Origin of the sequence: Sphingomonas taxi (assembly GCF_000764535.1) — a bacterium.
GTDB lineage: Bacteria > Pseudomonadota > Alphaproteobacteria > Sphingomonadales > Sphingomonadaceae > Sphingomonas > Sphingomonas taxi.
Map to the genome: position 1 here is coordinate 1,374,148 of NZ_CP009571.1, position 56,900 is coordinate 1,431,047.

A 56,900-nucleotide genomic window follows, 5' to 3' on the forward strand; every position below is an offset into this window, starting at 1 on the left:
ACGGCACCTACAACAGCCCGTTCGTCAACCGCGCCAGCGACGGCACGCTCAGCCTCAAGAGCCCCGGCGCGACGATCACCGGCGGCACCATCGCCGATCTCTACAAGGCGGCCTCGCCCTTCGGCATCAACTACGCCTATTTCCAGCAGCAGCGGCAGCGCAAGAGCGTGTCGGGCACGATGCAGTTCCGCCCGACCAGCGAACTGACCTTCACGCTCAACGGCACGCATATCGACGGCAATTACAACAATTACAGCCAGTCGATGTACACGATCCCCGGCGCCTGGACCGGCGACGTGCTGCAGTCGGCGACGATCAGCAACGGCGTCGTCACCGCCGCGAGCTTCGGCGCGGCCCGGCAGCAGGCGTCGCAGCTCGACACGCTCGTCCGCCGCACCAGCCTGAAGACCGACAATCTCAACCTGTTCGCCGACTGGGAAGGCGACGGCGGCGCCAAGATCAACTTCGCGGGCGGTTGGTCCAAGGCGACCGGCGGCCGCAATCCCGAATATCTGTTCAACGTGCAGACCAGGCTGCCTTACAGCTATGCCTTCACCAGCGATAGCGCGACGGTGAATTACGTCGGCGATCCCACCAACCCGGCCAATTACTTCACCAACCCGAACAACAATCCGGCGCAGATCGAAGGCCGTCCGGTCACCACCGCCAGCGGCGCGCAGCTCGTCGCCGCGCAGATCGGCGGGCTCGATTATAGCGTCACCACCGATCGCGACATCTTCGGTGGCTATGACGCGACCATCCCGGTCGACTTCGGCCCGTTCACCGAAATCCTGCTCGGCAGCCGCGTCACCGATCACGTCAACCGGATCAACGCGCGTGGCGTGAACACCTATCTGCAACAGTCGTTCAACGTCACCCAGCTCGGCGTCACCGCACTGTCCACTCCGGACGGCACGTTCGACGGCAGCGGCGGCATGGGCAATGCCACCAAATATCTGAACCTGCCGCAGCAGGCGGTGATCGACATCCTCGCCAACGCAATCAACAGCCCGCTGGTCACCAAGGTCGCCGCCTCGACCAAGGTCCGCGAGACGGTGATGGCCTCCTATGCGCAGGCCAATTTCGATCAGGGCGGCGTGCGCGGCAATATCGGCGGTCGCCTCGTCTATACCCGCGACGTCTCCAATTACGCGACGACGTTGAGCAACACGGTCAACCCGACACCGGTGCCGACCCGTACCGCCACCGATTATCTGAAGTTCCTGCCCAGCCTCAACATCGCTTATTCGATCACGCCCAAGGTGATCGTCCGCGGTGCGGTCGCGCGCGTGATCGCCCGGCCGCGCTACGAGGATCTGGCGGCGGCGACCTCGCTCAACAACGTCACGCTCGACGGCGGTGGCGGCAATCCCAACCTCAAGCCGTACGAATCGACCAATTACGAGCTGACCGCCGAATATTATCCGCGCGCCGGCACGCTGCTCGCCGTCGAGCTGTTCCGTCGCGAGATCTCGAACTACATCTTCAACACGCGCACCAATGCGGTGTTCTTCAACTCGCTGACCAACGCGCTGGCGACCTATAACGTCAACCAGCCGATCAACGGCGGCAAGGCCAAGGTCAACGGCGCCCTCGCGTCTGCGCAGACCGACATCTGGGGCGGCTTCGGTTTGCAGGCGAACTATTCCTATCAGGAAAGCACCACCTCCAACACCGACGTCACCGGCACGACGCTCAACCTGCCCTATCTGTCGAAGCACACCGTCAACGTGATCCCCTATTTCGAGAAGGGGCCGTTCCAGGCGCGCGTCAGCTACAATTACCGGTCGAGCTATTTCCGCACGATCGGCCGCCTCGGCTCGCGCGAGATGGTCGCGCCGTACAGCCAGCTCGACGCCTCGGCGTCGCTCAACCTCACCAAGGGCATCGTGCTGAGCGTCAACGCGCAGAACCTGCTCGACGAGACCTATCGCCAGTATAATGCGACGCCCGATCGCCCGACCGCTTTCTACAAGAACGGTCGCACCTTCGCCGCGGCGCTGTCCTTCAGAATGTAACCTTCGGCTGATACCACCGGTCCGGACCTGGTCCGGCTCCCCGGCTCTTTTCCCCGCAGAGCGCCCCTCCCCTGGGGGTGTTCCGGCCCTCGGCCCCGGCATCGCGTTGCGATCGCCGGGGTCTTTTTTTGCGCGTCAGGCATGGACGCCGCGGCATCGGTCCTGCAAGATACCATCAAATACCAAAACAGGACCAAGGGGTTGTCATGAGGGAGCATGTCGGTTTCGCGACCATCGTCGGCGGCGTTCTGGCGCTGCTTTCGCCGGCCGCGGCGACCGCCCGGACCGCTCCTGCTCCCGCTCCCTTGCCGCTCGTGCCGATGCCGCAGACCGTGACCCGTGGCAGCGGCAGCTTCACCGTCGCCGATGGCGCCCGGCTCGCCGTTCCCGCCGGCGACGCGGGGGCTGAGGCCGCCGCCCGGCTGCTCGCGGCGCACGTCCGCGTCGAACGCGGCCTCACCCTCGCTCCGATCGCCGGCAACGCACCGATCCGCTTCGTCCGCGACGCGACGATCGCGGGCGACGAGGCCTATCGGCTCGACGTCGACGGCCGCGGCATCCGCATCGCCGCGTCCGGCGACCGCGGCCTCGTCCACGGCGCGATGACGCTGGCGCAATTGCTCAGCCCCGATCGCGCCTATGGCCGGTCGGTCGCGGTGCCCGCGCTCGCCATCACCGACGCGCCGCGCTTCGCGTGGCGCGGGCTGATGATCGACCCCGCGCGTCACTTCCAGCCGATCGGCTTCCTCCGCGGCATCGTCGACCAGATGGCGTCGGTGAAGCTCAACACGCTCCATCTCCATCTCACCGACGATCAGGGCTGGCGGTTCGAGGTCAAGCGTTACCCCCGGCTCACCGAAATCGGCGCATGGCGCACCCCGCCCTCGGCCGGCGGCGCGCCCGGCCCGCGCGTCGGCGGCTTCTACACGCAGGACGAATTGCGCGGCCTCGTCGCCTACGCCGCCGAGCGCGGCATCGTCATCGTCCCCGAGATCGACCTGCCCGGCCACGCCCAGGCGCTGGTCGCCGCCTATCCCGAACACGGCGTGCTCGGCGATCGTCCTGCGGTCGGCCACGATTGGGGCGTGAACCCCTATCTACTCAACCCGCGGCCCGAGACGGTGCGCTTCGTCGAGGACATCCTCGACGAATTGCTCGCCGTCTTCCCCGGCCCGTACATCCACCTCGGCGGCGACGAGGCGGTCAAGGACCAATGGGAACGCTCGCCGCAGGTGCAGGCGCAGATGGCGTCGCTCGGCCTCAAGACCGAGATGCAGATGCAGAGCTGGCTGATCGATCAGCTCGGCGCCTATCTCGCCAGGCACGACCGCCGCCTGATCGGCTGGGACGAGATCCTCGAGGGCGAATTGTCGCCGTCGGCCTCGGTGATGTCGTGGCGGGGCGACAAGGGCGCGGTCGAGGCGGCGTCGCGCGGCCACGACGTCGTGCTGTCGCCCGGCCCGACGCTCTATCTCGACAATTCGCAAAGCCGCCGCGACGACGAACCGCCCGGCCGGCTCGCCGTCCAGACGCTCGCCGATCTCTATCGCTACGATCCGATGCCGGCGGGCATCGCCCCCGACAAGGCGGGCCACGTCCTCGGCGCGCAGGGCAATGCGTTCAGCGAATATCTCATCACCGCGTCGCAGGTGCAGCACGCGATCTTCCCGCGCGCCGCCGCGCTCGCCGAGATCACCTGGTCCGCCAAGGCCGCGCGCGACTTCCCCGGCTTCGTATCGCGCGTCCAGCCGCAGCTCGCACGCTGGCGCCGCTCGGGACTGGAGGTCGCCGACAGCGCCTTCGCGGTCGGTTACACGATCCAGGGCCGCCGCGGCGATGCGCTGCGTGCCGGCCGGGTGACGGTGGCGCTGGCGACGCAAGCGCCGCTCGGCACGATCCGCTATACGCTCGACGGCAAGGACCCGACGCCGCGCTCGCGCGCCTATGCCGCGCCGCTGACGCTGGCCCCCGGCGCGACGATCCGCGCCGCCGCCTTCGATGCCAGCGGCACCGTACTCGCCACCCCGCGCGCCTTCGCGACCGGCCGCGCCGCGCTGCTCGCCCGCGGCAACAGCGACCTGCCCGCCTGCCCGACCGGGTCGCTCGCGCTGCGCGTGCCGCTGACCGCGGACGCCACCGCCGACGCGCCGGCGTACGACATCGACCTGTTCGACACCTGCTCGGTCTACCCCGCCGCGCCGCTCGACGTGGCGAGCGGGATCACGCTCGACATCGCCCGCCTGCCGCGCCCGTTCGGCCTCGCGCACGATTTCACCCAGCTGCGCGCGCATTATAACGTCACGCCACATGGCGAGCTGGTCGTCACCGCCGGCTGCCCGGTCAAGGACGGCCCGCGCCCGCCGGTCGTCGCGACCTTCCCGCTGCCCGACCCGGCAACCGCGCCCAACCGCTTCCGCGTCACCGCACCCGTCGCCCGGCGCAGCGGCGATCCCGACCTCTGCCTGCAATTCACCTCGCCGCTCTCCGACCCGCTCTATGCGGTCGAGCGCGTGCAACTGACGGAGCCCAATTCGTGAAGCCCCTCCGCCCCGCCCTGTTCACGCTGGCGCTGCTCGCGCTGACCCCCGCTCATGCCGCCCCGCGCGAGGCGGTGCCGCTGGATCGCGACTGGCAGGTCCGCCTCGACCCCGCCGACACCGCCGCCGCCAAGGCGCACCCCAAGGAGACGCGCTGGCTGCCCGCCCGCGTCCCCGGCAGCGTCCAGCAGGACCTGATCGCCGCCAAGCGCGTCCCCGATCCGTTCAAGGGGACCAACGAGGCGGCGATCCAATGGGTCGGCCTGTCCGACTGGCTGTTCCGCACCCGCCTGACGGTCACCCCGGCGATGCTGGCGCGCGACCATCTCGACCTCGTCTTCGACGGCCTCGACACCTTCGCTACCGTCCGCGTCAACGGCACGGTGCTGCTCTCCGCCGACAACGCCCACCGCCGCTGGCGCGCCGACGCCAAGCCGCTGCTCAAGGCCGGCGCCAACGAAATCCTCGTCACCATCGCCTCGCCGATCAAGCAACTCGCGCCGCTCGTCCTCGCCGAACAGCATCCGCTGCCCGGCGAATATGTCTCGGCGTTCAAGGACGATCCCGGCGACCGCCAGACCTCGCCCTATATCCGCAAGCCCAAATACCAATATGGCTGGGACTGGGGTCCGCGGATCGTCACTATCGGCCTGTGGCGCCCCGCCCGGCTCGAGGCATGGGACGAGGCGCGGCTCGACACGCTGCGCGTCGAGCAGGACGCGCTCAACGACGCCGAGGCGCGGCTCACCGCCCGCGCGACGATCGTCGCCGACCGCGCCAGGACCGTGACGCTGCGCACCCTCCTCACCGCCCCCGACGGCACCACGCAGACGATCGACCGTCCGGTCGCGGTCGCGCCCGGCAGCAACGCCGTCGCCATCCCCCTCACCGTCGCCACGCCGCAGCGCTGGCAGCCGGTCGGCTATGGCGCGCAGCCGCTCTACACCGTCGCCACCAGCCTCGTCGTCGACGGCGTCGACTCCGATCGCAGCCAGCGCCGCATCGGCTTGCGCACCGTCGCGCTGGACCGCCGCAACGGCGCGTTCGGCTTCATCGTCAACGGCACGTCGATCTTCGCCAAGGGCGCCAACCTAATCCCGTTCGACAGCTTCCCCGCCCGCGTCGATCGCGCCGAGATGCAGTCGCTGCTCACCGGCGCGCGCGACGCACACATGAACATGATCCGCATCTGGGGCGGCGGTTATTATCTCGACGACGCCTTCTACGAGATGGCCGACCGCATGGGCCTGATGATCTGGCAGGATTTCATGTTCGGCGGCTCGGTCACGCCCCCCGACGCGGCGTTCCGCGAGAACGTCCGCATCGAGGCCGACGAACAGGTCGCGCGCCTCGGCGACCATCCCTCGATCGTCATCTGGACCGGCAACAACGAAGTCCTGTCCGGCTGGGAGAATTGGGGCGACCGCAAGGCGTTCAAGACCGCGATCGGCCCCGACGAGCAGGAGCGGATCGGCACCGGCATGGCGGTGCTGTTCGACCGCGTGCTGCGCGACGCGGTGACCCGCAACAGCCCCGGCACCCCCTATATGCCCGGTTCGCCGTCGAGCGATTACGAAGGCCCCAACGACACCGACGCCAACGGCGACCGCCATTTCTGGGACGTCTGGTCGGGCTCCAAGCCGGTCGAGCAATATCTCGACCATTGCCCGCGCTTCATGTCCGAATATGGCTTCCAGTCGATGCCGACGATGGCGACGATCCGCGACTTCGCCGGGCCGGGGCCGCTCGCCGCCGACAGCGCGGTGATGAAGGCGCACCAGAAGTTCCTGTCCGGCGAAGGCAATGCGCGCCTCCAGCTCTATCTCGACCAGCGGCTGCGCCCGGCGAAGGACTTCGCCGACTTCGTCTATCTGACGCAGGTCGATCAGGCGCAGGCGATCAGCCTCGCCGCCCTCCACCATCGCGCCTGCCGGCCGGTGACGATGGGCTCGCTGTTCTGGCAGCTCAACGACGTCTGGCCGTCGGTCAGCTGGGCGAGCATCGACCATCTCGGCCAGTGGAAGCTGCTGCAATATGAGGCGAAGCGCTTCTTCGCGCCGCAGGCGATCGTCGCCGAGCACAAGGATGGCGCGACCCGCGTCGTGCTGCTCTCCGACGCGACCACGCCGCTGCCGGCCCGCTGGCGGCTCACCGTCCGCGACATGACCGGCGCGACGCTGTCGACCCGCGAAGAGGCGGCGACGCTCGCCCCGCTGTCCGCGGCGACGGTCGCGACACTGCCCGACGCCGATCTGTTCGGCACCGCCGCGCCGGCGCAGAGCTACGCGGTCGCCGAACTGCTGGTCGACGGCCGCACCGTCAGCCGCACCCTCGTCGAGCGTCTCGTGCCCAGGGACATGGCCTATCCGGACCCCGGGCTGACGCTGCGCCGCTCGGGCGACACCGCGACGATCACCGCCACCAACCTCGCGCGCGCGGTGATGATCGACATGGGCGACACCCCCGGACAGGCGTCCGACAACGGCTTCGACCTGCTCCCCGGCGAAAGCGTCACGGTGACGCTCACCGGCAAGCAGACCCCGACGCTCAGGACGCTGGCCCGCTGATGGCGGCGCGCGTCCGTCTCATCGCGTCCGTTGGATCGCGGTCACGCGAAACCGCGAAGCCGCGAAGAGATGCGCGCGCAGCAGCGCAAAGCCCCCGCGGCGCAGCCGCCCGCAAAATCCCCCCGGCAACAAGCGCCCCCGGCATAGAATCGCGGCCGGGCACCACCAAGCCCACCCCCTCCGCGCCTCCGCGCCTCCGCGCGAACGTCCCCTTATCTTCCTCTTCCTGCTCTTCCACTTCGCGTCTTCGCGTCTTCGCGCGACCCCCCTCAAGTGTTCCCGCGAAGGCGGGAACCCAGAGCCAAGCAGAGCAACGTCCGATGGCGTCCGGGACCCTGGGCTCCCGCCTTCGCGGGAGCACTGGCTTGGTTCCGCAAGGGTCTCGCGTCCGCAAGAGCGCGCGTAAGCCGGAGCGGCGGCACACTATCGCCGGCGTCCCCCAACTGGACCCCGGCCTCCGCCGGGGTACGGCGAGGGTCGCCGGACGCCCTCGCACCAACAGCAGTACCCCGGCGAAGGCCGGGGCCCAGTTGGGAAGGCCTCGCCAATCGAGCGCGACCGATGCCAGCCCCCGCCGCGACACGTCCGCACGCACAATCACGCCGCACCACCCCTCTGCGTCCTCCGCGCCTTCGCGCGCAACCCCCTCCCCAGGAGCGTCCGTATGATCCCCGCCCTCCTCCTGCTCGCGCAGGCCGCCGACCCGATCGCCGCGACGGTCGCCACCATGTCCCCCGAGCGCAAGGCGGCGCAGCTCCAGAGCACCGCCCCCGCCGATCCCGCCGCCGGCCTGCCCGCCTACGACTGGTGGAGCGAGGGGCTGCACGGCCTCGCCCGCGACGGCTATGCCACCGTCTTCCCGCAGGCGATCGGCCTTGCCGCGACCTGGGACGTCGACGTGATGAACCGCGTCGGCACGATCGTCAGCACCGAGGCGCGCGCCAAGTTCAATGCCAGACCCGTCGCCGCCGATCGCCGCATCTACGAAGGGCTGACGATCTGGTCGCCCAACATCAACATCTTCCGCGATCCGCGCTGGGGCCGCGGGCAGGAGACCTATGGCGAGGACCCGTATCTCACCGGCTCGCTCGGCGTCGCCTTCATCCACGGCCTGCAGGGCCCCGATCCCAGCCACCCCCGCGTCGTCGCCACGCCCAAGCATTTCGCCGTCCACAGCGGCCCCGAAGCCGGCCGCGACAGCTTCGACGTCGATCCCAGCCCGCAGGATCTCGAGGCGACCTATCTCCCCGCCTTCCGCCGCGCGATCATCGAGGGCAAGGCGACCTCGCTGATGTGCGCCTACAACAGCATCCACGGCGTGCCGGCCTGCGCCGCCTCGTGGCTGATGAACGACCGGCTGCGCCACGATTGGGGCTTCACCGGCTTCACCGTCTCCGACTGCGACGCGGTCGGCAACATCAGCGTCTATCACCATTACCGCAAGGACAGCGCCGGCGCGGCGGCGGCGGCGATCCGCGGCGGCACCGACGTCAATTGCGGCAGCGCCTATGGCGCGCTGCCGCAGGCGCTCGCCGCGGGGCTGGTCAGCCAGGCGGAGGTCGATACCGCGCTGACCCGCGCGCTGCGCGCCCGCCGCGCGCTCGGCATCGCCTTCGGCGGCACCAGCCCGTACAGCACGATCCCCGCCGGCGAGGTCGCCACCCCCGCGCACCGCGCCGCCGCGCTCGACGCCGCGCGCAAGTCGATCGTGCTGCTCCAGAACAACGCCGACCGCCTGCCGCTCAAGGCCGGCGCGAAGATCGCGGTGATCGGCGCCAATGCCGACGACCTCGGCGTGTTGCAGGGCAATTACCACGGCACCGCGGTCGCCCCGGTCACCCCGCTCGACGGCCTGCGCACCCGCTTCGGCGCCGCCAACGTCACTTATGCGCAGGGCTCGCTGCTCGCCGAGACCGCGGCGATCGTCGTCCCCGAAACCGCCCTGCGCGCCGACGGCAAGCCCGGCCTGCGTGCCACCTATACGGGCGGCAGCGGCGCGCCGACCGTCCGGCAGGACCGCCGCATCGACCTCGACGTTAATCGTGCGCCGCCCGCGCCCGGCCTGCCCGCGACCGGCTATACCGCGCGCTGGACCGGCGAGTTCGTTCCCCCCGCGCCCGGCCGCTACCATCTGATCCTCGATCAGACGCAATGCTGGAAGGATTGCACCGTCCACGATCGCGCCAGGCTGACGCTCGGCGGCAAGACGCTCCACGACGGCGACCTGCCCAAGGGGCGCGTCGATCTCGTCATCGACAGCGACGGCACGCCGCAGCCGATCGACATCCTCCTCGATCACCGGTCGGAAGACGACAGCTTCCGCCTGCTGTGGCTGCCCCCCGCCGAACCGTTGCTCGCGCAGGCGGTCGCCGCGGCGAAGCAGGCGGACGTCGCCGTCGTCGTCGCCGGCCTGTCGCCCGATCTGGAGGGCGAGGCGCTGTCCGTCTCCGTCCCCGGCTTCGTCGGCGGCGACCGCACCGACATCGCGCTGCCCGCGCCGCAGCTTCGCCTGCTCGCCGCGCTCAAGGCGACCGGCAAGCCGATCGTCCTCGTTCTGACCAGCGGCAGCGCCGTGTCGGTCGATCCCGCCGCCGCCGATGCGATCCTCGCCAATTGGTATTCGGGCGAGGCGGGCGGCACCGCGCTCGCCGACGTGCTGTCCGGCACGGTCAATCCCGCCGGCCGCCTGCCGGTGACGCTCTACCACGCGACCACCGATCTGCCCGCCTTCACCGATTACGGCATGAAGGAGCGCACCTATCGCTATTTCACCGGCAAACCGCTGTGGGGCTTCGGCCATGGCATGAGCTACACCAGCTTCCGCTACGCCGCGCCGCGCGGCCCCGCCTCGGTGGCGGCGGGCGGCGACCTGCGCGTCGAGGCGAGCGTCACCAACACCGGCGCACGCGACGGCGAGGAGGTCGTCCAGGCCTATCTCGTCCCCCCGGCGGCCAAAGCGGCGGGCGGCAACGTGCCGGTCCTCCAGCGTCAGCTCGTCGGCTTCCGGCGCATCGCCGTCGCCCGCGGCAAGAGCGCCAAGGTCGCCTTCACGCTCGATCCGCGCGCGATGAGCATCGTCGATCCCGACGGTCGCCGCCACGTCGTCCCCGGCGGCTACCGCCTCTACGTCGGCGGCGGCCAGCCGGGCGACGGCGCCGGCCAGTGGTTCGCCTTCACCGTCACCGATGCCGACACGGAGCTGCCCAAGTGATGCGCGATACACCTCTGACCGTGTTCCTGCGAAAGCAGGAACCCAGGGCCACACGAGACGGCGCCCGCGACCCTGGGCTCCTGCGTCCGCAGGAGCACGACGGCCTCAACCGCCGCCACTTCCTCGCCGCGACCGCCGCGTCGGCGGCGACGCTCGCCACCCCCGCCTTCGCCGCGCCACAGCTGCCCTCGAAGCGCCCCGCCGTCGCCGACCGCCGTTTCACCAGCCCGGCGGTCGAGCGCGAGCTCGCCCGCGTCTCGGCGCAGATCGGTGATGCCAAGCTGCGCTGGATGTTCGGCAATTGCTATCCGAACACGCTCGACACCACCGTCCGCATGGGCGGCACCGCGGCGGCGCCCGACGCCTTCGTCATCACCGGCGACATCCCCTGCCTGTGGCTGCGCGATTCCTCGGCGCAGGTGAAACCCTATCTCCACCTCGCCAGACAGGCGCCCGAACTGCGCCGGTTGATCCGCGGCCTGATCGCGCGCCAGTCGCGCTGCATCCTGCTCGATCCTTATGCCAATGCCTTCATGGAGGACCCGACCGCCAAATCGAACCTCGAATGGTCGCAGAAGGACGAGACCGAGATGAAGCCCGGCGTTGCCGAGCGGAAATGGGAAATCGACTCGCTCTGCTACCCGATGCGCCTCGCGCACGGCTATTGGCGCGCCACTGGCGACGCGGCGCCGTTCGACGCGACCTGGGCGGCGGCGGCCCGCGCCAGCATCCGCACCTTCCGCGAACAGCAGCGCAAGGACGGCCCCGGCCCCTACAGCTTCCGCCGCTCCGCGCCGCAGCCGACCGAGACGTTGCTCTGGGGCCACGGCAACCCGACGCGGCCGGTCGGCCTGATCCATTCGGGCTTCCGCCCCTCCGACGACGCCTGCCTCTACCCCTTCCTCATCCCCAGCAACCTGTTCGCCGTGACGGCGCTGCGCGAACTCGCCACCGTCGCCAAAGAAGCGAGCAATGACAATGACTTAGCCCAATCCGCCATAGCTTTGGCGGCCGAGGTCGCGGCGGCGCTCAAGGCGCACGGCACGATGCGTCTGCGTGACGATAGTGAAGTTTGGGCCTATGAGGTCGACGGCTACGGCAACGCCGTCTTCATGGACGACGCCAACGTCCCCAGCCTCTCCGGCCTCGCCTATCTCGGCTGCGTCGACGCCGCCGACCCGCTGTGGCAGCGCACCCAGGCAGCCTGCTGGAGCGACGCCAACCCCTGGTTCTTCCGCGGCAAGGCCGGCGAGGGCATCGGCGGCCCGCACGTCGGCGCCGGCCAGATCTGGCCGATGTCGCTGACGATCCGCGCCCTCTCCGCGACCGACGACGCCACGATCCGCGGCGCCCTGCGCACCCTGCGCGACACCGACGGCGGCACCGGCTTCATCCACGAGAGCTTCGACCGGGACGACCCGGCCAAATTCACCCGCAGCTGGTTCGCCTGGGCGAACGGCCTGTTCGGCGAGCTGATCCTCCACCTTGCCGCCACCCGACCCGCATTGCTGAAGGCGCCCCTATGACCGAAGGCACGATCTCCCGCCGCACCCTCCTCGCCGGCACCGCCGCCGCCGGCCTGCCGCTGCCCGCGCTCGCCGTTGCACCGACGCCCGCCGCCGCCAACCTCTTCATCGGCACCGGCGGCCACGGCCACACCTATCCCGGCGCGACCCTGCCCTTCGGCATGGTCCAGCTCAGCCCCGACACCGACGTCGAGCGCTGGGACGCCTGCTCGGGCTATCACCGCACCGACACGTCGATCATGGGCTTCAGCCACACGCACCTGTCGGGCACCGGCATCGGCGACATGCTCGACGTGCTGGTCGTACCGACCCGCGGCCCGGTGCAGCTCCTCCCCGGCCCGCTCGACAACCCCGACGCGGGCTACCGCCAGCGCTTCACCGCCGAACATGCCGAGCCCGGCTATTATCGCGTCGCGCTGGAAAGCGGCGTCCGCGCCGAGCTGACCGTCACCGACCGCACCGGCTACCACCGCTACACCTTCCCCGCCGGCCCCGCCCACATCCTCGTCGACCTGTCGCACCTCGTCCTAGACAAGAGCGACCAGCCGCCGCTCGTCACCGACGCCAGCCTGACGCTCGATCCCGACGGCACGCTCACCGGCAGCCGCACCGTCCACCGCTGGGCGAAGGGCCGCCACATCCACTTCGCGCTCCAGACCTCGCGCACGCCGAGCCGCGTCACCCTCTACGGCGACGGCGATGCGCAGCAGCCAGCGGGTGCCCGCGCGGTCAAGGGCATGCGTCTGAAGGCTGTCCTCCATTATGACGACGCCGGCGCCGCGCCGATCCTGATCCGCTGCGGCATCTCGGGCGTCGACGTCGCCGGCGCGCGCGCCAACCTCGCCGCCGAGGGTCGGAGCTGGGACTTCGACGCCGTCCGCCGCGCCGCGCAAACCGCCTGGACACGCGAGTTCGACGCGATGCGCGTCGAGGGCGGTACCGCCGACCAGCGCACCATCTTCGCCTCCGCGCTCTACCACGCGCTGATCGCGCCGACGCTTCTCTCCGACGTCGACGGCCGCTACATCGGCCTCGACCGCAAGCCGCATGCGCTCGCCAGGGGCGAGGCCGCGTACAGCAGCTATTCGCTGTGGGACACCTATCGCGCGCTCCACCCGCTGCTCACCATCGTCGCCCCCGACAAGGCGCAAAGCCTCGTCGCCGACCTGATCCGCCAGACACAGCAGAGCCCCTATGGCCCGCCGGTCTGGCCGTTGCAGGGCGTCGAGACCGGCACGATGATCGGCTGGCACGCCGTCTCGGTCCTCGCCGAAGCGCAGGCGAAGGGCATCGAGGCGGATTACGCCGCCGCTTGGCCGGCGATCGCCAAGCGCAGCTTCGACTTCACCGCCCCCGATCGCGACAACAGCAAGGGTCGCGACGTCTACGACGCCAAGGGCTATGTCCCCGCCGACGTCTGGTTCGAGAGCGTCAGCCGAACGCAGGAATATGCCTATGACGACTGGGCCTCGGCGCATCTCGCCCGCGCCGCCGGCCGGACGGCGGAGGCGGACCGGCTGCTCAAGCGCTCGGGCAATTGGCGCAACGTCATCGACGGCAAGGCCGGCTTCGCCAAGCCGCGCTTCGCCGACGGCCGCTGGTGGAGCCCCTACGACCCCATCCAGCTCGGCCATATGCCCAAGCCGTGGTGGCGCGACTATACCGAGGCGAACGGCTGGCAGGCGACCTTCCTCAACCAGCACGACGTCTACGGCCTGATCGCGCACATGGGCGGCGATGCCGCGTTCGAGGCCCGGCTCGACGCGCTGTTCACCGCGCCCTCGACGTTGCCGGCCAACGCCCCGCCCGACATCAGCGGCCTCGTCGGCCAGTATGCGCACGGCAACGAGCCCAACCACCACGTCGCCTATCTCTACGCCTATACCGGCGCGGCGTGGAAGACGCAGGCGATGGTCCGCCGGCTGTGCGTCGAGATGTACAAGAACGACCCCGACGGCATCATCGGCAACGACGATTGCGGCCAGATGAGCGCCTGGTTCGTGCTGTCGTCGCTCGGTTTCTACCCGGTCGATCCGGTCGAGGCGGTGTACGTCTTCGGCTCGCCGCTGTTCGAGCGCGCCGAGATCCGCCTGCCCGGCGGCAAGCGGCTGACGATCGAGGCGCCCGGCAACCGCGCCGACACGCCCTATGTCCGCGCGGTCAGCCGCAACGGCAAGTCTTGGACGAAGAACTGGATCAGCCACGCCGAGCTGATGCAGGGCGGCCGCCTCACCTTCACGATGAGCGCGACGCCGGTGAAGAGCTTCGGACAGGCCAAGGCGGATCGCCCGCCGTCGAACGGCCACGGCGCGGCGTGAGGCACGCGTCGCGATCGACCCGCTGTACCCCGGCGGAGGCCGGGGCCCAGTTGCGGGAAGCGCGGTAACGACGCGCCGCATCAAAACAGGAGCGTCTCCTGACTGGGCCCCGGCCTTCGCCGGGGTACAGCATCCAATACAGCCATACGGAGCCATGCCGTGACCGACCTCAGCCGCCGCACCCTCATCGCCTCCGGCCTCGCCGCGACGGCGACCGCCACCCCCGCCTTCGCCGCCACGACCACCCCGGCGAATGCCCCCGCCCCCTATGGCGCCACCCCGTCGCCGCGCCAGCTTGCCTGGCACCGGCGCGAGCGCTACGCCTTCGTGCATTTCTCGATCAACACCTTCACCAACCGCGAATGGGGCTATGGCGACGAAAGCCCGGCGCTGTTCAACCCGACCGATTTTGCGCCCGACCAGATCGTCGCGGCGGCCAAGGCGGGCGGCATGCGCGGCATCATCCTCACCGCCAAGCATCACGACGGCTTCTGCCTGTGGCCGACGCAGCTCACCGACCATTGCATCCGCAACAGCCCGTACAAGAACGGCAAGGGCGACATCGTCCGCGAGATGGAACAGGCGACGCGCCGCGCCGGCCTCGCCTTCGGCCTCTATCTCTCGCCGTGGGATCGCAACCACCCCGAATACGGCCGCCCGGCCTATGTCGATTATTATCGCAAGCAGGTGGTGGAACTCTGCACCCGCTATGGCGAATTGTTCGAATTCTGGTTCGACGGCGCCAATGGCGGCGACGGCTATTACGGCGGCGCCAAGGAAACCCGCAAGATCGATGCGCCGAAATACTACAACTGGCCGTCGATCATCGCGCTCGTCCACCAGCATCAGCCGATGGCCTGTACCTTCGACCCGCTCGGCGCCGACATCCGCTGGGTCGGCAACGAGGACGGCGTCGCCGGCGATCCCTGCTGGCCGACGATGCCCGACCACCCCTATGTCCAGTCCGAGGGCAATAGCGGCGTCCGCAACGGGGCACTGTGGTGGCCGGCGGAGACCGACGTGTCGATCCGCCCCGGCTGGTTCTACCACCCCGACGAGGACGCCAAGGTCAAGGACCCGCAGCGGCTGATCCGCCTGCACGACGAATCGATCGGCCGCGGCACCAACCTCAATCTCAACCTGCCGCCCGATCGCCGCGGCCGCATCCCCGATCACGACGTCGCCGTCCTCAAGAGCTTCGGCACGGCGCTCGAGGCGAGCTTCGCCACCGATCTCGCGCAGGGCGCCATCGCCTCGGCAAGCGCCACCCGCAGTGCGGCGTTCGCACCGGCCAAAGTGCTCGACGGCAACCGCGACACCTATTGGTCGACCCCCGACCGCGTCACCACGCCGACGCTGACGCTCGACCTGCCGCCGAACCGCAGCTTCGACCTGATCCGCATTCGCGAACATCTGCCGCTCGGCGTCCGCGTCACCCGCTTCGCGATCGAGGCGGAGGTCGCCGGTCGCTGGCAGCGGCTCGCCGAGAAGACCGCGATCGGTTCACAGCGCATCATCCGCCTCGACGCGCCGATCACCGCGCGCCGCATCCGGCTGGTGATCCTCGACGCCCCTGCCTGCCCGGCGATCAGCGAGGTCGCATTGTTCCGCAGCGTCGCACCGGTCCCGGTCGCCGCCCCGCGCAGCAGCGACGCGACGCTGATCTCGCCGCGCGACTGGAAGGTCGTCACCGCGACCGCACCCGGCGCGGAGGCACTGCTCGATGGCGACGGCGCGACGATCTGGTCGCAACCCGCGCCGACCACGACGCCGGCCAGCGTGACGCTCGACCTCGGCACCACGCAGACGGTCGCCGGCTTCAGCCTCACGCCCTGGCGCCACCCCGACAAGGTCAGCGCGCCGCCACGCAACTATCGCGCCGAGACCAGCACCGACGGCAGGACGTGGACCGCGGCGGCGGATGGCGAGTTCCAGAATATCGCCTACGCGCTGGCGACGCAACGCATCCCCTTCACCGCGCCGCGCCCGCTGCGCTACCTGCGCCTGACCTTCGCCGCGACCGCGGTGCCGGCCGAAAAACTGGCGATCGCGGACATCGGCGCCTTCACGCGCTGATCGAGAACGCCGCCACTACACGCCATTGTGCTCCTGCGAAAGCAGGAGCCCAGGGTCACAGGCGGCGGAGATTTCGGCTTTGGGCTCCTGCGTTCGCAGGAGCACTCGGCCAAACAGCGACCGTCAGATCCCGCCCGCAATCACCTCGCGCCCGCCGGCCTGCAACTCGCGCGTCAGATCCGCCAGGCACTGCGTCACGAGCGCCTCGTCCGCGCTGCGCACGACGAAGTTCGCCCCCGTCCGCCCGTCGCGGAAGAACGGATAGGAGCCGATCGACACGCCCTCATGCCCCTTCTCGGCATCGCGCAGCAGGTCGGCGACCTCGCTCTCCGCGACCCAGCAGCCGATCGTCCCCGACACCACCGGCCGCCCGCCTTCCAGCGTGCCGGTCAGCGCATCGAGCATCCCGGCGGTGATGTGCGGCACCCCCGCCATGATGAAGATATTGCCGATATGGATACCCGGCGCGCCCGACACGCGATTGGGGATCAGCCCCGCCCCCGCCGGCACCCGCGCCATCCGCGCGCGCGTCTCGGTCAGCCCGCCACGCGTCGCATAATAGCCCTCCAGCACCGCCATCGCTTCGGGATGATGCTCGACCTCGACGCCCAGCGCCTCCGCGATCGCGTCGACGGTGATGTCGTCGTGCGTCGGCCCGATCCCGCCGGTGGTGAACAGATAATCGTTGCGCGTCCGCAGTGTGTTGACCGCCTCGACGATCGCCGCGGTCCGGTCGGGCACCACGCGCACCTCGGCGAGGCGGATGCCCTGCACGTTGAGCCAGCTCGCGAGCTGCGCGATGTTCTTGTCCTGCGTCCGGCCGGAGAGGATCTCATCCCCGATCACGACCAGCGCAGCGGTCCAGATACGTTCCTGCTCCATCGCCCGGTCATAGCCTCGCAAAATCGCCGCGACCACGCTATATCGCCGCGATGACCGAATACGTGACCGTCACCTCCGACGCGCCGGAAGGGCGCACCGGCGCCATCAAGCTCCATGGCCCCGCCGCCTTCGCCGGCATGCACAAGGCGGGCAGGCTCGCCGCCGAGACACTCGACATGCTGACGCCGCACATGGTGCCGGGCGTATCGACCGCCGAACTCGACAAGCTGATCTACGACTTCATCGTCGCGCGCGACGGTGTGCCGGCGACGCTTGGCTATCGCGGCTATACGCATTCGACCTGCATCTCGATCAACCATGTCGTCTGTCACGGCATTCCGTCGGAGAAGACGCTGAAGTCGGGCGATATCGTCAATGTCGACGTTACCCCGATCGTCGACGGCTGGCACGGCGATTCGAGCCGCATGTATCTGATCGGCGACGTGCCGCTGAAGGCGAAGCGCCTTGTCGAGGTCACCTATGAATGTCTGATGCTCGGCATCGAACAGGCCAGGCCCGGCAACCATATGGGCGACGTCGCCAACGCCATCCAGCGCCATGCCGAAAAGCATCGCTACGGCGTCGTTCGCGACTTCTGCGGCCACGGGCTCGGCCGGCTGTTCCACGACGCACCCGAAGTCGTCCACGTCGGCAAGCCCGGCACGGGTCCGGAACTCAAGCCCGGCATGATCTTCACGATCGAGCCGATGATCAACATCGGCCGTCCCGACGTGAAGCTGCTCGACGACGGCTGGACCGCGGTGACTCGCGACCGTTCGCTGTCCGCGCAGTTCGAACATTCGATCGGCATCAACGAGGACGGCTGCGAGATCTTCACCACCTCCCCCGCCGGATACCACCAGCCGCCCTATCAGTGAGGCCCGCGCATCCGCTCGACGCGCCGGTCTGGCAGGCGCTGACCACGCGGCAGGCGCCGCTGGCGCTGGGCAATGACGACGCGCGGCGGATCGACCCCGATTACGGCCTGTTCGCGGCGGTGGCGGCGCATGACGTCCGTCATCACGCCGCGCTCGCCGATCTCGTCGCGCGCGGCGAGACGATCGGGCTGTTCGAGCCGGCGCCGCCGGCCACCCTGCCCGGCTTTCGCAGCATCACGACGGCGCGCTGCGTGCAGATGGTCGCCGCCGATCCTCCGTCCCCCACGACCGACGCGGTCCCGCTCGGCGACGCCGATGCGGCGGAGATGGTCGCGCTTGCCGAACTGACGCGCCCCGGTCCCTTCTTCCGCCATACGCATCGCTTCGGCGGCTTCCTCGGCATCCGCATCGACGGCCGGCTCGCCGCGATGGCCGGCACGCGGCTTGCGCTCCCCGGCTATCGCGAGGTCAGCGGCGTCTGCACCCACCCCGATTTCCGCGGCCGCGGGCTCGCCGCCGGCCTGATCGCCGCGGTCGCCGGTGCGATTCACGCGGCCGGCGATACGCCCTTCCTAACCAGCTACGCCGACAATCCGGGCGCGATCGCGCTCTACCGCCGCCTCGGCTTCGCGCCCCGCCGCGACCTCGTCTTCAGCCTGTTCGAACGACGGTAATCCAATAAAGTCGGACCCTTGCGGCAGGGCCTGCGTTGGCAGCGTCTTACCGGAAAAGGCAGATACATGACCAAACACGCATTGATCGTCGGTGCGAGCGGCATCGTCGGCAGCGCCACCGCCGCGCTGCTCGTCGAACAGGGCTGGACCGTCCACGGTCTCGCCCGCCGCCCCGGCGACCAGCCGGGCGTCCAGCCGGTCGCCGCCGACCTGCTCGACGCCGCCGGCACCGCCGCCGCGCTCGCCGGCATCCGCCCCGACGCGGTGTTCATCACCACCTGGCTGCGGCAGGACAGCGAAGCGGAGAATATCCGCGTCAATTCGGCGATGGTCCGCAACCTGCTCGACGGCCTGCGTGCCAACGATGCCGCGGTGGGGCATGTCGCGCTCGTCACCGGCCTCAAACATTATCTCGGGCCGTTCGAGGCCTATGGCAAAGGCACGCTGCCGCAGACGCCGTTCCGCGAGGAACAAGGCCGGCTCGACGTGGAGAATTTCTATTACGCGCAGGAGGACGAGGTGTTCGCCGCAGCGGAGCGCGACGGTTTCACCTGGAGCGTCCACCGCCCGCATACCGTGATCGGCAAGGCGGTCGGCAATGCGATGAACATGGGCACGACGCTCGCCGTCTATGCGACCCTGTGCCGTGAGACCGGCCGGCCGTTCCGCTTCCCCGGCTCGGCGGCGCAATGGGACGGGCTCACCGACATGACCGACGCGGGCCAGCTCGCGCGGCATCTGCTATGGGCGGCGACCACCCCCGCCGCGGCGAACGAGGCGTTCAACGTCGTCAACGGCGACGTCTTCCGCTGGAGCTGGATGTGGAGCCGCATCGCGGAGTGGTTCGGCGTCGAGGCCGCCCCGTTCGACGGCAGCGTCCAGCCGCTGGAAACGCAGATGGCCGGCGACGCCGACCTCTGGCGGCGCATCGCCGAGCGCGAGGGGCTTGCCGAGCCCGATCTCGCCCGCCTCGCCTCGCCCTGGCATACCGACGCCGATCTCGGCCGCCCGATCGAGGTCGTCACCGACATGTCGAAGAGCCGCCGCCTCGGCTTCACCGCCTATCAGCCGACCGACGATGCCTTCTTCGCATTGTTCGAGCGGCTGCGTGCCGATCGCCTGATCCCGGCATGAGCGACGAGCGCCCCGACAAGGGCCGCGCCGTTCCTAGCGGCCGGCTGTCGCGGCTCGGCGCCTTCGGGCGTCTCGCCGCGGGGGTCGGTGGCGGCGTCGTCGCCGAGGGTGCGCGTCGGCTGGCGGCGGGAGAGCGGCCGCGGATGGGCGACCTGCTGCTCACCCCCGCCAATGCGACGCGCGTCGCCGACCAGCTCGCGCATCTGCGCGGCGCGGCGATGAAGCTCGGCCAGATGATCTCGATGGACGCGGGCGACATGCTCCCGCCGGAACTGGCGACGATCCTCGCCCGGCTGCGCAACGACGCGCACCATATGCCGCCCGCGCAGCTCAACACCGTGCTCGCGCAGGAATGGGGCCGCGACTGGCGCGGCCGCTTCGCCCATTTCCAGGCGCATCCGATCGCGGCCGCCTCGATCGGGCAGGTGCATCGTGCGCGCCTGCCCGACGGGCGCGAACTGGCGATCAAGGTGCAATATCCCGGCGTGATGCAGAGCATCGACGCCGACGTCGACAACGTCGCCACCTTGCTGCGCGTCTCCGGCCTGCTTCCCAAGGACCTCGACATCGCGCCGCTGCTCGGCGAGGCGAAGCGCCAGCTCCACGAGGAGGCGGACTATCTGCGCGAAGGCGCGATGATGCGCCGCTACCGCGACTTGCTCGTCGACGATCCCGCCTTCGTCATCCCCGAGCTGCACGCTGAGCTGACCACCCCCAACGTGCTCGCGATGACCTATGTCGCCGGCGTGCCGATCGAAACGCTCGAGGCCGCGGAACAGCCGGTGCGCGACGCCGCGATGCACAGCCTGATCGCCTTGGCGCTGCGCGAGCTGCTCGACTGGGGACTGATGCAGACCGATCCCAATTTCGCCAATTACCGCTGGCAGCCGGAAACGGGGCGGATCGTGCTGCTCGACTTCGGCGCCGCCCGCGCCGTGCCGGCGGCGACGGCCGGCGGCTATCGCCGCCTGCTCGCTGCCGGCCTGTCGGGAAACCGCGATGCGGTACGCGAAGCGGCGGTCGCGGCAGGCTTCCTCGGCGAGGCGGCGGCGGCGCGGCACCGCCCGCTGGTCGATGCGATGATCGACGTGATCCTCGGCGAGCTCAACCGCCCCGGCCCGTTCGACTTCGGCGATCGCGCCTTCGTCGGCGTCGTGCGCGAACAGGGGATGGAGATGGCACAGGATCGCGCCACCTGGCACGTCCCGCCCGCGGACACGCTGTTCGTCCAGCGCAAGATCAGCGGCACGGCTTTGTTGGCCGCACGACTGAAGGCGCGCGTCGACATCCGCGCGATGGTGGACGGGCGGGTGTAACACGCAGACGATTGCGTCGCTTCATCGGTCTTCCTTCCCACCGTCACCCCGGCCTCGAGCCGGGGTCCCGCTACTTCGAACGAAGCGGAGAAGCGGGATGCCGGACCGAGCCCGGCATGACGGGAGATATGAGCGCCGTCACAGCCTCCGACATCGGGGGCGGCACCACCGGCGTCGCCCCTATGCTTATCGGATGTCCAGCATCACCACCGATTTCGCCGGCAGCGTCACCGACAGCGTGCCGCCGGACAGCGTCGCCCCGGTGAACGCCACCGGCTTGACCACGTCGGGCGCATCGAAGGTGTTGTGCGCGTCCATCGTCGTGCCCGTCAGGATACGCCCGGTCACGGTCCCCCCGGCGATCCCGGCGAGCTGCACGGTCACGTTCGCCGGCTGGTTCGGATCGACGTTGGTCAGCGCGACGTGCACCACGCCGTCGGTGCCGCGCACCGCGCTCGAACTGACCGCGCGCAACTCGTGCCCGCCGTTCTTATACCAATGCGAGCTGACCTCGGCGGGTAGGACGGTGCCGTCCTGATAGCCCTTGTACAGGTCGAACACCCAATAGGTCGGCGTCTTCACCATGCGGTTGCCGTCGGTCAGCAGCATCGCCTGCAGCACGTTGACCATCTGCGCGATATTGGCGCCGCGGACGCGATCGGCATGGCGCGCGAAGATATCGAGGTTGAGGCTCGCCACCACCGCGTCGCGCAGGCTGTTCTGCTGGTAGAGGAAGCCCGGATGCGACCCCGGCTCCTGATCGTACCAGGTGCCCCATTCGTCGACGAGCAGCGCCACCCGCTTCTTGGGATCGTATTTGTCCATGATTCGCGAATGGCCCTGGAGCAATTCCTCCATCTTCATCGTCTTGGCGAGCGTCCGCGCCCAGGCTTCTTCGTCGAAGCCGGTCGCCGCGCCCTTCTTCTCCCAGCTGCCGGGCACGGTATAATAATGGACGCCGATCCCCGAGAAGGCGTTGCCCGCCTTCTGCATCATGACCTCGGTCCAATTGTAGTCCTCGGCATTGGCGCCGCTCGCCACCTTCATGATCGGCACGCCGTCGGGCGCCTTGACGAAGGTCGCGTAGCGGCGCGTCTCGTCGGCGGCATATTCGGGCGTCATATTGCCGCCGCAGCCCCACAATTCGTTGCCGATGCCGAACATCGGCACCTTCCACGGTTCCTTGCGGCCGTTGGCGGCGCGCTCCTTGGCGAGCGTCGAGCCGGTCGGCGAGGTCATATATTCGACCCATTCGGCCATCTCGCGCGGCGGCGCCGAGCCGACGTTGCCCGACACATAGGCCTCGGCACCGAGCAGCTCGGAATAGTCCATGAATTCGTGCGTCCCGACCGCATTGTCCTCGGTCACGCCGCCCCAATTGGTGTTGACCTTGACTGGGCGCTTGCCGCGCGGGCCGATGCCTTCGCGCCAATGATATTCGTCGGCGAAACAGCCGCCGGGCCAGCGCACCACCGGCACCTTGATCGCCTTCAGCGCCTCGATCACGTCGCTGCGATAGCCGCGGACGTTGGGGATCTTGCTGTTCGGGCCGACCCAGATGCCGCCATAGATGCCGGTGCCGAGATGTTCGGCGAACTGGCCGAACAGCCGCTTGTCGAACTTCGGACCGGGACGATCGCCACGCACCGACACGATATCGGACGGCGCGGCCGCCGGCGTGGCCTGCTGCGCCGCTGCGCCGCCGGAGACCAGAACCGCCAGCGCGGAACAGAACAACAGCCTCGACATCACCTTCATCACTCTCCCCTGACGCGTCCCAGCGCGTACCCGCCGATGCTATCCCCCGTTTTGGTATTCGTCAATTTGCCGGACAAATGGGTGGCGTCGCGCGACGAACCGCGGCAGGAAGCGGCGAATGTTGCGTCGCACTACCAAGTCCATACTAGGCCTGCCGGATATGCCGGTCTGCTCCGCCCCTTGCCGAACACCGCCTGCGGCCATGTCTCGACCGGCGGCGGAGCGGGCGCGCGCATGACCGATCTTCACGGCCGGCGCATCCTGATCGTCGAGGACGAATATCTCGTCGCGGACGACCTCGCGCGCGACCTGCGCGGCCTCGGCGCGGAGATCGTCGGCCCGATCGGCACGCTCGCCGCCGCGGTGAAACTGCTCGCGACCGCTCCGCCGCTCGACGGTGCGGTGCTTGACATCAATCTGCACGGCGAGATGAGCTACCCGGTCGCAGCGCTGCTTGCCGCTGCCGGGACGAAGTTCCTGTTCGTCACCGGCTATGACGCCTGGACGATCGATGACCGGTTTCGCAACGTCCCGCGCCACGAAAAGCCGGTCCATTCCGCCGACGTGGTTGCGGCGCTGTTCGGTGAAGAGAGGCAGACGTCGGGCGAGGCATAGAGCCACTACCCGCTGGACACTCCGACAAATACGAGATCCGCGGATGCGCGCACTGTCCGCAATCGCTGTCCGTCATCCCATCTGGATGCAGAGGGCAAGACCTCCGAACAATCTTGCCAGTGCTCCCGCGCAGGCGGGAGCCCAGGAGTCACTTACGCTATAAGACGTTGTTTTGCTTGATCCTGGGTTCCCGCTTTCGCGGGAACACTGAGAACACTAAGGATACGCCGTTAGCTTCCCCCGAACCTCACGCCCGCCCGCGCCGCGCTTCCGCCTGCCGGGCGGAGGCGATCGTATCGACCACCAGTTCGTAGAAGGCCGGCGAATAGCCCGATGCCAGGAACGCCTTCACCTCGGCCGACGCGATCGCATAGCCGCGCTTCCAGCTCAGCACCGCGATCCGGCGCAACGCCTCGAGCTTGGGGTCGGCGAGCTGCGGGCTGATCCGCACGCCGAACACGAGGCCGAGCCAACGGGTCAGCCGGCCCGGCTGGCGCAGCGTCGACAGGCCGTCCTGCCGCGCGATCCCGATCACCGAACGCTCAAGCTCCGTCAGCACCGGCCGTTCCTCCTCTGCAGCCTGCGCCAGCGGCGCTGTCTCCGACACCACGACCGGCCGCGCGACGGGCGCGCTCACCCGCGCATAACCGGCGTTGCCCGGTTCGGCAAAAGCAAGAAAAGCCATGGCGTCACTCCCTTCTCGACATCGCACGCCACCCTTCCGCATCCATGGCGATGCAGACCGATACGTACGAATTGTTGCACCCCTTTTGCCCCCGCACTGCGAAGGGCATCCGGGTGTTTCCGTCCGATGCCCGCGATCCCTCGCCGCCATCTTCTATACTGTTCGGTATAGAAGCGGCTGCGGCGGTCGTCAACGGCTTTTATACCGTTCGGTAGAAAAGCTGCCCGCGGATACCGGTGGAGCGCGGGGCGTTGCCGTTTCGAGAGATCAGGAGGTCCCCATGTCCGACACGTCCCGCGATACCAAGGCCGATCCCGAGCGCGATCCCGCCGGCAATCCGTTCGACCGCGCCGACGGCCATTCCGGGCAGGAGTATAACAAGGACCGCGAGGCGGCGCTCGGCGCGCAACGCCCCGGTGGCACCGTCTCCGCCCGCCCCGGCGACCCGGCACCGCCGCACGATCCGGCGATCCCGCCCGACAACGGCCGCCGCGCCTCGTTCGACCCGCAGACCGGCGAGGTTCACGGCAGCGGCAGCGGCGCCGGCGGTGGCAACCCCGGCGAGGATTTCGACTCCGACGCCGCGACCGGCGACGGCTATCCGGTCACCGGCGGCGAAGGCCGACCGAAAGGCGGCGATGGCGATCTCGGACCCGGCCACGTCAGCGAGTGAAGCGCAATCCTCCCCGTGGCGGAAGGGACTGTTTCTTACGACCCATTAGGCGTCACGATGGCAATTCCCTTTCCCCGTCATGCCGGACTTGATCCGGCATCCCGCTTCTTCTTCGCAACGTCCGAAGAAGAAGCGGGACCCCGGCACAAGGCCGGGGTGACGGCGTGGGTGTAACAGACGCGCATATGCGGCTGCCCCTCGCCGCCGACGAAGAATAGACGATCATTTCAGCGGGACGATCACCTCGTCGGGATGCGCGACGTTCAGTTCCTTGCGCACCATCTCGTCGACCATATCCGGATTGGCGTGATCCGGATCGAGCAGCGCCACGCGATTCTTGAGCACCGCGCGCTTCTGGTCGAGTGCGGCGAACTGTTTCTCCCGCCGCACCAGCTGCTTCTTGTAATCGCCGTAAGCGAGGATGCCGTTGGGCCCGAGCACTGCATAGGCGCCGAAGAACGCCATGATCGTCAGCCCCAGCGCCGGCAGCGCGGCCCGGCGCATCGTCCGGGCGAAAGCCGATGGTCTCTGTCCGCGTGCCGCCATGCCCTGCATCCTCGCTTGCCGTTCGTGCCGGATCAAGCCTTCAGAACGTCGCGGCCGGCATAACGTGCCGAATCGCCCAGCTCTTCCTCGATACGGATCAGCTGGTTGTACTTGGCGAGCCGGTCCGAGCGCGCCAGCGAGCCGGTCTTGATCTGCCCGCAATTGGTCGCGACGGCGAGGTCGGCGATCGTCGCATCCTCGGTCTCGCCCGAACGGTGGCTCATCACCGCGGTGTAGCGCGCGCGCTGCGCCATCGTCACCGCTTCCAGCGTCTCGGTCAGCGTGCCGATCTGGTTGACCTTGACCAGCAGCGAATTGGCATAGCCGCCCTCGATGCCGCGCTTCAGGCGCTTCGGGTTGGTAACGAACAGATCGTCGCCGACGAGCTGCACCTTGTCGCCGATCAGATCGGTGAGCGCCTTCCAGCCCTCCCAATCGTCCTCGCTCATGCCGTCCTCGATCGAGAAGATCGGATAGCGGCGGGTGAGGTCGGCGAGATATTCGGCCATCGCGCCGCTCTCGAGCACCTTGCCCTCGCCCGAGATATCGTAGCGGCCATCCTTGTAGAATTCGGTCGCGGCGCAATCGAGCGCCAGCATTACGTCGTCGCCGGGCGTATAGCCCGCCTTCTCGATGCTCTGCATGATGAAGCCCAGCGCCTCTTCGGTCGAGGCGATGTTCGGCGCGAAGCCGCCCTCGTCGCCGACGCCGGTCGCCAGACCCTTGTCGTGCAGCGCCTTCTTCAGCGTGTGGAAGATCTCCGAGCCGCAGCGCACCGCCTCGACGATGTTCGCCGCGCCGACCGGCACGATCATGAATTCCTGGAAGTCGATCGGATTGTCGGCATGTTCGCCGCCGTTGATGATGTTCATCATCGGCACCGGCAGCACGTGCGCCGAGACGCCACCGACATATTTGTAGAGCGGCATGCCGCGCGCCTCTGCTGCGGCCTTGGCGGCGGCGAGACTGATGCCGAGGATCGCATTCGCGCCCAGCCGGCCCTTGTTCTCGGTGCCGTCGAGCTCGATCATCGCCGCGTCGAGATCCGCCTGATCCTCCGCGTCAAGGCCGAGCAGCGCCTCGACCAGCTCGCCGTTGACCGCCTCGATCGCCTCGTCGACGCCCTTGCCGCCCCAGCGGCTCTTGTCGCCGTCGCGCTTCTCGACCGCTTCGTGCGCGCCGGTCGAGGCGCCCGACGGCACCGCCGCGCGCCCGAAGCTGCCGTCCTCCAGCAGCACGTCGACTTCCACCGTCGGGTTGCCCCGGCTGTCGAGGATCTGGCGGCCATGGATGTCGATGATTGCGGTCACGTAACGATGCTCCTACCTCTGGGGCGTGATGCGCGCGCTCTACCGCGCCGGCCGGGTCGCGGCAATCTCCGCGACGACGAGGGAACCGGGCCGGTCGGGCCGGGGTTGAGCGTGTCGAACATAGGAAGGGTGAGCCATGGCCGATACCGATTTCACGACCGTCACCGACGGCGACACCACCGCTGCCGGCGCCACCGACGCCGCCGCGAGCAAGACCGACCAGGCCAAGCAGACGGTGAAGGACTATTCGTCCAAATACGGCGCACAGGCGACCGACCGCGTCCGCACCCTCGCCGAAACCGGCAAGGAGCGCGCCGTGGGCGGTCTCGATCAGCTCTCGCAGCTGATCAACGACGCCGCGCAGCAGGTCGATGAGAAGCTCGGCGCGCAATATGGCGATTATGCCCGCACCGCCGCCGGCACGGTGTCCAACTTCGCCGAGCAGCTCAATGGCAAGGACACCGAGGAGCTGATCGAAGAAGCGCGCGAGTTCGTCCGCAAGAGCCCCGGCGTCGCGGTCGGCGTGGCCGCCGCGCTGGGCTTCGCGGTCGCCCGCCTCGTCCAGTCGGGTATCGACGGCAACAAGGCCTGATCGACCCCATGGCGACGATCCAGCCGATGACCGAAGACGACAGCATCGCCACGCTCGTCACGCAACTCGTCGATGACGCGCGCGGCCTCGCCAGTGCCGAGGTGGCATTGGTCAAGGCCCGCGTCGGCGAGCGCACCAGCGCCTATAAGAACGCGGCGATCTTCTTCGTCGCCGCTGCGGTGCTCGCGCTCGCCGGGCTAGTGGCGTTGCTCGTCGGGCTGATCCTCAGCCTCGCGACGCTGATCGGCCCCGGTCTCGCCACCGCCGCGGTGGTGATCGGCGTGTTCGCGATCGCGGCGGTGCTGGCGATCGTCGGCAAGGGCCGGCTCGCGCCGGGGACGCCGCGATGAGCGCGCCGCTCCCGACGTTGCGCCTCGCCGAGGCGGAAGCCGAAGCGCTCGCCGCGCGCGAGCGCCTCAACGCGACGCTCGGCAAGCTTCAGGTGCGGCTCAACCCGCGTGCTTTGGCCTTGCAGGCGGCGCGGGAGCTCACCGACAAGGGCGGCGCAGCGGCGCAGGCGAGCCTCAACACCGCGGTGCGCAACCCCGGTGCGGTAGCCGGCGCCACCGCGGTCGCCGGCCTGTTCCTCGCCCGCCATCGCATCGTCTCGCTGTTCCGGCGCAAACCCAAGCACAAGCCTGGCCATCGCGACCACGAACCCGGTCTCGGCCCGCAGGACTGACCCCGTACATCTGACCATAGCGCCCCCGCACGAAGGATAGACGCATGACCGACAATCACGACATCCACGCCCGTATCGACGACGCCAAGCATGTCGCGACCGACGCCGCCCGCCGCACCGTCGACGCGGTCGAGCACAACCCGCTAGCCATCGTCGCGGGCGGTCTCGCGATCGGCGCGCTCGCCGGCGCGCTGATCCCGCGGTCCGAGAAGGAGAAGGAGCTGCTCGCGCCGCTCGGCCGCACGCTCGGCGAACGCGCCCGCGGCGCGATCCAGGCCGCCCGCGACGCCGGTGCCGGCGAGCTGCAGAATGCCGGCCTGTCGAAGGACGCGGCCAAGGATCAGGTCAAGTCGCTGTTCCAAGGCATCGCCAAGGCGGCGACCACCGCCGGCTCGGCCGCGGTCAAGACCGCCGCCAACAAGGGCTGACGCCGCGTGCCGCTGCCGGAGGGTCCGGCGGCGGCTGATGGCGTCGGGGGTTCAATATCGCAGCGCAACACGCTAGGGCGCTGGGCTTGACCCTCACACCCGGGATACGCGCATGAGCAAGCTCCACCTCGTCTTCGGCGGCCGCGTCAAGGACCCCCGCACCCTCGAATTCGCCGATCCGTCGAAGCTCGAGGTCGTCGGCATCTTCGCCGACTATGCCAGCGCCGAAAAGGCCTGGCGCGCCAACGCGCAACGCACCGTCGACGACGCCGAGATGAAGTTCGTCGTGGTCCACCTGCACCGCCTGCTCGAGCCGGAACTGCTGACCCCGCCGGCGGCGTAAGGCGCGGGCGGCGGGACAGGCCGCCGCTCCAGCCCCCACCATCGTCATCCCCGCGCAGGCGGGGATCCAGACGCGCGGACCTTGCGACCCCATCGCTACGTCGACGTTTATGGATTCTCGCCTGCGCGGGGATGACGATGGTGGGGAGGCAGAGGTATCTATCACACTTCATCCCGGCGAAAGCCGGGACCCATGGACGAGATGCCATCAGCGTGAGCGCGCCTTACGCCCGCTCCGCCCCCATGGGTCCCGGCTTTCGCCGGGATGACGAAGAGGGCTTTGGCGACCGAATAAAAGTCCTCCCCCGCCCGGGATAGGTGGCAGGCCGCAGGCCTGACGGAGGGGGAGGGATACGGCGCCAGCGGTCGTATACGACAACGCCCCCACCGCCCGGCTCAGATGAGCGCAAAACAGCTCAGATAAACTCGACCTTCGACACGACATAATAGCGATCGCCCGCCGGCACCGACACCTCGACCTCGTCGTCCACCCGACGACCGATCAGCGCGCGCCCCAGCGGCGAATTGTACGAAATCCGGCCGGTCTTGGCATTCGCCTCGGTCTGGCCGACGATCTGATACTTCACCGGCTTGTCGTCGTCGTCGAGCAGCGTCACCGTCGCGCCGAACACCACCTTGTCGCCCGACAGTTCCAGCGGATCGATGATCTGCGCACGGGACAGTTTGTCCTCGATGTCGCTGATCGTCGCCTCATTCTGGCCCTGCTGTTCCTTCGCCGCATGATATTCGGCGTTTTCCGACAGATCGCCGTGCGCACGCGCTTCCTCGATCGCATCCACGATCTGGGGACGCTCGGCTTTCAGACGCTTCAGGTCCGCGACGAGCGTGTCATAGCCCTCCTGGAGCATCGGCATCTTTTCGACGGTCGCCATATCTACGTCCCCAATTCACTCATTCCCCGCGGCGGACCTCATCGGCCCGCCCCGCACATCACGTCATTATGTCGGGATCAGTTGTGCGACTGCGAATAGTAGGATTGCAACGGCCGTACTTCAAGGGAGGTGACCCCGATTGCCGCCGCCGCCTGCACGCTGGCCGGCGCGGTGGTGAAATACGGAATCTTCTGAGCCAGCGCCGCCTGGCGGATCGGCTTCGAATCCTTCAGGCTCTGCCACCCCTCGGTGGTGTTGAAGATCAGCGTCACCTCGCCGTCCATGATCCGGTCGAGGATATGCGGCCGCCCCTGCGCAACCTTGTTCACCTTCTCCACCGTCAGCCCGACGGTTTCGAGGTAATCGGCGGTGCCACCGGTCGCGAGCACCTTGAAGCCATGCGCGAGCAACGACTTCACCGCCGGTACGATATGCGGCTTGTCGCCGCTCTTGACGCTGACGAACGCGGTGCCGCCGGTCGGCAGCACCGTGCCCGCGCCGAGCTGCGACTTGGCGAAGGCGGTGGTGAAATCGGGGTCGATCCCCATCACCTCGCCGGTGCTCTTCATCTCGGGCGACAGCACGGGATCGATGCCGGGGAAGCGGTTGAACGGGAACACCGCTTCCTTGACCGCATAATAATCGATGTGGCGATCGATCGGCGGCAGGTCCTTCAATTTCTCGCCCGCCATCACCCGGCTGGCGATCTTGGCGATCGGCACGCCGATCGCCTTGGCGACGAACGGTACGGTGCGCGACGCGCGCGGGTTGACCTCGATGAGATAGACCTCGCCGTCCTTCACCGCGAACTGGATGTTCATCAGCCCCTTGACCGACAGCGCATGCGCCAGCGCCACCGTCTGCCGCTCGATCTCGGCGATCGTCTCGGGGGTCAGCGAATAAGGAGGGATCGAACAGGCGCTGTCGCCCGAATGGACGCCAGCCTCCTCGATATGCTGCAACAGGCCGGCGACGACGACATCCTCGCCGTCGCAAATCGCATCGACGTCGACCTCGATCGCGTCGCGCAGATACTGGTCGATCAGCACCGGGCTCTCGCCCGACACCTGCACCGCGGTCTGGATGTAATCGTCGAGCTGCTGGAGCGAATCGACGATCTCCATCGCCCGCCCGCCGAGCACGTAGCTCGGCCGCATCAGCACGGGGTAGCCAATCCGCTCCGCCGCCGCGACCGCCTCGTCGCGGCTGCGCGCGAGGCCATTCGCCGGCTGCTTGAGACGCAGCTTGTTGACCAATGCCGCGAACCGCTCGCGATCCTCGGCGAGGTCGATCGCATCCGGGCTGGTGCCGAGGATCGGAATCCCCGCCTTCTCCAGCGCGCGCGCGAGGTTGAGCGGCGTCTGCCCGCCGAACTGGACGATCACCCCGACCAATTCGCCGCGGCTCTGCTCGACGTGCAGGATCTCCAGCACGTCCTCGGCGGTCAGCGGTTCGAAATACAGGCGGTCGGACGTGTCGTAATCGGTGCTCACCGTCTCCGGATTGCAGTTGATCATGATCGTCTCATAGCCCGCATCGGCGAGCGCGAAGCAGGCGTGGCAGCAGCAATAGTCGAACTCGATGCCCTGCCCGATCCGGTTCGGCCCGCCGCCGAGGATCACCACCTTGCGGCGATCCGACGGCATGCTCTCGTCCTCGGGCTCGCCGAAGCTCGGCGCCTCATAGGTCGAATACATATAGGGCGTCTTGGCGTCGAACTCCGCCGCGCAGGTGTCGATCCGCTTGAACACCGGACGCACGCCGAGCCGGTGGCGCAGGCTGCGCACCTCGTCCTCGGTGACGCCGCCGGTCATCGCGACCACCGCATCGTGGATCAGCCCCGAGCCGCGCGCGATGCCGCGCGCGTTGCCACGCAGATTGGCCGATTGCAGCGCCAGATAGGCGAGCCTCTTGTCGCTGAACCCCATCGCCTTGAGCCGGCGCATACCGGCGGCCTCGATCGGCAGGCCGTTGGTGCTGACCTCTTCCTCGGCGGCGACGATCTCGGCGAGCCGTTCGAGGAACCAGGGATCGAATTTGGCGATCGCATGGATCTCGGCGACGGTGAAGCCCTCGCGCAGCGCCTGCGCCGCGACCAGCAGCCGGTCCGGCGTTGCCACCGCGAGCGCCGCCTCGATCTCCGCGCGCGGCGCGCCGACCAGCCGCTCGACCGCGTTGAAGCCGGACAGGCCCGTTTCCAGCCCGCGCAGCGCCTTCTGCATCGATTCGTGGATGTTGCGGCCGATCGCCATCACCTCGCCGACCGACTTCATCGCGGTGCCGAGCACCGATTCGGCACCCTTGAACTTCTCGAAGGCGAAGCGCGGGATCTTGGTGACGACATAGTCGATCGTCGGCTCGAACGATGCCGGCGTCGCGCCGGTGATGTCGTTCTCGATCTCGTCGAGCGTATAGCCGACCGCCAGCTTGGCGGCGACCTTGGCGATCGGGAAACCGGTCGCCTTGGACGCGAGCGCCGACGACCGCGACACGCGCGGGTTCATCTCGATGACGACGAGGCGGCCATCCCTGGGATTGACCGCGAACTGGACGTTGGAGCCGCCGGTCTCGACGCCGATCTCTCGGAGTACCGCGATCGATGCGTTGCGCATGATCTGATATTCCTTGTCCGTCAGCGTCAGCGCCGGCGCGACGGTGATCGAATCGCCGGTGTGGACGCCCATCGGATCGACATTCTCGATCGAGCAGATGATGATGGCGTTGTCGTTGCGATCGCGCACCACCTCCATCTCATATTCCTTCCAGCCGAGCAGCGATTCCTCGATCAGCACCTCGGTGGTCGGCGACGCGTCGAGGCCCTTGCGGACCATGTCGACGAATTCCGAGCGGTTGTAGACGATGCCGCCGCCCGACCCGCCCATCGTGAAGCTCGGCCGGATGATCGCCGGCAGGCCGGTGATCTCGAGGCCGGCGAGCGCCTCCTCGACGGTATGCGCGATCGCCGAGCGGGCGCTTTCCAGCCCGATCTTGGTCATCGCATCCTTGAACTTGAGCCGGTCCTCCGCCTTGTCGATCGCCTCGGCGTCGGCACCGATCATCTGCACGCCGAACTTCTCTAGCGTGCCGTCGTGGAACAGCGCCAGCGCGGTGTTGAGCGCGGTCTGCCCGCCCATCGTCGGCAGGACCGCGTCGGGCCGCTCCTTCTCGATGATCTTGGCGACCACCGCGGGGGTGATCGGCTCGACATAGGTGGCGTCGGCCAGTTCGGGATCGGTCATGATCGTCGCCGGGTTCGAATTGACCAGGACGATGCGATAGCCCTCTTCCTTGAGGGCCTTGATCGCCTGCGTGCCCGAATAATCGAACTCGCACGCCTGCCCGATGACGATCGGCCCCGCGCCGATCACGAGGATGGAGGAGATGTCGGTGCGTTTGGGCATATTATGCGGGCTTCTTAAAGATGAACATGATCTCGCTGGTCGTACCCCCGGCTTCGTAGCTCGGGGTGCTCACCAGTTCCCAACCGTCCATGCCAAAATTGAGGAGAGCTTGATCCACCGTGATCTCGGCGGATTCACCCTTCCACGTGTAGCGCAGCAAGCCGGCTTGCAGTGTCGCGGTCTTGTAAAGCCAGCGACTGCTCACCGCAGCGACCCCACGAACCGCTCGAAGAGGTACAGGCTGTCCTGCGGCCCCGGCGACGCCTCCGGGTGATATTGCACCGAGAATGCCGGCCGGTCGGTCAGCTCCAGCCCCGCATTCGAGCCGTCGAACAGCGACACGTGCGTCTCGCGGACGTTGGCGGGCAGCGAGTCCCGTTCGACCGCGAAGCCGTGGTTCATGCTGGTGATCTCGACCGCGCCGTCGGACAGGCGCTTGACCGGATGGTTGGCGCCGCGATGGCCCTGGAACATCTTGGTCGTCGTCGCGCCGACCGCGAGGCCGAGCAACTGATGGCCGAGGCAGATGCCGAACAGAGGCTTGCCGGTGTCGAGCAGCTGCCGGATCACCGGCACCGCATAGTCCCCGGTCGCCGCGGGATCGCCGGGGCCGTTGGACAGGAAGATGCCGTCGGGGCTGAGCGCCATCACCTCGTCGAACGTTGCCGCGGCGGGCAGCACCGTGACCTTCGCGCCGGCATGGACCAGATTGCGGAAGATGTTGTGCTTGCTGCCGTAATCGATCGCAACGACATGCGGGCGCTCGCCCTCGTCGGCACCGGCGTAACCGAAGCCGAGCCGCCACGGCCCGCCCTCGCGGCCCTCGCCCCACGCATAATGCGTCGCGGTGGAGACGTCCTTGGCGAGGTCCATCCCCTCCAGCCCGGGCCAGCCCTGTGCCATCGCCAGCAGCGCGTCGAGGTCGAAGTCGCCGCTCGCCGAATGCGCGACGACGCCGTTGGGCGCGCCACCCGCGCGGATGCGGCGGGTCAGGGCGCGCGTGTCGATCCCGGCGAGGCCGATCCGTGCGTGCCGCTGCATCCAGCCGTCGAGCCGCTCGACGCTGCGGAAGTTCGACGGCGCGGTCACGTCCTCGCGAACGATCATGCCGAGCGCGTGCGGCGCGTCCGCCTCGATATCGTCGGGGTTGGCGCCGACGTTGCCGATATGCGGGAAGGTGAAGGTGATGATCTGCCCGGCGAAGCTGGGGTCGGTCATGATCTCCTGATAGCCGGTCATCGCGGTGTGGAAGCACACCTCGCCGACCGCGGCGCCTTCCGCCCCGAAACCGCGACCCCAGGCCACATCACCGTTGGCGAGGACCAGAACACCCGTCGCGCCGTCAGGCTTCGCAGGCATGGCAATGGGCTTGGCGTCGGCCATGGCTTGGCGGGCACTCCTACAGTTTTCGTCTATGTCGCTAAGTGGCGCCCGCTAGACCCCTGCCCCCCTCAGGTCAACCGGTTCACGGGCGGCCGTTCCTCCGCTAGGCTCGGTCGCTTCCAGTGTTTCTTCGAGAGCTTCCCCATGATTCGCGACGACATCAAGGCCGCCCAGGTCACCGCCATGAAGGCCGGCGACAAGGAATCGCGCAATGCGATCAGCCTGATACAGGCCGCCATCAAGAACCGCGACATCGAGCTGCGGACCAGCGGCAACACGCCCGACGACGATGCGGTGGTGGTCGAGGTGCTGCAGAAGATGGTCAAGCAGCGCCGCGAATCGATCGCGATGTACGAAACCGGCGGCCGCCAGGAACTCGCCGATGCGGAAAAGGCCGAGGTCGCGGTGATCGAACGCTTCCTGCCGGCGCAGATGAGCGAGGCGGACACCACCGCCGCGATCCTCGCGATCAAGGAGGAGCTCGGCGCTACGGGCATGAAGGACATGGGCCGGGTAATGGCCGAACTGAAGGCGCGCCACGCCGCGAGCCTCGACATGAGCAAGGCGAGCGGTCTGGTGAAGGCGGCGCTGTCCTAAGCATCACGCGAAGCCGCGGCGAAGATTCGGTTCACGCGGAGGCGCGGAGGCGCGGAGAGAAGAAGGGTTGGTTCGCGCAGAGGCGCAGAGGCGCAGAGGTGTCGCGCCTGTAGAACGCGACACCTCCCACTCATTCGTCACCCCGGCGAACGCCGGGGCCCACGGTTGCGGTGAGGCCCGAGGTTGCGCGCCACCGCTCCACCAGCGCGTCCATGGGTCCCGACGTGCGTCGGGATGACGAATGGGGGCAGCGGCAGCTCTCTCTACCGTGAGGCGATCACGCCCCCTCCCCATACGCAACACCTCCGCGCCTCCTCGCCTCTGCGCGAACCAACCTTCTTCGTCTCTTCGCGCCTTCGCGTCTTCGCGCGAAACACCCCCAAACCGACTTGCCGAAAGCCGCCGCAGCGCGCATGGTAAAATCACGGCATGAGTCTCTCCCCTGCCTTTCTGGACGAACTGCGTGCCCGCACGTCGTTGTCCGCTTTGGTCGGCAAGACGACCAAGCTGCAGAAGGCCGGCCGCGAGATGCGCGGCTGCTGCCCGTTCCATAACGAGAAGACCCCGTCCTTTTACGTCAACGACGACAAGGGCTTCTATCACTGCTTCGGCTGCTCCGCGCACGGCGACGCGATCAAGTGGATGACCGACCAGCGCGGCCTGCCGTTCATCGACGCGGTCAAGGAGCTCGCGCAGGCCGCCGGCATGGAGATGCCCGCGCAGGACCGTGCCTCCGCCGCCAAGGCCGAACGCGCCAAGGGCCTGCACGAGGCGATGACCGACGCCGCAACTTGGTTCACCGAGCAATTGAACGGGATCGGCGGCGCCGAGGCGCGCGCGGTGCTCGCCAAACGCGGCATCACGCCCGAAACCGCCCGCGCCTTCGGCATGGGCTTCTCCCCCGACAGCCGCGGCAAGCTCAAGACCGCGCTCAAGGACTATGGCGACCCCGCGCTGGTCGAATGCGGCCTGCTGATCCAGGTCGACGGCAAGGAACCCTATGACCGGTTCCGCGGCCGGCTGATGATCCCGATCCGCGACGCACGCGGGCGGACGATCGCCTTCGGCGGCCGCGTCATCGGCGAGGGCGAGCCCAAGTATCTCAACTCCCCCGATACGCCGCTGTTCGACAAGGGCCGCACGCTCTACAATCTCGACCGCGCCGCACCTGCCGCGCGCAAGTCGGCGCGCATCCTCGTCGTCGAAGGCTATATGGACGTGATCGCGCTGGCGCAGGCGGGGATAAACGACGCCGTCGCCCCGCTCGGCACCGCGCTCACCGAGGCGCAGCTCGAACGGCTGTGGCGGATCAGCGACGTGCCGATCCTCTGCCTCGACGGCGACAGCGCCGGGCAGAAGGCGGCGTTGCGCGCCGCGCATCGCGCGATGCCGATGCTCGGCAACGGCCGCAGCCTCGCCTTCGTCACTTTGCCCGAGGGCCAGGACCCCGACGACCTCGTCCGCGTCGGCGGCCGCCAGGCGATGGAGGCGCTGCTCCAGCAGCCGCAGCCCTTGGTGGAGCGCTTATGGCAGAGCGAGGTCGCCGCCGGCCCGCTCGACACGCCCGAGCAGCGCGCCGGGCTCAAGCAAAGGCTGCACGAGCTCGCCGCGACGATCGCCGACCCGTCGGTGCGCAAGGAATATGAGAACGAGTTCAAGAACCGCTTCTACGAGCATTTCGCGCCCAAGCGCCGCGCCTTCACCCCCGCCGCCCCGCGCGCGCAGGGTAAGCGCGGCCCCGACGGACAGTGGAAACAGCCGATCGCGCCGCCGACCGACGACGTGAAGGCGTTCCACGCCGCCGGCATCGATCCGGTCATCGCCAAGGCGATCCTCGCCGGGCTGATCCGCCACCCGGTCGAGATCGCGCGGCACATGGAGGTGCTCGGCAGCCTCAAGCTGATCGGCGGCGCGCTCGGCCGGCTGTTCGAGGCGGTGGTCGACGTCGCACTGGAGGACCAGGCGCTTGATAGCGCGCGTCTGCGCACCATATTGGCGAAATCCGGTTTTGATGCGATCGCAAGCGATTTGTTGAGAGCCGATACGATGCCCTATTCGTTCACGCAAAGCGGCGGCGATCCCGCCCGCGCCCGTGCCGACCTCGACGAAGCGATCGCCATCATGGTGGCGCGCCCGGAAGTCGACATGGCACTCGGTGAAGCGACCGCCTCGATGCAGGCGCACTTCACCGCCGAGGCGTTCGAACGACAAGTGGCGTTGGTGAAAGAGAAACAGGGCTTGGAGCTTCGACTTGCAAATCTGGTGCAGTCGAACGAAGACGCCCGATCGTTTGGATCCGAGGGTAATTGATGGCGAAGGTTAACGGTAACGGTGGCGATGAGGGTGCGGACGTGACCGACGCGCCGCTGATCGACCTCAATGACGCCGATATCAAGAAGCTGGTCGCCCGCGCCAAGAAGCGCGGCTACATCACCTACGACCAGCTCAACGAGGCGCTGCCCCAGGATCAGATGTCGTCCGACCAGCTCGAGGACATCATGTCCGCGCTGAACGAGATGGGCGTCAACATCGTCGAGAACGAGGAAGCCGGCGAGGACGGCGACGAGAAGGAGCAGGCCGAGGACGACGAGGCCGAGCCCGTCGAGGCCGACGGCGACGGCTCCGCCGCCCCCGCGCTCGAGACCAAGAAGAAAGAGACCGTCGATCGTACCGACGATCCGGTCCGCATGTACCTGCGCGAGATGGGCGCGGTCGAGCTGCTCAGCCGCGAGGGCGAGATCGCCATCGCCAAGCGGATCGAGGCGGGTCGCGACACGATGATCCTCGGCCTGTGCGAATCGCCGATCACCTTCAATGCCATCATCGACTGGTCGACCGCGCTCAACGAAGGCACGATGCAGCTGCGCGAGATCCTCGATCTCGACGCGATGCTCTCCAAGGGTCCGTCGGCCGAGCAGGTCGAGGGCGCCGAGGATGATGAATCGGGCGAGATCAGCGAGAAGACCGCCGGCGCCAGCTTCAAGGAAGAGGAAGAGCCCGAGGAGCCGTCGGCCGACGAGGACGATGAATCCGGCGAGGGCCGCGTGCCGCGCCCGTCGGACGACGAGGACGAGGACAATACGCTCAGCCTCGCGCAGATGGAGGAGACGCTCAAGCCGCAGGCGCTCGAGCGGTTCGCCAACATCACCGCGCTCTACAAGAAGTTCAGCAAGATCCAGCAGGCACGCCTCGACGCGATGCACGCCGGCGGCGAGCTGTCCGCCGCGGACGAGCGCAAATACCAGAAGCTGCGCGAGGATCTCACCGCCGAGGTCGAGAGCGTCCAGTTCCACAATGCCAAGATCGAATATCTCGTCGATCAGCTCTACGCCTTCAACCGGCGCCTGACCGCGCTGGGCGGCCAGATGCTGCGCCTCGCCGAGCGCCACAAGGTCAGCCGCAAGGACTTCCTCGACCGCTACGTCGGCCACGAGATGGACGACACGTGGCTGCAATCGGTCGGCAAGCTCGACAAGAAATGGACCGCCTTCGCCACCAACGAGGCCGATGCGGTCGACCGCATCCGCGGCGAGATCAGCGAGATCTCGCAGCAGACCGGCATGGCGCTCACCGAATTCCGCCGCATCGTCAACATGGTGCAGAAGGCGGAGCGCGAGGCGCGCATCGCCAAGAAGGAGATGGTCGAGGCCAATCTGCGGCTCGTCATCTCGATCGCCAAGAAATACACCAACCGCGGGCTGCAATTCCTGGATCTTATCCAGGAGGGCAATATCGGCCTGATGAAGGCGGTCGATAAGTTCGAATATCGCCGCGGTTACAAGTTCAGCACCTATGCGACCTGGTGGATCCGGCAGGCGATCACCCGTTCGATCGCCGATCAGGCGCGCACGATCCGCATCCCGGTGCATATGATCGAGACGATCAACAAGCTGGTCCGCACCAGCCGCCAGTTCCTCCACGAGCAGGGCCGCGAGCCGACGCCGGAGGAGATGGCCGAACGGCTGTCGATGCCGCTCGAGAAGGTGCGCAAGGTGATGAAGATCGCCAAGGAGCCGATCAGCCTCGAAACGCCGATCGGCGACGAGGAGGATTCGCACCTCGGCGATTTCATCGAGGACAAGAATGCGGTGATCCCGGTCGATGCGGCGATCCAGGCGAATCTCAAGGAGACGGTCACCCGCGTCCTCGCCAGCCTGACGCCGCGCGAGGAGCGCGTGCTGCGCATGCGCTTCGGCATCGGCATGAACACCGACCATACGCTGGAGGAAGTCGGCCAGCAGTTCAGCGTGACGCGCGAACGCATCCGCCAGATCGAGGCGAAGGCGCTGCGCAAGCTCAAGCACCCGAGCCGCAGCCGCAAGATGCGCAGCTTCCTCGACCAGTAACGCCGGCGACGATTGCGATTGCGAAGGGGCCGCCGGAGACGATCCGGCGGCCTTTTTCGTCCGGTGCAGCCGGGATTAGCAGGCGATGCTGGTCGCCCCACCTTTCCCGCCAACCCATGGCCTACCGATCCTAGAGATTGACGCGTGCCCCCAGGCGCAATGTGCGTGGCTCGACGACGCGGCTCAATCGGCCATCGGCTGGTCCCGAGGTATCGAATGCGGGAACGTACGACCCGTAAAAATAAGCGATGTCTTTGTCGCGGCTGTCGAAGAGATTGAGCACCTCGCCGTACAGTTCGAACCGCCCAAACTTGCGGGCGGCGCGGACGTTGGCGACGGTGCTGCCGGGATCGCGGACGCTATTGTCCTCGACCAGAGGATAAGGCCCGAGGTGACGGACTCTCACACTCGCCTCCCACGCGTCGAGCACCAATGCCATCCCGGCGGATGCGGCATTTTCGAATGCGTTGGGAATGCGATCGCCATTGTCATAGCGCGACCGGCTCGCCGTGTAGTTCCCGTCGATCGCGAGCCACGGCCGAGGCCGCCAGAATGCCACCAGCTCATAGCCGCGACGCTGGCTCGCGCCGGTCGGCTCGACGGCATTGGAGTCGCCGACGAAGCGCAATTCGCTGGCGACGTCGAGCCACCAATAGGTCGCGGTCAGCGTGACGCTCGGCAATTGCCACCGGACACCGACTTCACGTCCGCTGCCGCGAACCAGCACGGGCACTGGTGTTTCGACGTTCACTGCCCCGCGCACGTCGTTGGAGTGAAATCCACGGCCCCAGTTGCCGTAGAATTCCAAACTGGCGGCTGGAGAATAGGCGATCGACGCCTTGGGTGACAGGATCGCATCGTCGCCATTGCCCTCGCCGGCGACCACCGCTGCCTGATCCCGCGCGCGAACGACGTACCGGTAATAGTCACCGCGGACCCCGCCGATCAGCCGCAGCCCCGGAACCGGTGCCCAACTCGCTTCGCCGTAGAGCGCTGCCGACGCCTCTTCGACATGATAGCGGCCCAGCGACGACAGGAACGTCCGCGCACTGGTGCGATAGACACCGACGCTGCCAATATGATCGTAGCGCGCCTCGGTACCGAGCGCGACCCCGAGCGTGGGTGCGACCGTCCAGCGTTTCTCACCCCGCCCGCCGATGATCCAGCGTGTGTCGAATTGGCGGATTTGTGCGCTGGTCCCGTCGGGGTCTGTGTAGGTCGGGTTCGAATACATCGACCAATCATAGAACTGACCGTAAACGTTGGCGCGCCAGTCGGGCTGGCGGACCGCGATGTTGCCAATGAGCCGCGTCGTCTCGCCGCGCGCGGTCGGATCGGGTGAGCAGAACACGTCCTTGCAGCCCGGCGTGCCGATGATCCGTTCGGGTATTTGTTCGGTCGGACGCCAGGTCGCCCGATAGGCGTTGAGCGATGTCTCTATCCGACCTGCGCCGGCCGGAGCGATATACTTCGCGAAGCCCGAGGCATGGCGCAGATGTTCGGGCTCCTGCCAAGGGCCGTCATAGACTTTGGCCTGCGCGACCAGCGTGAGCTTGCCGGCACCCACATCGTCGATGGTCCCACCCGCCGCGATCCGGCCATAGCCATACGATCCACCCTCGACCGACAACCACGGCCGGGCGAAGCCGTCGATCGTGGTCATGTAGGCCGCGCCGGCGAGCGCGAAGTCGCCACCGTCGGCCCGGTACGGGCCTTTGCGGAAATCCTCGCGCGCGACGGTCTCGGGGATCAGGCCGTTGAGGTCGAGATAGCCCTGGCCGTGGCCATGGGTACGCAGGTTCATCTGCACCCCATCGATGGCGGTGGTGAAGTCCGACCCGTGATCGAGGTTGAACCCGCGCAGAAAATACTGGTTGGCCTTGCCGCTGCCCGAATGCTGCGCGGCAACCATGCCGGGGATCGCCTCCAGCAGTTCCGCGACGCGCAGCAAGGGTCGAACCAGCAGATCGGCACCGGCAACCGTGCCCTCGCTCGCCGCATGCGCGACGCCGATCTTCGCCTCGCCGCGACCGAACACGACGAGGTCGTTCTCCGCAGCGTCGGTCGAGGCAACCGCGCCATCTTGCTCCTGTGCCCGTGCCGGCGTCGTGCCGCACACCGTGGCGAACGCGACATAGCCAAGCCATGCCGCCCGTAATTCCAAAATCTTCATGTCCGTTCCCGCGCGCCAAGCGACATCGGACGGGGGCGTCCGCTGCGAACGGTCGGCGCGCGTCGGCAGGCGGACGCAAGCACCCGCGACACGAACCGATGCGACCCCCGCCGCTCGTTCGTCGCTCAGACGGAAGAACCGTGCCCCGACCATCCCCTGGACCAAAGCAAGAGCGACCAGACGCTGGCAGGTCTCCTGGCTCACGGGTCGTCGCTCGACATACGGCCTTCCCAGATCTTGCCGATGCGGCGTCGATCCAGTGGCTGCGCCCTGTCGAAAAGGGCGCGATGTACGTCTCGCTCGCCGCTTACAGTTGCAGGGACAGCCTCGGCATCGGGAGAATAACTCCCTCACCGCGTTCCCTTTTAAGTCCCTCCCGGGACACCAGCGCGATCATTGCCCGACCGATGATACCATCGTTCGGACGAGGAGACGTAGCTGGAGGTTTGCCGATCCGCAAGATCGCTGCCGGATGTCCGATGACTCCTGACCGTAGGATGCTGTCCTACACAACGTCGGCCTGCTACGCGCAGACGGTCTTTCTCATCGTAGCGACCGTTCGGGCAGTTATGACATCAAAAACGGAAACGATAGGACTGCATCGTTTCCGTTCAGGTGTCCATCTTGTCCATGTTGCCGCAATTCGGCCACATTCTCGGATGGCGAAACTTCGCTATTGATAGGCGTTCGCAAGACCGTCTATAGAGGCCGCCATGGCCGCTCCGACGACCCCCCGATGCTGATGCAGGCGAGCCCGCCCTGCCCGACCCCGACGCCGGCCGCGACGGCGCGCTGGTCGATGGTCGCGCGCTGCTTCACCGCATTGGTCGGTGGTTACGCCGCCGCGGCGGCGCTCGCCACGCTCCTTGCCCGGCTGCTGCCGATCGACCGGGCCGAGGCGACCGCGCTCGGCATGATCCTCTCCGTCCTGCTCTACGCGCTCATCGGGCTGTGGTGCTTCCACGAACCCCGACTCGGCCGGGTCGCCGCCTGGATATGGGGTCTGGCGATCGGCGGCGGCGCGCTGGTCTGGCTGCTCGGGTTGCGGCCGTGAACGGCAATCTGCGGCAGAATATGGCGTGGATCCACGGCTGGCTCGGGCTCGTCGCCGGCTGGATCCTGTTCGCGATGTTCCTGACCGGCACCGCGAGCTATTTCCGCCCGGAGATCACCCGCTGGATGCAGCCCGAGATCGCGGCGGCCCCGGTCCCGGCCGCCACCGCCGCACGCAGCGCGGTCGCCTATCTGCAAACCGTCGGCGCCGACGATGCGGCCTGGTACATCCTGCTGCCCAACGAGCGCGACGTCGTCACCCGCGTCTACGCCCAGCCCAACGCCAAGGCGGTCGCCAAGCCGCGTCGCCGCGAGGAACTCGTGCTCGACGGCGCCACCGGCCGGCCCGTTGAGGGGCGCGACACCCGCGGCGGCGAGCATTTCTACCGCTTCCACTTCCAGCTGCAATTGCCTTACCCCTGGGGGCGCTTCCTCGCCGGCCTGTGCGGGCTGTTCATGCTTGGCGCGATCATTTCGGGCGTGGTGACGCACAAGCGCATCTTCGCGGACTTCTTCACCCTGCGCTGGAACAAGGGGCAGCGCAGCTGGCTCGACGCGCACAACGTCTCCGCCGTGCTGGCCCTGCCCTATCATGCGGTCATCACCTACACCGGCATCATCACGCTGATCGCGATGTACATGCCGTGGCCGGTCACCGCCAATTACGCCAAGCCCGAAGACTTCTATAACGCCGCTTACGGCATACCGGCGGAACAGCCCGCCACCGGGCGCGCCGCGCCGCTGGTCGCCGTTGCGCCGCTCGTCGCCGATGCCGAGCGCCGCTGGGGCGCGCCGGCAGCACGGATCGTCGTCAGCAACCCCAATGATGCCGCCGCCACCGTCACCGTCTATCGAACGCCCCGCGCCTCGCTCAACGCCCGCGGCCCCTCGCTGACCTATGCGGGCAGCACGGGCGAGTTGATCGCACAGGCTGGCGATCCCGGGCCGGCGCTCGCCACCGTCGGGGTGATGCTCGGGCTGCACGTCGCGCAATTCGCCGGGCCGGCACTGCGCTGGACGCTGTTCGGGCTCGGCCTGACCGGCGCGGCGATGGTCGGTACGGGCCTGTTGCTGTGGACCGCGGCGCGGCGTCGGCCGAACGCCAGGCCGTTCTTCGGCCTGAAGCTGGTCGAGCGGCTCAACATCGCCACGATCGTCGGCCTGCCGATCGGCATGGCCGCGTTCCTGCTCGCCAACCGCTTGATTCCAGCCGATATGGCCGCGCGGGCCGATTGGGAGGTCAAGGCGATGTTCTGGACCTGGGCGGCGGTGGCGGTCGGCCAGTTCGTCCGCCCAGCCCGCCGCGCCTGGCCCGAGGGCTTCGCTCTTGCGGCGCTGGTCTTCCTCGCGATCCCAATTGCCGACGCGATCACCACCAGCCGCGGTCTGCCCGGCTCGCTACTCGCCGGCGACTCGCTGTTCGCCGCCTTCGACCTCGCGATGCTCGCCATCGCGCTGCTGCTCGGCGTCGCGAGCTGGCGCGCCGGCAAACCGCCGCGTCAGGTCCCCCGCCGCACCCGCCAAGCCGAGACGATCCATGCCTGAGACCATCCTGCTCTCCGCCACCGCCTGGCTGCTGTTCGCCGGCGCCTCGTTCCGCTTCCGGCGGGAGGCCGGGACGAACGGGCGCGGCGACGTCCGCCTGCTCCGTATCGTGGCATCGGCGTTGCTCGCGGTCGCGCTGCTCCATTGCGGCGCGCCGCTGACCGGCGAACGCTGGGTCCACCTGCTGACGGGCGCGTCGATCGGCGCGGTGCTGGTGGTGCTGGCGCTGTCGGCGCAGCCGGTCCATGCGATGGCGCCGGTGCGCTGGCTGCTGCTCGCCAAGCGCCGTGCGATCGCCCCGGTCAAGGCGATGCTGCGGCCGCAGACCACCGCCAACGGCTGACGTAAAAAGGGCGCGGGAGGAAGCCTCCCGCGCCCTGTCTGTCACCGGTAGCGGCGGATCACTCCGCGGCGACGCTGCCCTTGGCGGGACGCGTGTCGCGACGCTCGGCGATACGCGCCGACTTGCCGGTGCGGCCACGCAGATAATAGAGCTTCGCACGACGCACGGCGCCCTTGCGGACGACGTCGATCGAGTCGATGTTCGGCGAATACAGCGGGAAGACGCGCTCGACGCCCTCGCCGAAGCTGATCTTGCGCACGGTGAACGACGAGCCCATGCCCTTGTTCGACCGCGCGATGCACACGCCTTCGTAATTCTGGACGCGGGTGCGCTCGCCTTCGACCACCTTCACGCCGACCTTCAGCGTATCGCCGGGACGGAATTCGGGGATCGCGCGCTTCGCGGTCAGCTTTTCGATCTGCTCGGCTTCGAGCTGCTGAATGAGGTTCATGTCTTCAGTCCTTCGTTCGCCGCGCGCCAGAGGGAGGCTGGACCCGAGCACCCTCATGGCGCTCCCACAGGTCCGGCCTCCGTAGCCGTGTATCGGTCTCGGCCTTCGACTTGCGCCAGGCCGCGATCCTCGCATGATCCCCCGATCGCAGCACTTCGGGGATCGTGCGCCCTTCCCAATCGAATGGTCGGGTATATTGCGGATATTCGAGCAGCCCCGTTTCGAAGCTCTCGTCCACACCGCTTGAAGCCGCGCCCATTACGCCGGGGAGCAGGCGAATGCAAGCATCGAGCAGCACCAGCGCCCCCATTTCGCCGCCCGACAGGATATAGTCGCCGATCGACACCTCCTCGATCTCGCGGCCCTCGAAGATGCGCTCGTCGAACCCCTCGAACCGGCCGCACAGCACGATCACGCCCGGGCCGGCGGCGATCTCACGCACGCGCGCCTGCGACAGCGGCCGGCCGCGCGGCGTCATCGCGAGGATCGGGCGATCGTCGGCGACGCTGTCGACCGCGGCGGCGAGCACGTCGGCGCGCAGCACCATCCCCGCGCCGCCACCCGCGGGCGTGTCATCGACCGAGCGATGTTTGTCGGTGGCGAAGTCGCGGATCTGGACCGGCTCACAGCGCCACCCCCCTTCCCGCAACGCACGGCCTGCGAGCGACACGCCGAGCGGACCGGGGAACATCTCTGGGTAAAGCGTCAGGATCGTCGCGGTGAAGGTCATCGGGTCCAGTTTTCCACGCGCAGGCCGGGGATATCGGCGAAGTGACGGGTGTTGTTCGTGACGAGCGTCAAATCGAGGGCGAGCGCATGCGCTGCGATCAGTCGATCGAAACTATGGCGCTGGAAGGGCATGGTTCCGGCCAATCTGGCATAGCTTTCTGCCGCGGCACGACCAAAGTCATGGACGGCGAGCACACTGACAAAGATATCCAGCCTTGCCTCGTCGCTAGGATCGGCCTCCGGTCGAGCGGCTCCGTAGCGCAACTCGGCAAGCGTGATGGCGGACAGGCTCATACCCTGCCCATTTCTCGCACGAATACGCGCGCGCAGCACGTCGCTGCGCGCCTTCGCGAAATCGATACAGACGTTGGTGTCGAGCAGGTACATACGTCAGGCTGCCGCGCCTCGCGTCGGGCCGACGCTCCAGTCACGTTCACCCTGCTCGATATCGCCGCGCCCGTCGGCCATGAAGCCCGGCGAGAAAGCTCCGTACAGGCTGTCCAGGACCGTGGCGGCATTGCTATGCCGCCAGAACGTGCACGATCCGTCGCCATGGGTCACCAGCGTGACGTCATCGCCTTCGCTCAACCCCACGCCCTTCGGCAGGCGCAAGGCCATCGAGTTGCCGGATTTGAACACCTTGGCGCGATATTCGTTACTCATGACGGCCTCCGTATACACGGGATGTATATACATGACGATACAGGTGCAAGATTGATCGACGATTGCATCATCATCGGCGCCGGCCCCGCGGGGTTGACCGCCGCCATCTATCTGGCGCGCTTCCATCTTTCGATCCGTCTGTTCGACAGCGGGTCGAGCCGGGCGGCGATGATTCCGTGTACGCACAACCATGCCGGCTACCCCGAGGGTATCGCCGGCAAGGATTTGCTCGGCCTGATGCTCGCGCAGGCGGAGAAATATGGCGCGCGGCGTGAGGAGAAGAAGGTCACCGCGATCGAACCCGACGGCGAGACGTTCGTCGTGGTTACCGATCACGGGCGCTATCGCGCGCGGACGGTGCTGCTGGCGACGGGAGTGGTCAACCATCGCCCGAACATCCCGCCGACGGTGCACGATCCGGCGCTGGAACGCGGCCTGTTCCGCTATTGCCCGATCTGCGACGGATATGAGGTCACCGACAAGCGTGTCGGCGTGATCGGCACCGGCGACCACGGCATGCGCGAGGCGCTGTTCCTGCGCGGCTATACGCGCGACGTCACGCTGATCTCGCCCGAGGCGGAGCATCTGCTCGACGACGCCTGCGCGGCGAAGCTGGACAAGGCCGGCATCGCCCGTGTCCAGGGGCCGTGCGGCGGCTGGGCGATCGAGGGCGAACAGCTGGCGGTCGACACCGCGCGTGGGCGGATGGCGTTCGACAGCGTCTATCCGGCGCTGGGATCGCGCATCCGGTCGCGACTCGCGGTCGCGGCCGGTGCCCGTGCCACCGACGAAGGCTGTCTGGAGGTCGACGATCACCAGCGCACAACCATCCCCGGCCTGTTCGCCGCCGGCGACGTCGTGAAAGGGCTCGATCAGATCAGCCATGCGATGGGCGAGGCCGGGGTCGCGGCGACGACGATCCGCAATCTGCTCAGCGAGCGCCAGCCGATCCGGCGCTGATGTTGGACGACATGGACAAGATGGACACCTTAATGGAAACGATCCACTCCGATCGTTTCCATTTCTGTGGTGATCGCGATCGTTCGATGAGAAAGAGCGAGCGGGGTATAGCAGAATAGGGAAGTGTAGGACAGCGTGGGGGAGGCGCCGCCCCATCGAGGGGGCGATATCGCATGAGCTGCGGTGGAGACGCACACTCGGCCGTCACGGGAGATTCGTCACCCCGGACTGGTTCCGGGGTCCACGCTGCGGCGAGGAGCAATGCCTGAGATCCAGCCGTTCTCTTGCGGCCCGGTGGATCCCGGAACAAGTCCGGGGTGACGGCTATCATGAGAAACCCGGGCGGACCTCACCGCCGTGAAAGAGGTCGCGCGTCACTCGACGAAGTCGGCGTTCACCACCAGCCGGTCGGCGTTCCATTCGGGCACCGCGTCGGCGTTCATCGGGACCATGAAGCGCTTGCCGTCGGGCCGTTCGATCTCGAGCACGTCGCCCGCGCCAAAATTCTCGATCAGCACGACCTGACCCAGTACGGTGCCGTCGGTCGAGACGGCGGGCAGGTTCAGCAGATCGGCGTGATAATATTCGCCCTCGGCCAGCGGCGGCAGCGCCGAACGCGGCACGGTCAGTTCAGTGCCGCGCAACGCCTCGGCGGCGTTGCGGTCGACGACCTCGGCGAAGCGCACGATCAGGCCGTTGTTGCCGGCCTGTGCCGACTTGAGCGTCAGCGCGCCATGGTTGAAGCTTTTGTAGCTGCCGAAATCCTCGGCGAAGACCTTGAGGCGCACCTGACCGTTCACGCCATGTGCGCCGATCACCACCGCGAGCGTGACGCTGGGCTCAGCCCGGCGATCCGCCGTCTCCTGCTGGGGCATCATCGTCTCCCTCTGCGGGCTCGGTCGCCGACACGCCCTGGTTGGTGGCGTCGTCGGTGGCAGCGTCGTCGAGGTCGTCGGCGGCGGTGCGGGGATCAGGTGGAACGGCCATGATGCGTCAACTCCTACGGATTGGAAGGGATCAACGCATCATGGCCGGCTTTCGATGCTTACGCCTCGGTGGTCTCGGCGTCGGCGGCCGGAGCCTCCTCGGCGGCCGGGGCGGCGGCGGCCGCTGCGGCCTCTTCCTGCGCCTTCAGCTTCTCGGCACGCTCCTCGGCGCGCTCGGTCGCCTTCTCGCCCGGCTTGCCCTTGTTCGGGTTCGAGCGGGCGGCACGCTCACGCACGCCGGCGACGTCGAGGAAGCGGGCGACGCGGTCGGTCGGCTGCGCGCCGTTCGACAGCCAATATTTCGCGCGCTCGGTGTCGAGCACGATGCGGTTCTCGGCGTCCTTGGCGAGGAGCGGATTGTAGTTGCCGATCTTCTCGATGAACTTGCCGTCGCGGGGCGAGCGCGCATCGGCGACGACGATGCGGTAGTAGGGACGCTTCTTCGAGCCACCGCGCGACAGGCGAATGCTGAGTGCCATTGTAGATATTCCTTCGTTCTAAGTCGGTTACGTTGATCTGTTATTTCTTCTTGAGAAGATTTTCGAAGCCGGGGGGCAGTTTGGGCATGCCGTCCTGGCCGCCGCCGAGGCCGGGGAGACCCTTGGGCAGGCCGCCGCCGGCCCCACCCCCGGCTTTCTCCATCATGTCGCCGAGGCCGGCGCCGCCGAGGGCATTGCCGAGGCCGGACATGCCGCCCCTCGGGCCACCCTTGCCGAGCATCGCCATCATGCCCTTGAGGCCGCCCATTTTCTTGATCTTCTTCATGGCGGTCGACATTTCCTGATGCATCTTCAGGACCTTGTTGACCTCCTGCACCGTCGTGCCGGAGCCTTTGGCGATGCGGATCTTGCGCTTGGCGTTGATGAGTTCGGGCTTGGCGCGCTCCTTCAGCGTCATCGAGCCGATCATCGCTTCCATATGGATGAGCATCTTGTCGCCGCCCGCGGTGGCGAGCGCGCCTTGCGCCTTCTTCATCCCCGGCATCATGCCGGCGAGCGCGCCGAGGCCACCCATGCGGCGCATCTGCTGGAGCTGGCCGCGCAGGTCGTTCATGTCGAACTGACCCTTGGCGAGCCGCGCGGTCATTCGCTCGGCGTCTTCCTGCTGGATCGATTCGGCGGCACGCTCGACGAGGCTGACGACGTCGCCCATGCCGAGGATGCGGCCGGCGACGCGGCTGGGGTGGAAGGCCTCGAGCGCGTCGAGCTTTTCGCCGGTGCCGGCAAACTTGATCGGCTTGCCGGTGACGGCGCGCATCGACAATGCGGCACCGCCGCGCGCGTCGCCGTCCATCCGGGTCAGCACGACGCCGGTCAGCGGCACCTGTTCGGAGAAGTTCTGCGCGACGTTGACCGCGTCCTGACCGGTCAGCGAATCGACGACAAGCAGGATTTCCTGCGGCGTAGCGATCTCCGCCACCGCCTTCATCTCGTCCATCAACGCCTGATCGACGTGCAGGCGACCCGCGGTGTCGAGCATCAGCACGTCGAAGCCCTGGAGCTTGGCGGCCTGGAGCGCGCGGCGGGCGATATCGACCGGCTGCTGGCCGGCGATGATCGGCAGCGTCGCCACCTCGATCTGCGTACCCAGCGTCGCGAGCTGTTCCTGCGCATTGGGGCGATTGACGTCGAGCGACGCCATCAGCACCTTCTTGCGCTCGCGGGCGACGAGGCGCTTGGCGATCTTGGCGGTGGTCGTCGTCTTGCCCGAGCCCTGCAGGCCGACCATCATCACCACCGCGGGCGGTGTGACCGACAGTTCGAGCTCCGACGCGTCGGCGCCGAGCATCTCGACCAGCGCGTCGTTGACGATCTTGACGACCTGCTGCCCCGGCGTGACCGAGCGAAGCACGTTCTGGCCGACCGCCTGTTCGGTGACCTTGTCGACGAAGCTGCGCGCCACCGGCAGCGCGACGTCGGCCTCGAGCAGCGCGACGCGCACTTCGCGCATCGCGGTCCGCACATCGGCCTCGGTCAGCGCGCCACGGCCACGCAGACGGTCGAATACTCCGCCTAGCCGGTCGCTCAGACTGTCGAACATCGCCTCGAAACCCTCATCAAGCCACGCAACGCAAAAGACGCCGGCGGGCGAAACCTCGCCGGCCAGCGTGCACCCTTGGGCGCTTCATCGATCGCATTCCGTGGAGGAACGTGCGGGGGCCTTAGGGGAAATCGCGGCGGGGCGCAAGGTTGGTGGATTCGGGGGGGCTTCGGGGAGTGGGGGGGGCGATGCGGAGACAGAGCCACTGCCCTGCCCCTTCGCCATCCTCCCCTTCGCCACCCTCCCCCTTCGTCATCCCGGTGGACGCCGGGACCCATGGACGCGGTGAACCCGGACGTTGCGCGCAACTATAGCCGAGTCGTGTCCATGGGTCCCGGCTTTCGCCGGGATGACGAAGGATAGGGCGCGTTACCAGCCGGCGTCGGGCTGCGCGAGATACGTCTCCTCCGCGCCGGTCGACTCGCGTCCCAGCGCGGCGTTGCGGCTCGGAAAGCGCCCGTACTTCGCGATGACGTCGCGATGGTCGCGGGCGAAGGCGAGGTTCTCCGCAATCCCCAGCGCCTCGAACTTCGCCACCGACAGATCCTGCATCGCGAGGTCTTCGGCGTGCATCAGCGGCATGTAGAGGAACACCCGCCGCTCGGGGGGATAGCGATCCTCCCAGACGTTGCCGATCGCGAGCCGGGTCAGTTCGAGCGCGAGGCCGTCGGCGGCGAACGCCTCGGCCGACCCGCGATGCAGGTTGCGCGAGAACTGGTCGAGCAGGATGATTGCCGCAAGCAGGGCGTCGGGATCGTCGCGCCACCCCTCCGCCCGCGCGCACAGCACGCCATCGCGCATCGCGCCGAACCGTTCGGCGATCGTCCGATCGAGCGCGTCGTCCTTCGCGAATTGCTGTTTGCCGGTCAGCCCGAACCAGAAGTCGAGCACCGCCGCCGCCATGTCATGGACTTGACCGCCTTCGTTGACTAAATCGCCCGCCATGTCTGCTCCCGCGCCAGAGGTGATCTCCCTCGGCTGCCGCCTCAACATCGCCGAGAGCGAAACGATCCGGACGCTCATCGCCGGGCGGGATACCGTGGTCGTCAACTCGTGCGCAGTGACCAATGCCGCGGTCAAGGCGACGCGGGTCGCGATCCGCCGTGCCCGCCGCGCGCGGCCCGGCGCCGAGCTGGTCGTCACCGGCTGCGCTGCGCAGCTCGATCCCGCGGGCTTCGCGGCGATGCCCGAGGTCGACCGGGTGATCGGCAATGGCGAGAAGCTGCTGCCCGCCGCCTGGAACAGCCTCGCCCCCGTGGTGGTCGGCGACATCATGGCGCTGCGCGAGACCGCGCCGCATCTCGCCGCGAGCTTCACCGGCCATGCCCGCGCCTTCGTCGAGGTGCAGAACGGCTGCGACCATCGCTGCACCTTCTGCGCGATCCCGTTCGGGCGCGGCCCGAGCCGGTCGGTGCCGGCGGGCGCGGTTGTCAAGCGGATCGCCGCGCTGGTCGACGCCGGCCATGCCGAGGTGGTGCTGACCGGGGTCGATTTGACCAGTTACGGCCACGATCTGCCCGGCGCGCCGACGCTGGGGATGCTGGTCGAGCGGATCCTGCGCCATGTGCCGAAACTGGCGCGGCTGCGGCTGTCGTCGCTCGATTCGATCGAGATCGACGAACGCCTGTTCGAGCTGGTCACCGGCGAGGCGCGGGTGATGCCGCATCTCCATCTCTCCTTCCAGGCGGGCAACGACCTGATCCTCAAGCGGATGAAGCGACGGCACAGTCGCGCGCAGGCGGTGGCGACGGTGGCGCGGCTCAAGGCAGCGCGGCCGGATATCGCGATCGGCGCCGACCTGATCGCCGGCTTCCCGACCGAGGACGAGGCGATGTTCGCCGATACGCTGGCGCTGATCGACGATGCCGATATCGTCCATGGCCACATCTTCCCCTATTCGCCGCGCGCCGGCACGCCGGCGGCGCGGATGCCGCAGGTCGCGGCGGCGGCGATCAGGGCGCGCGCCGAGCGGTTGCGCGACGCGGCGGCGCGGCGCAAGGCGGCGTGGCTGGCGGCGCAGGTCGGATCGGTGCAGCAGGTGCTGCTCGAACGCCCCGGCGACCGCGGCCATGCCGGCACTTTCGCGGAAGTACGGCTCTCCCCCTTCCCCGTTCGGGCTGAGCCTGTCGAAGCCCTGCTCTCCACGAGCGTGACACCCGCGGAAGGCAGCTCTTCGACAGGCTCAGGGCGAACGGGAACGATCGCAGAGTTGCGCATCACCGCCGCCACCGACTCCCACCTTCTAGGTACGATGATATGAGCACCACCCCCACCTGGCACGAGCGGCTGCTCGGCGGCTTCAAGAAGACCTCGGACCGGTTGGTCGGCAATCTCGCGGGCCTCGGCGGCGCGCGGCTCGACGACGATACGCTCGACGAGGTCGAGGAGGCGCTGATCGCCTCCGACCTCGGCCCCGATACCGCGGGCAAGATCCGCACCCGGCTCGCCGAGGGGACGTTCGAGCGCAACATGGAGGAACTCGGCATCCGCCTCGTCGTCGCCGAGGAGGTCGAGAAGACGCTGGCGCGCGTCGCCACCCCGATCGAGGTGACCGCCTTCCCGCGGCCGCAGGTGATCCTCGTCATCGGCGTCAACGGATCGGGCAAGACGACGACGATCGCCAAGCTCGCGCATCTGCTGATGGAACAGGATTACGGCGTGATGCTCGCGGCGGGCGACACCTTCCGCGCCGCGGCGATCGGCCAGTTGCGCACCTGGGCGGAGCGGGTCGGCGTGCCGATCGTCACCGGCCCGGAGGGCGGCGATGCCGCCGGCGTCGTCTGGGACGCGGTGAAGAAGGCGACCGAGACCGGCATCGACGTGCTGATCGTCGACACCGCGGGCCGCCTGCAGAACAAGCGCGAGCTGATGGACGAGCTCGCCAAGATCCGCCGCGTGCTGGGGCGGATCAATCCGGCGAGCCCGCACGACGTCGTCCTCGTCCTCGATGCGACGACGGGCCAGAATGCGCTCAGCCAGATCGAGGTGTTCAAGGAGGTCGCCGGGGTCACCGGCCTCGTGATGACCAAGCTCGACGGCACCGCGCGCGGCGGCGTGCTGGTCGCGGCGGCGGAGAAATACGGGCTGCCGATCCATGCGATCGGCGTCGGCGAAGGGATGACCGACCTCAGGCCGTTCGACGCCAACGAGGTGGCGCGCATCATCGCCGGCGTCGATCAGGGGGTGCGCAAGTGAGCGGCGGCACGACGCAACAATCCTCCCCCGGCCTGCGGATGGGGGTGGAATACGGGCCGCTGCTCGTCTTCTTCGCGGTCAATTTCCTGTTCCCCGCGAGCCTCGCGATGCGGATCGTCGCGTCGGGAACGGGCTTCCTCTCCGATCTCGACCGCGCCGGCGCGCTGGTGATCGCCAAGGTGATCGTCGCGACCACCGCCTTCGTCATCGCCACCGTGATCGCGATGGTGGTGTCCAAGTCGAAGCTCGGCACGATCTCGCCGATGCTATGGATTTCGGGCGGGTTCGTCGTGGTGTTCGGCGGGCTGACCGTCTGGTTCCACGACCCCCGCTTCATCCAGATGAAGCCGAGCTTCGTCTACGGCATGTTTGCCGCCGTCCTCGCCTTCGGGCTCATCACCGGGCGGCCGCTGTTGCAGGGCCTGCTCGGCACCGCCTATCCGGGGCTGGATGCGCAAGGGTGGCGCAAGCTGACGCGCAACTGGGCGCTGTTCTTCGTCGCCATGGCCGCGCTCAACGAGGCGGTGTGGCGGAACACCAACTGGGATTTCTGGGTCGGGTTCAAATTGTGGGGAGCAATTCCGCTCACCCTGCTGTTCGCCTTCGCGAATATCCCGATGCTGCTGCGGCACGGGTTGAACACGGACGACCCGCAGGCGGGCATTCCGCCGGAGTGAAAATCCTCCCCGGCACGGGGAGGGGGACCGCCGGCGAAGCCGGTGGTGGAGGGGGATCGCCACGCAGCACACCGTTTGCGGAAACCCCCCTCCACCAGCCTGCGGCTGGTCCCCCTCCCCGCCAAGCGGGGAGGAGCTGAAGGTTACGCCGCGTCGAAGCGCTTGCCGGCCTCGTCCCAGTTCACCACGTCCCACCACGCCTTGAGATAGCCCGGCCGGTCGTTCTTGTAGGTGAGGTAATAAGCGTGTTCCCACACGTCGTTGCCGAGGATGGGCGTACCCTTGTCCTTGGCGTCGTCCATCAGCGGATTGTCCTGATTGGGCGTCGAGGTGACCTTGAGCGCGCCGCTCGCATCCTTGATGACCCAAGCCCAGCCGGAGCCGAACTGGCCCGCACCCTTGGTGTTGAAGTCTTCCTTCAGCTTGTCGAGCCCGCCATAGGCGTCGATCGCGTCCTTGAGCGCGCCCGACGGCTGCGTCGAGCCCTTGGGGCCCATGATCTTCCAGAAGAAATCGTGGTTCCAATAGCCGCCGCCATTGTTGCGGACGAGCGGCGGCAGCGACGAGATGCGGCCGAGGATGTCCTCGATCGACAGGCCTTCGAGGCTGGAGTCGGCGGCGACGCCCTCGTTGAGCTTCGCGGTATAGGCTGCGTGATGCTTGTCGTGGTGGAAGGTCATCGTTTCCTTGGAGATGACCGGTTCCAGCGCGTCATAGTCATACGGCAGCGGCGGCAGTTCGAATGCCATGGGAAAGGCTCCTCTTGGATAGGGACGATGTCGTCCCCGCGTTAACGCAAAAGCCGGCCTAACGCTCCCGCCCCGTTACGCAAGCGTCACGAACCCGTCGCGTTGATAAGCTCGTGTCGCCGCAGCGCGTGGCGGAGCTGGTCGTAGCTGAGGCCGAGCGCCTCGGCGGTGGCGCGCTGGTTGAAGCGATGCTCGGCGAGCGCACGGGCGAGCAATTCGCGCTCGAAACTGGCGACGCGCGACTTGAAGTCGGACGGGCCGGCGTCGCAGGCGGCGACCGGACTGTCCTCGGGCTCCTGCCGGTTCGGTGCGGGCGCGTCGGCGGCGGGCGCCTTGCTCGGGCCGCCGCCGGGGCCGCCCTGCGGCCGGAACGGCGAGGCGAAGGGGTCGATCTCGATCCCGTCGACCGGCCCGTCGCTCGCCCAGCGATAGACCGCGCGCTCGACGACGTTGCGCAGCTCGCGGACGTTGCCGGGCCAGCGGTAATTGTGGAGCTGGTCGAGCGCGCGCGGGCCGAAGCCGGGCCAGCGGTCCCAGCCGATCTCCGACGCCATCCGCCGGCCGAAATGGTCGGCGAGCACCGCGATATCGCCCGAACGCGCGCGCAGCGGCGGCAGCGTCACCACCTCGAACGAGAGCCGGTCGAGCAGATCGGCGCGGAACTCGTGGCGATCGACCTTGTCGGGCAGATGCTCGTTGGTCGCGGCGACGATGCGGACATCGACGCGCAGCGGCCGCGACGACCCGATGCGCGTCACCTCGCCATATTCGACCGCGCGCAACAACCGGTCCTGCGCCGCCATCGACAGCGTCCCCAGTTCGTCGAGGAACAAGGTGCCGCGATGCGCCTCCTCGAAGCGGCCGGTGCGCGCCTTGGTCGCGCCGGTGAAGGCGCCCGCCTCATGGCCGAACAATTCCGCCTCGATCAGCGACTCGGGGAGCGCAGCGCAGTTCATCACCACCAGCGGCTGGTCCCAGCGCGGCGACAGGCGGTGGAGACGCTCGGCGACCAGTTCCTTGCCGGTGCCGCGCTCGCCGATCACCAGCACCGGCCGATCGAGCGCCGCCGCGCGGCTGGCACGTTCCAGCGCGTCCAGAAAGGCGCCCGATTGGCCGATGACTTGCGACGTTCGTTCCATCGCCAACATCTGGCGGAAAACGCCAACGTTACGCAAGCGTTCATCCGTGTTTTACAGACATAAGACACGATCGAAGCACGCAAATCCGCCATTTCTTGAATTGGCACGCTCCCTGCAATGCTCCTGGCATACCGCCACACGGTGGTGACAAGGTTCAGAATTCAGGAGGTTTCCATGTTCAAGTCCGAGATCGCTCGCAAGCTCGCCGCCATCGCCTGCACCGTCCTGTTCAGCGCCACCTGCGTCGCTGGCGCGGTCGGACCGGCGACCGGAGGGAGCCAGAGCGTGACGACCGCCCGCCAGACGGCGTAAAGCGGTTCCAAACCGGGGCGCACGCCAAACCGCCCCGGCCCGTATTCAGGAGCACCGATACCGATGGGCATTTTCTCCCGCACCCGTGACATCGTCGCCGCCAACTTCGCCGACCTGCTGGAAAAGGCCGAAGATCCGGCGAAGATGATCCGGATGATCATCCTCGAAATGGAGGAAACCCTGGTCGAGGTCCGCGCCTCCGCGGCGCGCACGATCGCCGACCAGAAGGAGATGCGGCGCCATATCAGCAAGCTGGAACAGTTGCAGGACAGCTGGACCGAAAAGGCCGAGCTGGCGCTGAGCAAGGACCGCGAGGACCTCGCCAAAGCGGCGCTGGTCGAGAAGCAGAAGGCCGCCGACATGGCCGAGCAGCTCAAGATCGAGGTCAAGGTGCTCGACGATGCACTGCGCGCGTCGGAAGAGGATATCGCCAAGCTGCAGAAGAAGCTGACCGAGGCGCGCACGAAGCAGTCGAACGTCCAGACCCGGCTGGAGAG

51 protein-coding genes and 1 riboswitch (2 of these 52 only partly in view) are annotated in these 56,900 nt (G+C 68.0%); of the genes, 30 read left to right on the plus strand and 21 right to left on the minus strand.

All coding sequences use genetic code 11. From position 1 onward, the window contains the following. The 7 genes from MC45_RS06115 to MC45_RS06145 all read left to right on the plus strand — a co-directional run. Nucleotides 1-2,018, plus strand: partial view of a TonB-dependent receptor gene (locus tag MC45_RS06115; RefSeq protein ID WP_038660810.1) — the 3' portion only. 772 nt of this gene lie to the left of the window's left edge; the window shows 2,018 of its 2,790 coding nt (coding positions 773-2,790); its start codon lies beyond the left edge, outside the window; the stop codon is at nt 2,016-2,018. 206 nt (nt 2,019-2,224) lie between these two features. After that, nucleotides 2,225-4,555 (plus strand): beta-N-acetylhexosaminidase, encoded by a 2,331-nt coding sequence (locus tag MC45_RS06120; RefSeq protein WP_038660813.1) that lies wholly within the window; start codon nt 2,225-2,227, stop codon nt 4,553-4,555. Beyond that, a complete protein-coding gene (locus tag MC45_RS06125; protein WP_038660816.1) occupies nt 4,552-7,122 on the plus strand; it encodes a beta-mannosidase in 2,571 nt (856 codons plus the stop codon). Before MC45_RS06120 ends, MC45_RS06125 begins: the two co-directional genes overlap by 4 nt. A gap of 664 nt (nt 7,123-7,786) precedes the next feature. After that, nucleotides 7,787-10,333, plus strand: a complete 2,547-nt coding sequence (locus tag MC45_RS06130) for a glycoside hydrolase family 3 C-terminal domain-containing protein (protein WP_038660819.1) — start codon at nt 7,787-7,789, stop codon at nt 10,331-10,333. Then, complete coding sequence (locus tag MC45_RS06135) at nt 10,333-11,859, plus strand: glycoside hydrolase family 125 protein (protein ID WP_081974348.1); 1,527 nt, start codon at nt 10,333-10,335, stop codon at nt 11,857-11,859. Before MC45_RS06130 ends, MC45_RS06135 begins: the two co-directional genes overlap by 1 nt. Next, a complete protein-coding gene (locus MC45_RS06140) occupies nt 11,856-14,177 on the plus strand; it encodes a GH92 family glycosyl hydrolase (RefSeq protein ID WP_038660821.1) in 2,322 nt (773 codons plus the stop codon). Before MC45_RS06135 ends, MC45_RS06140 begins: the two co-directional genes overlap by 4 nt. A gap of 159 nt (nt 14,178-14,336) precedes the next feature. Next, nucleotides 14,337-16,253, plus strand: a complete 1,917-nt coding sequence (locus tag MC45_RS06145) for an alpha-L-fucosidase (RefSeq protein WP_038660824.1) — start codon at nt 14,337-14,339, stop codon at nt 16,251-16,253. Nucleotides 16,254-16,376: 123 nt separating this feature from the next. Here MC45_RS06145 and MC45_RS06150 read toward each other — a convergent pair whose 3' ends face one another. Then, entirely contained in the window at nt 16,377-17,135 is a 759-nt protein-coding gene (locus MC45_RS06150; protein WP_038660827.1) for a competence/damage-inducible protein A, read from the minus strand. A gap of 50 nt (nt 17,136-17,185) precedes the next feature. Here MC45_RS06150 and map point away from each other — a divergent pair, with 50 nt between their 5' ends. The 4 genes from map to MC45_RS06170 all read left to right on the plus strand — a co-directional run bounded on the left by map (nt 17,186) and on the right by MC45_RS06170 (nt 21,137). After that, nucleotides 17,186-18,013: a type I methionyl aminopeptidase gene (gene map, locus MC45_RS19770; RefSeq protein WP_038660830.1), complete on the plus strand. Its 828-nt coding sequence runs from the start codon at nt 17,186-17,188 to the stop codon at nt 18,011-18,013. Next, nucleotides 18,010-18,687, plus strand: a complete 678-nt coding sequence (locus tag MC45_RS19775; RefSeq protein WP_038660833.1) for a GNAT family N-acetyltransferase — start codon at nt 18,010-18,012, stop codon at nt 18,685-18,687. Before map ends, MC45_RS19775 begins: the two co-directional genes overlap by 4 nt. A gap of 66 nt (nt 18,688-18,753) precedes the next feature. Further along, complete coding sequence (locus tag MC45_RS06165) at nt 18,754-19,821, plus strand: SDR family oxidoreductase (protein WP_038660836.1); 1,068 nt, start codon at nt 18,754-18,756, stop codon at nt 19,819-19,821. Beyond that, nucleotides 19,818-21,137, plus strand: a complete 1,320-nt coding sequence (locus tag MC45_RS06170) for an ABC1 kinase family protein (protein ID WP_038660839.1) — start codon at nt 19,818-19,820, stop codon at nt 21,135-21,137. Before MC45_RS06165 ends, MC45_RS06170 begins: the two co-directional genes overlap by 4 nt. A gap of 186 nt (nt 21,138-21,323) precedes the next feature. Here the strand turns inward: MC45_RS06170 and MC45_RS06175 are convergent, their stop codons facing one another. Further along, complete coding sequence (locus MC45_RS06175; protein ID WP_038660842.1) at nt 21,324-22,895, minus strand: alpha-N-arabinofuranosidase; 1,572 nt, start codon at nt 22,893-22,895, stop codon at nt 21,324-21,326. Nucleotides 22,896-22,931: 36 nt separating this feature from the next. On the opposite strand from MC45_RS06175, the gene MC45_RS19650 reads away from it, so the two are divergent. After that, entirely contained in the window at nt 22,932-23,510 is a 579-nt protein-coding gene (locus MC45_RS19650) for a response regulator (protein ID WP_179944565.1), read from the plus strand. 247 nt (nt 23,511-23,757) lie between these two features. Here MC45_RS19650 and MC45_RS06185 read toward each other — a convergent pair whose 3' ends face one another. Then, a complete protein-coding gene (locus MC45_RS06185) occupies nt 23,758-24,195 on the minus strand; it encodes a hypothetical protein (RefSeq protein ID WP_038660845.1) in 438 nt (145 codons plus the stop codon). A gap of 280 nt (nt 24,196-24,475) precedes the next feature. Between MC45_RS06185 and MC45_RS06190 the strand changes: the two genes are divergently transcribed. Beyond that, nucleotides 24,476-24,868 carry a hypothetical protein gene (locus MC45_RS06190; protein WP_038660848.1) on the plus strand — a complete coding sequence of 131 codons (393 nt, stop codon included), beginning with the start codon at nt 24,476-24,478 and terminating at the stop codon, nt 24,866-24,868. Nucleotides 24,869-25,090: 222 nt separating this feature from the next. Here MC45_RS06190 and MC45_RS06195 read toward each other — a convergent pair whose 3' ends face one another. Further along, a complete protein-coding gene (locus MC45_RS06195) occupies nt 25,091-25,372 on the minus strand; it encodes an FtsB family cell division protein (protein WP_038660851.1) in 282 nt (93 codons plus the stop codon). Between the two features lie 74 nt (nt 25,373-25,446). Next, nucleotides 25,447-26,724: a phosphopyruvate hydratase gene (gene eno / locus MC45_RS06200; RefSeq protein ID WP_038660852.1), complete on the minus strand. Its 1,278-nt coding sequence runs from the start codon at nt 26,722-26,724 to the stop codon at nt 25,447-25,449. Nucleotides 26,725-26,860: 136 nt separating this feature from the next. On the opposite strand from eno, the gene MC45_RS06205 reads away from it, so the two are divergent. The 5 genes from MC45_RS06205 to MC45_RS06225 all read left to right on the plus strand — a co-directional run bounded on the left by MC45_RS06205 (nt 26,861) and on the right by MC45_RS06225 (nt 28,769). After that, the gene (locus MC45_RS06205) at nt 26,861-27,316 is read left to right on the plus strand and encodes a hypothetical protein (RefSeq protein ID WP_038660854.1); all 456 of its coding nucleotides are present in this window, start codon (nt 26,861-26,863) and stop codon (nt 27,314-27,316) included. A gap of 26 nt (nt 27,317-27,342) precedes the next feature. Next, nucleotides 27,343-27,666: a phage holin family protein gene (locus tag MC45_RS06210; RefSeq protein ID WP_245640857.1), complete on the plus strand. Its 324-nt coding sequence runs from the start codon at nt 27,343-27,345 to the stop codon at nt 27,664-27,666. Then, on the plus strand, nt 27,663-27,998 hold the full coding sequence (locus tag MC45_RS06215) for a DUF3618 domain-containing protein (protein ID WP_038660860.1): 336 nt from the start codon (nt 27,663-27,665) through the stop codon (nt 27,996-27,998). Before MC45_RS06210 ends, MC45_RS06215 begins: the two co-directional genes overlap by 4 nt. A gap of 44 nt (nt 27,999-28,042) precedes the next feature. Beyond that, the gene (locus MC45_RS06220) at nt 28,043-28,426 is read left to right on the plus strand and encodes a hypothetical protein (RefSeq protein ID WP_052075537.1); all 384 of its coding nucleotides are present in this window, start codon (nt 28,043-28,045) and stop codon (nt 28,424-28,426) included. 112 nt (nt 28,427-28,538) lie between these two features. Continuing rightward, nucleotides 28,539-28,769 carry a DUF4170 domain-containing protein gene (locus MC45_RS06225; RefSeq protein ID WP_038660862.1) on the plus strand — a complete coding sequence of 77 codons (231 nt, stop codon included), beginning with the start codon at nt 28,539-28,541 and terminating at the stop codon, nt 28,767-28,769. A 415-nt stretch (nt 28,770-29,184) separates the two neighbouring features. Here the strand turns inward: MC45_RS06225 and greA are convergent, their stop codons facing one another. From greA to carA, 4 genes are all read right to left on the minus strand, one after another. Beyond that, nucleotides 29,185-29,661, minus strand: coding sequence for a transcription elongation factor GreA (gene greA, locus MC45_RS06230; protein ID WP_038660865.1), 477 nt, complete (start codon nt 29,659-29,661; stop codon nt 29,185-29,187). A gap of 77 nt (nt 29,662-29,738) precedes the next feature. Then, complete coding sequence (carB, locus tag MC45_RS06235; RefSeq protein ID WP_038660868.1) at nt 29,739-33,062, minus strand: carbamoyl-phosphate synthase large subunit; 3,324 nt, start codon at nt 33,060-33,062, stop codon at nt 29,739-29,741. A 1-nt stretch (nt 33,063) separates the two neighbouring features. Continuing rightward, complete coding sequence (locus tag MC45_RS06240; RefSeq protein WP_038660871.1) at nt 33,064-33,267, minus strand: DUF4177 domain-containing protein; 204 nt, start codon at nt 33,265-33,267, stop codon at nt 33,064-33,066. Next, on the minus strand, nt 33,264-34,445 hold the full coding sequence (gene carA, locus MC45_RS06245) for a glutamine-hydrolyzing carbamoyl-phosphate synthase small subunit (RefSeq protein WP_038660874.1): 1,182 nt from the start codon (nt 34,443-34,445) through the stop codon (nt 33,264-33,266). Before carA ends, MC45_RS06240 begins: the two co-directional genes overlap by 4 nt. A gap of 144 nt (nt 34,446-34,589) precedes the next feature. Here carA and MC45_RS06250 point away from each other — a divergent pair, with 144 nt between their 5' ends. From MC45_RS06250 to rpoD, 3 genes are all read left to right on the plus strand, one after another. Beyond that, nucleotides 34,590-35,042 carry a GatB/YqeY domain-containing protein gene (locus MC45_RS06250; protein ID WP_038660877.1) on the plus strand — a complete coding sequence of 151 codons (453 nt, stop codon included), beginning with the start codon at nt 34,590-34,592 and terminating at the stop codon, nt 35,040-35,042. A 429-nt stretch (nt 35,043-35,471) separates the two neighbouring features. Further along, a complete protein-coding gene (gene dnaG / locus MC45_RS06255) occupies nt 35,472-37,352 on the plus strand; it encodes a DNA primase (protein ID WP_038660880.1) in 1,881 nt (626 codons plus the stop codon). Further along, nucleotides 37,352-39,388: an RNA polymerase sigma factor RpoD gene (gene rpoD, locus MC45_RS06260; RefSeq protein WP_038660883.1), complete on the plus strand. Its 2,037-nt coding sequence runs from the start codon at nt 37,352-37,354 to the stop codon at nt 39,386-39,388. The genes dnaG and rpoD overlap by 1 nt, the downstream gene beginning before the upstream one ends. Nucleotides 39,389-39,518: 130 nt before the next feature. Here rpoD and MC45_RS06265 read toward each other — a convergent pair whose 3' ends face one another. After that, nucleotides 39,519-41,561 (minus strand): TonB-dependent receptor, encoded by a 2,043-nt coding sequence (locus MC45_RS06265; RefSeq protein WP_081974350.1) that lies wholly within the window; start codon nt 41,559-41,561, stop codon nt 39,519-39,521. Nucleotides 41,562-41,729: 168 nt separating this feature from the next. Next, nucleotides 41,730-41,965, minus strand: a riboswitch (cobalamin riboswitch). A 332-nt stretch (nt 41,966-42,297) separates the two neighbouring features. Here MC45_RS06265 and MC45_RS06270 point away from each other — a divergent pair. Genes MC45_RS06270 through MC45_RS06280 form a run of 3 tightly spaced genes read left to right on the plus strand, consistent with a single transcriptional unit; the run spans nt 42,298 to nt 44,502 of the window. Next, the gene (locus MC45_RS06270; RefSeq protein WP_052075538.1) at nt 42,298-42,615 is read left to right on the plus strand and encodes a hypothetical protein; all 318 of its coding nucleotides are present in this window, start codon (nt 42,298-42,300) and stop codon (nt 42,613-42,615) included. Continuing rightward, nucleotides 42,612-44,159 (plus strand): PepSY-associated TM helix domain-containing protein, encoded by a 1,548-nt coding sequence (locus tag MC45_RS06275; protein WP_052075539.1) that lies wholly within the window; start codon nt 42,612-42,614, stop codon nt 44,157-44,159. The genes MC45_RS06270 and MC45_RS06275 overlap by 4 nt, the downstream gene beginning before the upstream one ends. Further along, a complete protein-coding gene (locus tag MC45_RS06280; protein WP_038660886.1) occupies nt 44,152-44,502 on the plus strand; it encodes a hypothetical protein in 351 nt (116 codons plus the stop codon). The genes MC45_RS06275 and MC45_RS06280 overlap by 8 nt, the downstream gene beginning before the upstream one ends. A gap of 58 nt (nt 44,503-44,560) precedes the next feature. Here the strand turns inward: MC45_RS06280 and rplS are convergent, their stop codons facing one another. From rplS to MC45_RS06300, 4 genes are read right to left on the minus strand one after another with little or no spacing between them, the layout of a single operon-like run. Further along, nucleotides 44,561-44,953 carry a 50S ribosomal protein L19 gene (gene rplS, locus MC45_RS06285; RefSeq protein WP_038660889.1) on the minus strand — a complete coding sequence of 131 codons (393 nt, stop codon included), beginning with the start codon at nt 44,951-44,953 and terminating at the stop codon, nt 44,561-44,563. A 4-nt stretch (nt 44,954-44,957) separates the two neighbouring features. Next, nucleotides 44,958-45,683, minus strand: coding sequence for a tRNA (guanosine(37)-N1)-methyltransferase TrmD (gene trmD, locus MC45_RS06290; protein ID WP_038660892.1), 726 nt, complete (start codon nt 45,681-45,683; stop codon nt 44,958-44,960). Continuing rightward, complete coding sequence (locus MC45_RS06295) at nt 45,680-46,069, minus strand: type II toxin-antitoxin system VapC family toxin (RefSeq protein ID WP_038660895.1); 390 nt, start codon at nt 46,067-46,069, stop codon at nt 45,680-45,682. The genes trmD and MC45_RS06295 overlap by 4 nt, the downstream gene beginning before the upstream one ends. A 3-nt stretch (nt 46,070-46,072) precedes the next feature. Then, nucleotides 46,073-46,345: an antitoxin gene (locus MC45_RS06300; protein WP_038666638.1), complete on the minus strand. Its 273-nt coding sequence runs from the start codon at nt 46,343-46,345 to the stop codon at nt 46,073-46,075. 54 nt (nt 46,346-46,399) lie between these two features. Here MC45_RS06300 and MC45_RS06305 point away from each other — a divergent pair, with 54 nt between their 5' ends. Then, a complete protein-coding gene (locus MC45_RS06305; RefSeq protein WP_245640907.1) occupies nt 46,400-47,305 on the plus strand; it encodes an NAD(P)/FAD-dependent oxidoreductase in 906 nt (301 codons plus the stop codon). A gap of 374 nt (nt 47,306-47,679) precedes the next feature. Here MC45_RS06305 and rimM read toward each other — a convergent pair whose 3' ends face one another. From rimM to MC45_RS06325, 5 genes are all read right to left on the minus strand, one after another. Further along, nucleotides 47,680-48,180 (minus strand): ribosome maturation factor RimM, encoded by a 501-nt coding sequence (gene rimM / locus MC45_RS06310; RefSeq protein ID WP_038666640.1) that lies wholly within the window; start codon nt 48,178-48,180, stop codon nt 47,680-47,682. Continuing rightward, nucleotides 48,146-48,292: a hypothetical protein gene (locus MC45_RS19510; protein WP_169742523.1), complete on the minus strand. Its 147-nt coding sequence runs from the start codon at nt 48,290-48,292 to the stop codon at nt 48,146-48,148. Before MC45_RS19510 ends, rimM begins: the two co-directional genes overlap by 35 nt. Before the next feature lie 58 nt (nt 48,293-48,350). Then, entirely contained in the window at nt 48,351-48,770 is a 420-nt protein-coding gene (rpsP, locus tag MC45_RS06315; protein ID WP_038660901.1) for a 30S ribosomal protein S16, read from the minus strand. Between the two features lie 40 nt (nt 48,771-48,810). Further along, on the minus strand, nt 48,811-50,331 hold the full coding sequence (gene ffh / locus MC45_RS06320) for a signal recognition particle protein (protein WP_038660904.1): 1,521 nt from the start codon (nt 50,329-50,331) through the stop codon (nt 48,811-48,813). A gap of 369 nt (nt 50,332-50,700) precedes the next feature. Beyond that, nucleotides 50,701-51,276, minus strand: a complete 576-nt coding sequence (locus MC45_RS06325) for a DUF924 family protein (protein ID WP_245640858.1) — start codon at nt 51,274-51,276, stop codon at nt 50,701-50,703. Between MC45_RS06325 and mtaB the strand changes: the two genes are divergently transcribed. The 3 genes from mtaB to MC45_RS06340 are packed head-to-tail and all read left to right on the plus strand — an operon-like array spanning nt 51,275 to nt 54,203. Then, complete coding sequence (gene mtaB, locus MC45_RS06330) at nt 51,275-52,591, plus strand: tRNA (N(6)-L-threonylcarbamoyladenosine(37)-C(2))-methylthiotransferase MtaB (protein ID WP_038660907.1); 1,317 nt, start codon at nt 51,275-51,277, stop codon at nt 52,589-52,591. The two genes, MC45_RS06325 and mtaB, sit on opposite strands and share 2 nt — an antisense overlap. Continuing rightward, the gene (ftsY, locus tag MC45_RS06335) at nt 52,588-53,526 is read left to right on the plus strand and encodes a signal recognition particle-docking protein FtsY (RefSeq protein WP_038660910.1); all 939 of its coding nucleotides are present in this window, start codon (nt 52,588-52,590) and stop codon (nt 53,524-53,526) included. Before mtaB ends, ftsY begins: the two co-directional genes overlap by 4 nt. Nucleotides 53,527-53,564: 38 nt before the next feature. Then, nucleotides 53,565-54,203 carry an inner membrane-spanning protein YciB gene (locus tag MC45_RS06340; protein ID WP_038666646.1) on the plus strand — a complete coding sequence of 213 codons (639 nt, stop codon included), beginning with the start codon at nt 53,565-53,567 and terminating at the stop codon, nt 54,201-54,203. 143 nt (nt 54,204-54,346) lie between these two features. Here MC45_RS06340 and MC45_RS06345 read toward each other — a convergent pair whose 3' ends face one another. Then, the gene (locus tag MC45_RS06345) at nt 54,347-54,952 is read right to left on the minus strand and encodes a superoxide dismutase (RefSeq protein WP_038660913.1); all 606 of its coding nucleotides are present in this window, start codon (nt 54,950-54,952) and stop codon (nt 54,347-54,349) included. A gap of 86 nt (nt 54,953-55,038) precedes the next feature. Then, complete coding sequence (gene pspF / locus MC45_RS06350; RefSeq protein WP_038666650.1) at nt 55,039-56,091, minus strand: phage shock protein operon transcriptional activator; 1,053 nt, start codon at nt 56,089-56,091, stop codon at nt 55,039-55,041. Between the two features lie 174 nt (nt 56,092-56,265). Here pspF and MC45_RS19515 point away from each other — a divergent pair, with 174 nt between their 5' ends. Then, a complete protein-coding gene (locus MC45_RS19515; protein WP_169742524.1) occupies nt 56,266-56,403 on the plus strand; it encodes a hypothetical protein in 138 nt (45 codons plus the stop codon). A gap of 63 nt (nt 56,404-56,466) precedes the next feature. Continuing rightward, a protein-coding gene (gene pspA / locus MC45_RS06360; protein ID WP_038660919.1) for a phage shock protein PspA crosses the window boundary here: on the plus strand, nt 56,467-56,900 show its 5' portion. 232 nt of this gene lie beyond the right edge of the window; only the first 434 of its 666 coding nucleotides appear in the window; it begins with the start codon at nt 56,467-56,469; its stop codon lies beyond the right edge, outside the window.

What these genes read in the sequence shown, in the direction of transcription:
- MC45_RS06120 (WP_038660813.1), top strand. Translation starts at nt 2,225, where the DNA reads ATGAGGGAGCATGTCGGTTTCGCGACCATCGTCGGCGGCGTTCTGGCG.
- MC45_RS06130 (WP_038660819.1), top strand. Translation starts at nt 7,787, where the DNA reads ATGATCCCCGCCCTCCTCCTGCTCGCGCAGGCCGCCGACCCGATCGCC.
- MC45_RS06135 (WP_081974348.1), top strand. Translation starts at nt 10,333, where the DNA reads ATGCGCGATACACCTCTGACCGTGTTCCTGCGAAAGCAGGAACCCAGG.
- MC45_RS06140 (WP_038660821.1), top strand. Translation starts at nt 11,856, where the DNA reads ATGACCGAAGGCACGATCTCCCGCCGCACCCTCCTCGCCGGCACCGCC.
- MC45_RS06150 (WP_038660827.1), bottom strand. Translation starts at nt 17,135, where the DNA reads ATGGAGCAGGAACGTATCTGGACCGCTGCGCTGGTCGTGATCGGGGAT.
- map (WP_038660830.1), top strand. Translation starts at nt 17,186, where the DNA reads ATGACCGAATACGTGACCGTCACCTCCGACGCGCCGGAAGGGCGCACC.
- MC45_RS06165 (WP_038660836.1), top strand. Translation starts at nt 18,754, where the DNA reads ATGACCAAACACGCATTGATCGTCGGTGCGAGCGGCATCGTCGGCAGC.
- MC45_RS06170 (WP_038660839.1), top strand. Translation starts at nt 19,818, where the DNA reads ATGAGCGACGAGCGCCCCGACAAGGGCCGCGCCGTTCCTAGCGGCCGG.
- MC45_RS06175 (WP_038660842.1), bottom strand. Translation starts at nt 22,895, where the DNA reads ATGAAGGTGATGTCGAGGCTGTTGTTCTGTTCCGCGCTGGCGGTTCTG.
- MC45_RS19650 (WP_179944565.1), top strand. Translation starts at nt 22,932, where the DNA reads ATGCTATCCCCCGTTTTGGTATTCGTCAATTTGCCGGACAAATGGGTG.
- MC45_RS06185 (WP_038660845.1), bottom strand. Translation starts at nt 24,195, where the DNA reads ATGGCTTTTCTTGCTTTTGCCGAACCGGGCAACGCCGGTTATGCGCGG.
- MC45_RS06190 (WP_038660848.1), top strand. Translation starts at nt 24,476, where the DNA reads ATGTCCGACACGTCCCGCGATACCAAGGCCGATCCCGAGCGCGATCCC.
- MC45_RS06195 (WP_038660851.1), bottom strand. Translation starts at nt 25,372, where the DNA reads ATGCGCCGGGCCGCGCTGCCGGCGCTGGGGCTGACGATCATGGCGTTC.
- MC45_RS06205 (WP_038660854.1), top strand. Translation starts at nt 26,861, where the DNA reads ATGGCCGATACCGATTTCACGACCGTCACCGACGGCGACACCACCGCT.
- MC45_RS06210 (WP_245640857.1), top strand. Translation starts at nt 27,343, where the DNA reads ATGACCGAAGACGACAGCATCGCCACGCTCGTCACGCAACTCGTCGAT.
- MC45_RS06215 (WP_038660860.1), top strand. Translation starts at nt 27,663, where the DNA reads ATGAGCGCGCCGCTCCCGACGTTGCGCCTCGCCGAGGCGGAAGCCGAA.
- MC45_RS06220 (WP_052075537.1), top strand. Translation starts at nt 28,043, where the DNA reads ATGACCGACAATCACGACATCCACGCCCGTATCGACGACGCCAAGCAT.
- MC45_RS06225 (WP_038660862.1), top strand. Translation starts at nt 28,539, where the DNA reads ATGAGCAAGCTCCACCTCGTCTTCGGCGGCCGCGTCAAGGACCCCCGC.
- greA (WP_038660865.1), bottom strand. Translation starts at nt 29,661, where the DNA reads ATGGCGACCGTCGAAAAGATGCCGATGCTCCAGGAGGGCTATGACACG.
- carB (WP_038660868.1), bottom strand. Translation starts at nt 33,062, where the DNA reads ATGCCCAAACGCACCGACATCTCCTCCATCCTCGTGATCGGCGCGGGG.
- carA (WP_038660874.1), bottom strand. Translation starts at nt 34,445, where the DNA reads ATGGCCGACGCCAAGCCCATTGCCATGCCTGCGAAGCCTGACGGCGCG.
- MC45_RS06250 (WP_038660877.1), top strand. Translation starts at nt 34,590, where the DNA reads ATGATTCGCGACGACATCAAGGCCGCCCAGGTCACCGCCATGAAGGCC.
- dnaG (WP_038660880.1), top strand. Translation starts at nt 35,472, where the DNA reads ATGAGTCTCTCCCCTGCCTTTCTGGACGAACTGCGTGCCCGCACGTCG.
- rpoD (WP_038660883.1), top strand. Translation starts at nt 37,352, where the DNA reads ATGGCGAAGGTTAACGGTAACGGTGGCGATGAGGGTGCGGACGTGACC.
- MC45_RS06265 (WP_081974350.1), bottom strand. Translation starts at nt 41,561, where the DNA reads ATGAAGATTTTGGAATTACGGGCGGCATGGCTTGGCTATGTCGCGTTC.
- MC45_RS06270 (WP_052075538.1), top strand. Translation starts at nt 42,298, where the DNA reads ATGCTGATGCAGGCGAGCCCGCCCTGCCCGACCCCGACGCCGGCCGCG.
- MC45_RS06280 (WP_038660886.1), top strand. Translation starts at nt 44,152, where the DNA reads ATGCCTGAGACCATCCTGCTCTCCGCCACCGCCTGGCTGCTGTTCGCC.
- rplS (WP_038660889.1), bottom strand. Translation starts at nt 44,953, where the DNA reads ATGAACCTCATTCAGCAGCTCGAAGCCGAGCAGATCGAAAAGCTGACC.
- trmD (WP_038660892.1), bottom strand. Translation starts at nt 45,683, where the DNA reads ATGACCTTCACCGCGACGATCCTGACGCTTTACCCAGAGATGTTCCCC.
- MC45_RS06295 (WP_038660895.1), bottom strand. Translation starts at nt 46,069, where the DNA reads ATGTACCTGCTCGACACCAACGTCTGTATCGATTTCGCGAAGGCGCGC.
- MC45_RS06300 (WP_038666638.1), bottom strand. Translation starts at nt 46,345, where the DNA reads ATGAGTAACGAATATCGCGCCAAGGTGTTCAAATCCGGCAACTCGATG.
- rimM (WP_038666640.1), bottom strand. Translation starts at nt 48,180, where the DNA reads ATGCCCCAGCAGGAGACGGCGGATCGCCGGGCTGAGCCCAGCGTCACG.
- MC45_RS19510 (WP_169742523.1), bottom strand. Translation starts at nt 48,292, where the DNA reads ATGGCCGTTCCACCTGATCCCCGCACCGCCGCCGACGACCTCGACGAC.
- rpsP (WP_038660901.1), bottom strand. Translation starts at nt 48,770, where the DNA reads ATGGCACTCAGCATTCGCCTGTCGCGCGGTGGCTCGAAGAAGCGTCCC.
- ffh (WP_038660904.1), bottom strand. Translation starts at nt 50,331, where the DNA reads ATGTTCGACAGTCTGAGCGACCGGCTAGGCGGAGTATTCGACCGTCTG.
- mtaB (WP_038660907.1), top strand. Translation starts at nt 51,275, where the DNA reads ATGTCTGCTCCCGCGCCAGAGGTGATCTCCCTCGGCTGCCGCCTCAAC.
- MC45_RS06325 (WP_245640858.1), bottom strand. Translation starts at nt 51,276, where the DNA reads ATGGCGGGCGATTTAGTCAACGAAGGCGGTCAAGTCCATGACATGGCG.
- ftsY (WP_038660910.1), top strand. Translation starts at nt 52,588, where the DNA reads ATGAGCACCACCCCCACCTGGCACGAGCGGCTGCTCGGCGGCTTCAAG.
- MC45_RS06340 (WP_038666646.1), top strand. Translation starts at nt 53,565, where the DNA reads ATGGGGGTGGAATACGGGCCGCTGCTCGTCTTCTTCGCGGTCAATTTC.
- MC45_RS06345 (WP_038660913.1), bottom strand. Translation starts at nt 54,952, where the DNA reads ATGGCATTCGAACTGCCGCCGCTGCCGTATGACTATGACGCGCTGGAA.
- pspF (WP_038666650.1), bottom strand. Translation starts at nt 56,091, where the DNA reads ATGGAACGAACGTCGCAAGTCATCGGCCAATCGGGCGCCTTTCTGGAC.
- MC45_RS19515 (WP_169742524.1), top strand. Translation starts at nt 56,266, where the DNA reads ATGTTCAAGTCCGAGATCGCTCGCAAGCTCGCCGCCATCGCCTGCACC.